The following is a 56,270-nucleotide window of genomic DNA, read 5'->3' on the forward strand; positions in this document are numbered from 1 at the left end:
GCGCCGAGTGCGGCCACATCGACAAGGCGAACCGCGCCTCACAGGCGTGGTTCGCGTGCCGGTCCTGCGGATTCGTTGATCACGCAGACCGCAACGGCTCCCGCAACATCCGCGCCCGCGCGGAAGAGTTGTGGCGACGCGGGGCGCAGTCAACCGCCTCAGTCCCGCCCCCGACATCCGAGGGCGGGACAGGACGCAAGCGCAGCACCACAGCCAGTGGCGCCCGCTCTGCAAGCCCGGTCCTTTAGGGCCGGGTCAAGTTGACGCACGGTGGCATTGCCGACCCGGCCGTTCGTGGTGGGACGGTGCGCTTCCGTACTGTGTTCGTCGCGTCACTGACGGTATGGGTAACCTGTAACCCGAAGCAAGCCGGTCGCGAGATCCGGCCCCGAAAGAGGAGGACCGCGCGTGGTCCAGCGGAGCGAACCGACAGCCAGGCAGGTACGTCTGGGCACCGAACTGCGCAGGCTCCGTGAGGCCGCCGGCCTGACAACCGTGCAGTCGGCGGCGCTTCTCGGAGCGAACAGGGTGCAGATCAGCCACATCGAGCTGGGGCTCATCGGAGTGAGCGAAGAGCGGCTGCGCCGACTCGCGTCGCACTACGCCTGCACCGACACGCAGTTCATCGATGCCCTGGTGGCCATGGCCGGGGACAGGTCGCGGGGTTGGTGGGAGGAATACCGGGGGCTGTTGCCCACGCCGTTCCTGGATCTCGCCGAGTTGGAACATCACGCCGAGTTCTTGCGGGAAGTGGCGATCCTGTATGTCCCGGGCATGCTCCAGACGGAGGACTACGCACGCGCGGTCTTCTCGTCCAGAGTCCCCGAACTCACCGACACCGAGCTTGAGTTGCGTGTCCGTCACAGACTCGCGCGCCAGCGGTTCGTGATCCCGTACGAGTTGGTGATCCATGAGGCGGCCTTGCGCATCAGAGTCGGCGACCGTGCCGCCTCCCGTGCTCAGCTCGCCAAGCTCCTCGATCGCTCCGAAGCGGATCACATCGTCGTGCGCGTCATCCCCTTCGACCTGGACGGCTTTGCCCGAGCGGCCAGCACCATGACGTACGCGGGCGGATCTGTGCCCCGACTCGACACGGTGGTGAGAGACGTGCCCACCGGCTCGGCGTTCATCGACTCCGAAGCACAGCTCAACGCCTTCCGAACACGCTTCCGTAAGGTGGAAGCAGTGTCGCTCGGCCCCGAACAGTCGCGCGACTTCATAGACCGGCTGGCGAAAGAGCTGTGAGGCGCCTCATGTGCAACTGGCGGAAGTCGTCCTACTCGGGCCCGGACGACGGCAACGCCTGCGTCGAGATAGCCCCCACCCCCACCCACATAGCCGTCCGCGACTCCAAAACCCCGTCCCGAGCCACCCTCACCTTCTCCACCCCCGCCTTCACCTCCTTCCTCGGTGCTCTCAAAAGGCCAGCCGAGGAGTGAACGTTGCTCCGCTTGACTCTCTCGGGGATCTTGGAGCTTCCCGGTGCGGCAGCGTGATCAGCGGGCATGTTCGGGCTGTTCCGCAAGCCGATGTGGTTGCGGAGGTGTTCGTTCTCTCTGTTCCTGTTCTGGTGAGCAAGTTCCGGCTCTGACCGTGCAGATCGCACGGGCGAGCAACCCGAACGGCGCGCCAGTGATGTGGGTGAGAGGCCGGCCGGACGGACTGTGGGGCGACCGGAACTTCGCCGACTGGTACCCGCGCGACGGGCGGCCGGGCCTCTCGCCCGCCCTGGCGTCCACCACAGTGCGCCGGCCGCGGTCGTCTCGCTCAAGGGTCCCGGGCCGGCGCGCGAGTAGTACGGAAGAGTCTGGTTTCAGCCTCCTCTAAAACGGAGGGAAGTCCTCCAGTAAGTCGGACCCGTACGGACTCGCCATGCAGCGTCGCCGCACCCTGCGGGCCTTGGCGCTGGTCGCGCTCATGTGAAGGGATCGCTTCGGCCGCTTGTGTGGGGTGTGCTCTCACCTCTGCGCGAATCCGGCTTGCATGTGCGCCGCATCCCCGTCAAGAAAGCGCTCTCAGTCGATCCTATCGAACACTCTAGCGAATCCTTCTGGCGGCCTGATTGAGTACGCATGGTCACACCAAGAGCACCAGACGTAAGGAGACGCAGCATGCGCACCAGACGAACCAGGAACGTCATCGCGGCGGTTCTGGCCGGGGGACTGATGGCCGTGGCCAGTCCGGCGCTCGCCGACACCCAGTCACCCAAGAGCAGCGAACCGACGCCCCTGACGTCCTCCAGCGTCAAGGCCAAGGCTGCCGCCGAGCCCCTGGGTCTGCGCAACCTCAAGTCGCAGAAGTACCTGCAGCCCTCGGGCGGAAGCACCTCCGTGGGTGCCAATCTCGTTCAGCAGCCGCTCTCGTCGGGCGCCTGGCAGTCGTGGTGGCTCGTAGCGGACGGCTCCTTCACCACCTTCTGGAACGACAACTCCGGCCTTAACGCCGGAATCAACGGCGCCAGCACCGCGGCCGGCGCGGTGGCTATCCAGGCGAACCCGTCCGGCGACCTCAACCAGGACTGGACCCTCAACTGGCGCAACGACAGCGTCTTCGAGCTGAAGAACCGTAAGAGCGGACTGTGCCTCGGTATCTCGGGCGCGAGCACCGCCAACGGCGCGGTGGCCGCCCAGTTCGGCTGCGACGGCTCGACCAATCAAGGCTGGTCGTTGATCACCCGCTAGCCACTCGGCCTGTTTGCTCCGCCATCGACGACGCCCCGGACACCGGCTGGTCCGGGGCGTTACGGCGTGCCAGACGTCGGCCCCATCTCTGGGCCGGTGCCTCGACGTAGCGATACGTCAGCACACACAGCGGCAACAGCACGGCATAGAAAGCGACTTCGAGTACGAGGTCATCGTGCTGTCGGCGGCCGAGCGTGCCGTCGCTCACCGCCAGCAACACCGGATGCACGAGGTAGACCGAGTAGCTGATCGTGCCCAGGCCCGCCAGCAGGCGCGGGATCCGCCGGCGCCGCAGCATGAGGCCGGCGCCGAAGGTGACCACGGCCAGCAGGAAGGACACGATCCAGGCGCGTCGTGTGAAATGACCCCCATCGCCGTCGACATATGCGCTCCAGACCGCGAAGGCGACCACCGCGGTGGCTGCGAACCCCGCGTACGCCCACCTGCTCTGACCGGTATCTGCCCGATACACCGCCGTACCGAGGAACATCACGGCGAGGATCACCAGGCCCTCCCATACGGGGACCGTGCCGTTGAAGACGACCAGGGCCAGCGCTAAGACGCCTCCCAGCACGCCCCCGAACACCCGCAGCGCGGCCGACCCTGAGCTCGCGCAGCAGATGGCTGTGACCATCACGACCGACGCGAGTGCGATGAGCCGGCCTGTGCCCACCGCTTCGGAGAGGGCTGAGACCGGCAGAACGAACCCTGCTGCCACGCTCAGCGCGGCGAGCGCCGCCAAGGTGACGGCCACCGCGGCGGACCGCTGGTGCAAGCGAACGGTGAAGAGGGCGACGACCAGCAGGTAGAAGGCCATCTCGTACGAGAGTGTCCAAAGAACGAGTAGGAGATTGGGTGTTCCCAACAGCTCCTGGAGCAGCATGAGATGGGCTGCCGCCACCGAGGCGACGCTCTGTCCGCCGAAGTCTCGGACCTCTGCCACGCCCAGCGCCGCAGCTGCAATCATGCCGGTGACGACGGCCGCCCACAGTGGGTAGATGCGGAAGAGCCGGCCGATCCAGAACGTCCTCACGCAGCCTCGGCGTTCCAGCGAGGCGGGGATGATGTAGCCGCTGACCAGGAAGAACACCATGATGCCGTAGCGGCTTGTGTTGAACTCCGGCATCAGCTCGCGTCGGAACTCCGCCATGAAGGAATACGACGAGTGGTCGAACACCACTACCAGTGCCGCGATGCCGCGCAACGCGTCGAGCCAGCTGAGCCTCGAAGAACCGGACGCGGCTAATCGGGCCGACGCGGAGAGGGAGGGTGTCATACCCGTTCTCACGTGCCGTTGTCCTCCCATGTTCACTTCTTCCCTGTCGGAGGTCTCGCAGTCGTGGAGGGCAGCTGCCGAGGGCTCCCGCCAGGTACTCCCGAGGCGTCGGTCCCGCTCCTCCCACCCCGACCGTCAGACCCTGCCGGTACCGTCGGATCATGTCCAAGCAGGCGGGCGGCAACGAGCCCACAGAGCGACGTCTCGCCGTACTCGAAGGCGTCCTGGAACGCGTCACGTACGCCAACGAGGACAACGGCTACACGGTCGCGCGCGTGGACACCGGCCGGGGCGGCGGCGATCTCCTCACCGTCGTCGGCGCGCTGCTCGGCGCCCAGGTCGGGGAGTCCCTGCGCATGGAGGGCCGCTGGGGCTCACATCCCCAGTACGGCAAGCAGTTCACGGTGGAGAACTACACCACCGTCCTCCCGGCCACCGTCCAGGGCATCCGCCGCTACCTCGGATCGGGCCTGGTCAAGGGCATCGGTCCGGTCTTCGCCGACCGCATCACCCAGCACTTCGGCCTGGACACCCTCCAGATCATCGAGGAGGAGCCGAAGCGCCTGATCGAGGTCCCCGGCCTCGGCCCCAAGCGCACCAAGAAGATCGCCGACGCCTGGGAGGAGCAGAAGGCGATCAAGGAGGTCATGCTCTTCCTCCAGACCGTCGAGGTGTCCACGTCGATCGCGGTCCGCATCTACAAGAAGTACGGCGACGCCTCGATCGGCGTGGTGAAGAACCAGCCCTACCGCCTGGCGTCCGACGTCTGGGGCATCGGCTTCCTCACCGCCGACCGGATCGCCCAGTCCGTCGGCATTCCTCACGACAGCCCCGAGCGCGTCAAGGCGGGCCTGCAGTACGCCCTTTCGCAGGCCACCGACCAGGGCAACTGCTATCTCCCCGAAGAGAGGCTGATCGCCGACGCGGTCAAACTCCTCCAGGTCGACACGGGCCTGGTCATCGAGTGCCTGGCCGAACTCGCCCTGCCCGACGAGGAATCGGGCGACCCCGGCGTCGTACGCGAGAAGGTACCGGGCCAGGACGGCGGCGACCCGGTCACCGCGATCTACCTGGTCCCCTTCCACCGCGCCGAACTCTCTCTCTCCGCCCAGCTGCTGCGCCTCCTGCGCACCGGCGAGGACCGCATGCCCGGCTTCCACGACGTGGCCTGGGACAAGGCGTTGGGCTGGCTGAGGGGGCGTACGGGCGCGGAGCTGGCCCCCGAGCAGGAGGCGGCCGTACGCCTCGCGCTGACCGAGAAGGTCGCCGTGCTCACCGGCGGCCCCGGCTGCGGCAAGTCCTTCACCGTCCGCTCGATCGTGGAGCTGGCCCGCGCCAAGAAGGCGAAGGTCGTGCTGGCGGCCCCCACCGGCCGCGCCGCCAAGCGGCTGGCCGAGCTGACCGGCGCCGACGCCTCCACCGTCCACCGCCTGCTGGAGCTGAGGCCCGGCGGCGACGCGGCCTACGACAAGGACCGCCCCCTGGACGCCGACCTGGTGGTCGTCGACGAGGCATCCATGCTGGACCTCCTGCTGGCCAACAAGCTGGTGAAGGCGGTGGCGCCGGGGGCGCACCTCCTCTTCGTCGGAGACGTCGACCAGCTTCCCAGCGTCGGCGCCGGCGAGGTCCTGCGTGACCTGCTGGCCGACGGCAGCCCGATCCCGGCGGTCCGCCTCACGAAGGTGTTCCGCCAGGCCCAGCAGTCCGGTGTGGTGACCAACGCGCACCGGATCAACTCCGGGCAGCACCCGGTCACGGACGGCATGAAGGACTTCTTCCTCTTCGTCGAGGACGAGACGGAGGAGGCCGGCCGCCTCACCGTGGACGTGGCGGCCCGTCGCATTCCGGCCAGGTTCGGGCTCGACCCGCGCCGGGACGTGCAGGTGCTGGCACCCATGCACCGGGGCCCGGCCGGCGCGGGCAACCTCAACGGCCTGCTGCAGCAGGCCATCACCCCCGCCCGCCCCGACGTGCCCGAGAAGCGGTTCGGCGGCCGGGTCTTCCGCGTCGGCGACAAGGTCACCCAGATCCGCAACAACTACGAGAAGGGCGAGAACGGCGTCTTCAACGGCACCGTCGGCGTCGTCACCGCGCTCGACCCGGTCGAGCAGCGGCTGACGGTCCTGACCGACGAGGACGAGGAGGTGGGGTACGAGTTCGACGAACTGGACGAGCTGGCGCACGCCTACGCGGTGACGATCCACCGGTCCCAGGGCAGCGAGTACCCGGCCGTGGTGATCCCCGTCACCACGGGGGCCTGGATGATGCTCCAGCGCAATCTGCTCTATACGGCGGTGACCAGGGCGAAGAAACTGGTTGTCCTCGTCGGCTCCCGCAAGGCCATAGGCCAGGCGGTCCGCACGGTCTCCGCGGGCCGGCGGTGCACGGCTCTCGACTTCCGGCTCGCACCACGGGTTTTGTAGCCGTGGGCGGCCTTCGGGGGAACCTCTCGCGCCGTTCCGGCGACCCGTGAGTGAAATTTGATCGATCAAACGAGTCGCAAAGGTCACACAGCCCTTCCGGATGTCGGACGGAGGGGGCAGGATGGGCAAGTTGGCGGCACTCAGTGCCGCCGATGGGCCCGATGGTCGACCCCGAGTGCACTCTCCTGCGCCAACTGGGGGATGGTAGAGACAGTCAGGGCACCTCGAAGAAGAGGCACTACGTCGGTGAGGGATGACGTGAGCGACAACTCTGTAGTACTGCGGTACGGCGACGGCGAGTACACCTACCCGGTGATCGACAGCACCGTCGGCGACAAGGGCTTCGACATCGGGAAGCTCCGGGCCCAGACCGGTCTGGTCACCCTGGACAGCGGCTACGGGAACACCGCCGCCTATAAATCCGCCGTCACCTATCTCGACGGTGAGCAGGGCATCCTTCGGTACCGCGGCTACCCGATCGAGCAGCTGGCCGAGCGCTCCACCTTCCTGGAGGTGGCGTACCTGCTGATCAACGGCGAGCTTCCGACCGTCGACGAGCTCTCCACGTTCCAGAACGAGATCACGCAGCACACCCTGCTGCACGAGGACGTCAAGAACTTCTACCGGGGCTTCCCCCGGGACGCCCACCCGATGGCGATGCTGTCCTCCGTGGTCAGCGCCCTGTCGACGTTCTACCAGGACAGCCACAACCCGTTCGACGAGCGGCAGCGCAACCTCTCCACGATCCGCCTGCTCGCCAAGCTGCCGACCATCGCGGCGTACGCGTACAAGAAGTCGATCGGTCACCCGTTCGTCTACCCGCGCAACGACCTCGGTTACGTCGAGAACTTCCTGCGCATGACCTTCTCGGTCCCGGCCCAGGAGTACGACCTCGACCCGGTCGTCGTCTCCGCGCTCGACAAGCTGCTCATCCTGCACGCGGACCACGAGCAGAACTGCTCGACGTCCACGGTCCGTCTGGTCGGCTCCTCGCAGGCGAACATGTTCGCCTCGATCTCCGCCGGCATCTCCGCGCTCTGGGGCCCGCTGCACGGCGGCGCCAACCAGTCCGTCCTGGAGATGCTGGAGGGCATCCAGGCCAACGGCGGCGATGTCGACTCCTTCATCCGCAAGGTGAAGAACAAGGAGGACGGCGTCCGCCTGATGGGCTTCGGCCACCGGGTGTACAAGTCCTTCGACCCGCGCGCCAAGATCATCAAGGCCGCCGCGCACGACGTCCTCTCCGCCCTCGGCAAGTCCGACGAGCTGCTGGACATCGCGCTGAAGCTGGAGGAGCACGCGCTCTCCGACGACTACTTCGTCTCGCGCAACCTCTACCCGAACGTGGACTTCTACACGGGTCTGATCTACCGCGCCATGGGCTTCCCGACCGAGATGTTCACGGTCCTCTTCGCGCTGGGCCGCCTCCCCGGCTGGATCGCCCAGTGGCACGAGATGATCAAGGAGCCCGGCTCCCGCATCGGCCGCCCGCGCCAGATCTACACGGGCGTGGTCGAGCGCGACTTCGTGCCGGTCGAGGGTCGCTGAGCCGAGTACGCGTAGCAGAGGGGTCCGTGCGGAGAGCCGTCCGTACGGACCCGCTGTTTTTCCCGGCCGTCCCGCCGGGCGCCGTCCCACTACACGCCGTCCCGCTGGGTGTCCCGCTCCACGCCGTCCCGCTGGGTGTCCCGCTACGGAAGAGGGCGCCCTACGGCGAGTGAGCCGAAGGGGCGCGCCTGTGTCGAGACGGCGATCGCGCGCAGCGCCCGACGAAGGAGGGCCGAGCACGTTCGCCGTCTCGACACAGGCAACAGGCGCCCCGGAGGCGAACCGAGCCCAAAAAAGATGGGAGAAGGCGCCCTGCAACGCTGGTCCCCCCACGGGCCGGCGAGCAGGGCGCCTTCCCATGTCCCGGTGCGGATTCCCCCCACGGGATCCGGCCGGGCGTCTGGTGGACCAGCGCCTGAATCGCTGAGCAGAACGAGCAGAACTCGGCCTACTTGTATGTAGCTGTTGTGCGGCGGTGTGCGGTCTGCCGGGACGCGTACGTACGGGAGGGCCGCTCAAAGCTCCCCGGTGCACGAGCCCCGGCAACGCAATTCCGGGAACGTCCCCCAAGACATCCCCAGATGTCAGTCACGCCCCCCAAGACGCTTCTGACATCGCCAACTTAGACTCACGAACCCCTTCGGTGGTTACGTTCACACCACTGTGATCTGCGTCTCCTGCCGTATCGCCTGAAGATACGCAAGAGGCGCGAATCGGTGATCGAGGCCCCAGCGTAAGGATGATGCGCGAGCCTTGTGAAGAGCTTATGTGAGGCTGCTTCCGGACTCTAGAGGGACTTTTGCCCGGCGGTCATGAAAATGTCCTGAGTCGCAAGCTGTTCGTTACCACGAAAACGGACGAAAAGGCCATAGTCGCCCCCGCGATCATCGGGTTGAGCAATCCGGCGGCGGCCAGCGGCAGTGCCGCCACGTTGTATCCGAAGGCCCAGGCCAGATTGCCCTTGATCGTGGAGAGGGTGCGCCGCGACAGCCGGATCGCGTCTGCGGCCGCCCGAAGGTCCCCGCGGACGAGCGTCAGGTCCCCGGCCTCGATCGCCGCGTCGGTCCCCGTACCCAGGGCGAGCCCCAGGTCGGCGGCGGCCAGCGCGGCCGCGTCGTTGACCCCGTCGCCGACCATCGCGACCGTACGGCCCTCGCTCTGGAGCCGCCGTACGACGTCGACCTTGTCCTCGGGCAGTACCTCGGCGATCACATGCTCGGGGGAGATGCCGACCGCGGCGGCCACGGACCGGGCCACCCGCTCGTTGTCCCCGGTGAGCAGGACCGGGGTGAGTCCGAGCGCCCGCAGGCGCCGTACGGCCTCGGCACTGGTCTCCTTGATCGCGTCGGCGACCGTGACGACACCGAGTGCCACGCCGTCGCGGGTGACCACGACCGCCGTGCGGCCCTCGGCCTCGGCGGCCTCCTTGGCGCCTCTCAGGGGCTCGGGGAGCGGTCCGTCGAGGATCCGGCCCACCTGGACGGTGTGGCCCTCCACGCGGCCGCGTACGCCCTTTCCGGGCAGGTTCTCGAAGCGGTCCACGGGCGGGAGCGCGCCCAGGCGGCCCTCGGCGCCCGCGGCGATCGCCCGGCCCACCGGATGTTCGGAGGCGTGCTCGACGGCGCCCGCGAGGCGGAGCAGGTCCTCCTCGGTGACGCCCTCGGCGGCATGCGCGTCCAGGAGCGTCATCCGGCCCGTGGTGACGGTGCCGGTCTTGTCCAGGACGACGGTGTCGACGCGGCGGGTGGACTCCAGGACCTCGGGGCCCTTGATGAGGATGCCGAGCTGGGCGCCCCGGCCGGTGCCGACCAGCAGGGCGGTCGGGGTGGCGAGGCCGAGCGCGCACGGGCAGGCGATGATCAGCACCGCGACGGCGGCGGTGAAGGCGGCGGTGGTGTCGTCCGTGGCGCCGAGCCAGACGCCGAAGGTGGCGATCGCGATCAGCAGGACGACGGGGACGAACACCGCCGAGATCCGGTCGGCGAGCCGTTGTGCCTCCGCCTTGCCGTTCTGCGCGTCCTCCACCAGCCGGGCCATCCGGGCCAGCTGGGTGTCCGTGCCGACCCGGGTGGCCTCGACGACCAGCCGGCCCCCGGCGTTCACGGTCGCACCCGTGACGGTGTCCCCGGCCGTCACGTCCACCGGCACCGACTCGCCGGTGAGCATGGACGCGTCGACGGCGGAGGCGCCCTCGACGACGGTCCCGTCGGTGGCGAACTTCTCCCCGGGGCGTACGACGAAGCGGTCGCCGGCGGCCAGGTCCGCCACCGGGATCCGCACCTCGCGCCCCTCGCGGAGTACCGAGACGTCCTTGGCCCCCAGCGTCAGCAGCGCCCTGAGCGCGGCGCCCGCGCGACGCTTGGAGCGGGCCTCCAGATAGCGGCCGAGCAGGATGAACGCCACCACTCCGGCGGCCACTTCGAGGTAGATCGCCGAGGAGGCCGACGCGCGCGCGTCGGCGCCGCTCCGCAGCACGGTGAGGGTGAAGCCGTGCCGCATGCCCGGCATGCCCGCGTGCCCCAGGAAGAGGGCCCACAGGGACCAGCCGAAGGCGGCGAGCGTGCCGACGGAGACGAGGGTGTCCATCGTGGCCGCGCCGTGCCGGAGGTTGGTGAACGCGGCCCGGTGGAACGGCAGCCCGCCCCACACGACGACCGGCGCGGCGAGCGTCAGCGAGAGCCACTGCCAGTTGTCGAACTGCAGGGCGGGGACCATGGACATGAGGATCACGGGTACCGCGAGCAGCGTGGAGACGGTGAGCCGCTGCCGCAGGGCGGCGAGTTCGGGGTCGTCGCCGTGCTCGTCGCCGCCGTCCTCGCCGCTCCCGGAGGCCGTCGCCGGAGCCGAGGCGGCCACCGGGGGAGTCGGGGGAGCCGGGGGCGGTGGCTCTTTCGCCGTGTAGCCGGTCTTCACGACCGTGGCGATCAGATCGGCGACCTCGATCCCCTCGGCGTACGCGACCTTCGCCTTCTCGGTCGCGTAGTTCACCGAGGCGGTGACCCCGTCCAGGCGGTTGAGTTTCTTCTCGACGCGGGCCGCGCAGGAGGCGCAGGTCATCCCGCCGATGGTCAGCTCGACCTCCTGGACGGGCCCGCTCGTCGGGGCTGCCGCGGTGGTGCTCGTCATGTCCGTGTCCGTGACGTCCGTGCCGTGGCCGGTCTCAGACCTTGCCGACCAGCTCGAAGCCCGCCTCGTCCACGGCGGCGCGCACGGCCTCCTCGTCGAGCGGTGCGGCCGAGACCACGGTGACCTCGCCGGTGGAGGCGACGGCCTTGACGGAGGAGACGCCGGCCAGCTCGGTGATCTCGCCGGATACGGCGCCTTCGCAGTGCCCGCAGCTCATGCCGCTCACCTTGTAGACGGCGGTGACGGAGCCCTGGGTGTCGGTCTCGGCGGTCATGTCGTTACTCCTTGACGGGGCGGATGGGGTTCGAGTAACCCTTCTGTGCGTCCAGCTTATACCCCCTAGGGGTATGAATCCAAGAGAGGTCCGGCCGGGGTGGCGGGCCGGATGGGTCAGGGGGCCGGGGTGCGGGCCGGGGTGGCGGGGGCGCTCGATGGTGTGGCGGGGGCGCTCGAAGGGGTGACGGGCGGGCAGTTGCCCACCAGGGGCTCCAGGTAGCGGAGCAGGACGTTCTTCAGCTCCTGCACATAGGCGTCGCGCTCGGCGCCCTCGCGGCCGAGCACCAGTTCCAGGCCGGCCTTGTACATGGCGACGCAGACGTGCGCGGTGCGCGAGATGTCGACGGCCGGCGCGTCGGGCAGGAACGGGGTGAGCAGCGCCTCGATCCGCGCGAGCAGGGCCGTGTGCACGGCGTCGTGCTGCTCGGCGATCCGGCCGGGCACGTCCGGGCCGTGCATCAGCGTGAAGATCACCGGGTGCCGGCAGTTGAAGTCGATGAAGCGGTCGACGGCGGCCGCGACGGCCTCCTCCAGCGGGGTCACCGGATCCACCGGGGCGAGCGCCTCGCCGTACGTCTCGCGCAACTCGCGCATGAGCCGCTCGCTCAGCTCGATCGCGATCGCTTCCTTGTTCGGGAAGAACTGATACAGCGTCCCGGGCGAGACCCCCGCCTCGCGGGCGATGGCGTTGGTGCTGGCGGCGGCGTACCCGGTCGAGCAGAACACGGAGGCCGCGGCTTCGAGGAGCTGGGCGATGCGGCGCTCGCCGCGGGCCTGGCGGCGGCGCGGCTGTTCCTTCTCCTGGTTCACGGGCACGAGTTATCCCCAGCTTTCCGGACGTGATTGACAAACGCGAGTGGTCGCTCGCATTCTGGTGAAACGCGAGCGATCTCTCGTGTTTTCCAAGTGTATGGCTCGGTGCTCCCGTGGCGCCCGGCCGCGCGCGGCACGGGTCGAGCGACGGACCAGACTGAAGGGGACACCGCACCATGACCGAAGTCAACCGGCCACCCCGGGTGGGGGGCTGGACCCGGTTCGTGACCGCCCGCCCCCGGCTCTCCCTGCTGGTCGCCCTGGTGCTCACCGCTCTCGCGGTGGTGGCGGGCAGCGGTGTCGCCGACCGTCTCGGCAGCGGCGGCTGGGAGGACCCGGCCGCCCAGTCCACGTACGCGACGAAGGCCCTGGAGCGCGAGTTCCCCGACTCCCAGCCGAACTTCCTGCTGCTCGTCGACGCGGGCAAGGCCTCGGTCGACGATCCGGCCGTCGCCGCCGAGGCGAGGGGGCTGACCGAGCGGCTCGCCGCCGAGAAGGGCGTCCGGGGCGTCGCCTCCTACTGGCAGACGGGCGCCCCCGCCCTGCGCGCGAAGGACGGCGGGGAGGCGCTGATAGCGGCCCGCCTCACCGGCGACGACACCGCGGTCAACAAGACCCTGGACCGCATCGCCCCGGAGTTCCGCGGCACGCACGGCCCCGTGGAGGTAAAGGTCGGCGGCATCCTCGCCGTGCGCCACGAGATGCAGACCACCATTCAGGAGGACCTGCTGCGGGCCGAGATGATTGCCCTGCCGGTGACGCTCGTCCTGCTGGTCATGGTCTTCGGCAGCGCGGTCGCCGCCCTGCTGCCGCTCGGCGTGGGCATCGTCGCGATCCTCGGCACCAACGCGATCCTGCGCGGCCTCACCGAGGTCACCGACGTCTCGGTCTTCGCGCTGAACCTCACGACGGCCATGGGCCTGGGCCTGGCGATCGACTACGCGCTGTTCATCGTGCGCCGCTTCCGCGAGGAACTGGCGGGCGGCGCCGACTCCCTGACGGCCGTCGCCACCACCCTGCGCACCGCCGGCCGGACGGTCCTCTTCTCCGCCCTCACGGTCGCCGTCTCCCTGGCCGCCATGATGGTCTTCCCGCAGTACTTCCTGAAGTCCTTCGCCTACGCGGGCATCGCGGTGGTCCTCCTGGCCGCCGCGGCCGCCCTGATCCTGCTTCCGGCGGCCCTGGTCCTCCTCGGCGAACGCGTCAACGCCCTGGACCTGCGCAAGCTGTTCCGCCGCCGCAAGGGCGCGGACACCGGCGGGGCCGAGGCCCCGTCCGTGGAGGAGGGCGCGGCCTGGGGCCGTACGGCAGCCCTCGTCATGCGCCGGGCCCCCTACTTCGCCATCGCCACGACCGCCGGCCTGCTCCTGCTCGGCCTGCCCTTCCTGGGCGTGAAGTTCGGCACGGCGGACGACCGCCAGCTCCCCTCGACCGCCGAGTCCCACGTCGTCCAGCAGCACCTCCGCGAAGGCTTCCCGGGGACCCCGGGCGGCGGCCTGGCGGTGCTGACGGAAGGAAGGGCGACGAAGACGGAGTACGCCGCCTACCGGCAGCGGCTGGCCGACCTGCCCGACGTGCTCAGCGTGGAGGGCCCCCTGGTCCACGGCGACTGGGCCTACTTCACCGTGCAGCCCGAGGGCGACGCGGTCGACGAGGCCGCCCAGCGCCTGGTGGACGACGTCCGGGCCATGGACGCCCCCTTCGACACCTCGGTGACGGGCACGGCGGCGGTCCTGGTCGACACGAAGGCGGCGATAGGCGACGGCATCCCCTGGGCCCTTGCCTTCATCGCGACGGTCACCCTGATCCTGGTCTTCCTCCTGACCGGCAGCGTGCTGATCCCCCTCCAGGCGGTCCTGCTGAACGCCCTCAGCCTCACCGCGATGTTCGGCGCGCTGGTCTGGGTCTTCCAGGACGGCCACCTCACCGGGCTCCTCGCCTTCACCAGTCCCGGCTCCATCGAGACCACCCTCCCGGTCCTGATGTTCTGCGTGGCCTTCGGCCTCTCCATGGACTACGGCGTCTTCCTGCTCTCCCGCATCAAGGAGGAGTACGACCACACCGGCGACCACATCGCCTCCGTCCGCTTCGGCCTGCAACGCACCGGGGGCCTCATCACCGCCGCCGCGGTCATCCTCGCCGTCGTCATGATCGCCATAGGCACCTCCCGGGTCACCAACACCAAGATGCTCGGCCTCGGCATAGCCCTCGCCGTCCTCATGGACGCCATGGTCATCCGCAGCCTCCTGGTCCCGGCGGTCATGAGCCTGACCGGCCGCGCGACCTGGTGGGCCCCGGCCCCGCTGCGAAGGTTCCACGAGAGGTTCGGCGTGAGCGAGGGCGGCCGACCGCCCGAGCCGGAGCCCCACCCCGAGCCGAAACGGGAGCCGGTCACCACCCACTCCGCCCCCTGAGGAGGCAGGCAGGCCCGAAGGGCCCCGCCCCCGCCCCCTCAGGGGCGCGGGGAACGGCGCGATCAGCCCCCACCGGGCCGTCAGATGAGGGTTGAAGGGGCGCGGGCCCCTGCCCTTCAGGGGCGCGGGGAACGGCGCGATCAGCCCCCACCGGGCCGTCAGATGAGGGTCGAAGGGGCGCGGGCCCCTGCTCTTCAGGGGCGCGGGGAACGGCGCGATCAGCCCCCACCGGGCCGGCAGCTGGGGGTCGAAGGGGCGCGGGCCCCTGCTTTTCGGGGGCGCGGGGAACGGCGCGACAAGCCCCCACCGGGCCGGCAGCTGGGGGTCGAAGGGGCGCAGCCCCTGGGGGATGGGAAGGGTAGGGGCGGCGGGGGCGAGAAAACCCCACCCACTCCCAATGCGATGCTGACCGGGGCCGGCAAGATCACCGGCCGCGAAGCGAAAGGTGGGCGCACATGCGCGCAGTCGTGTTCGAGCGGTTCGGAGAGCCGGCCACGGTGCAGGACATCGCGACCCCCACCCCGACCCCCCACGGCGTCGTCGTCCGCGTGGAGGCCACCGGCCTCTGCCGCAGCGACTGGCACGGCTGGCAGGGCCACGACCCCGACATCACCCTCCCGCACGTCCCCGGCCACGAACTGGCCGGCGTCGTGGAGGCGACCGGCAGCGCGGTGACCGCGTGGCGCCCCGGCGACCGCGTCACCGTCCCGTTCGTGTGCGCCTGCGGCACCTGCCCCGCCTGCGCGGCCGGGGACCAGCAGGTGTGCGAGCGCCAGACCCAGCCGGGGTTCACCCACTGGGGCTCGTTCGCCCAGTACGTCGCCCTGGACCACGCCGACGTGAACCTGGTGGCACTGCCGGACGAGCTGTCCTACGGCACGGCGGCCGCCCTGGGCTGCCGCTTCGCCACGGCGTTCCGCGCGGTCGTCGTACAGGGCCGCGTCGCGCCGGGGGAGTGGGTCGCGGTCCACGGCTGCGGCGGCGTGGGCCTCTCGGCCGTGATGATCGCGGCGGCCGCCGGAGCGAGGGTGATCGCGGTGGACGTCTCCTCCCGGGCCCTGGACCTGGCCCGCGAGTTCGGCGCGACCGCCTGCGTGGACGCGTCGGCCGGATCGGGCGCACCGCACACCACCGGGGTGGACACACCGCACACCACCGGATCGGGCGCACCGCACACCACCGGGGTGGACACACCGCGCACCACCGGATCGGGCGCACCGCACACCACCGAGGTGGACACACCGCGCACCACCGGATCGGGCGCACCGCACACCACCGAGGTGGACACACCGCGCACAGCCGGCCCCGACACCGCCGCGGCCATCCGCGACCTGACCGGCGGCGGCGCCCACCTCTCCCTCGACGCGCTCGGCTCCCCGGCCACCTGCGCGGCCTCCGTCAACAGCCTCCGCCGCCGGGGCCGCCACATCCAGGTGGGCCTGCTCCCGTCCCCGGAGGGCACCACCCCCGTCCCCATGGCCAGGGCGATCGCCCTGGAGCTGGAGCTGCTGGGCAGCCACGGAATGGCGGCCCACGCCTATCCCGGGATGCTGGAGCTGGTCCGGGCGGGCGTCCTGCGCCCCGACCTCCTGGTGACCTCCACGATTTCCCTGGACGCGGCCCCCGCCGCCCTCGCGGCGATGAACACGGCACCGGGCGGCGGTGTGACGGTCATCGAGCCGTGGAGCTGACCCGATCGCCGTCGGGGGCGTCCCGGCGGCCGACGGGACGCCCCCGACGGGCGGCCCACTCCGGGGCGAGGACCGACATCCGCACGGCGTCGATCCACTCCCCGTCCTGCCACAGGGTCTGCCGCTCGATCCCCTCGGCGACGAAGCCGGCCTTCTCGTAGGCGCGGCGGGCCCGGGGGTTGTGGGTGAAGACGTACAGCGACACGCGGTGCAGCCCGACCTCCCCGAAGGCGTGGCCGACCATCAGCCGGACGGCCTCCGTGCCGAGCCCCCGGTCCCGCCCGCCGGGACCGATCAGGATGCGGAAGCAGCAGCTGCGGTTGGCCTCGTCCCTCCCCCAGTTCTCGGCTGCGCTCGAACCGGGGGGACCCCCATGTTGAGGACGGCCTCACCCACCAGCTCGCCGCTCGCCCGGTCCACGACGGCGAGGTCGAGCCGATCGGCGTGGTCGTTGCGGCTGCCGTACCAGGAACGCAACCGGTCCGTCCCGAACTCCCCGGTCGGGCTGCCGGTGAACCGCAAGACCTCCGGGTCGCTCAGGATCCGCGCCATCACGGGCGCGTCGTCCTCGGTGAACGGCCGCAGGACGGCGCGCTCACCGGTGAGTACGGGTTCGTGGGAAAAGCTCATCCCCGGATCCTGGACGGTGAACGGATCCGGGGACAAACGAATGGGCTGCGGGCGCCGGAAGCGGCGGTCGGCGGGAGTCAGTCGATCCTGCGCCCCCGGTTGCCCGGTCTGGAGGCGACCCAGGCCCGCACGGTGTCGGCGTACCAGTAGGGCCTGCCGTTCTCCATGTGGTCGGGCGGCGGCAGCAGCCCGTGTTTGCGGTACGAGCGGACGGTGTCGGGCTGCACACGGATGTGCGCCGCGATGTCCTTGTACGACCAGAGGCGTCGGTCGGTCATCAGAGGCACCTCCCCGCGCGCACCACGGAGGCGGCGGGGAAGCCGTCGGGGGAGCCGGGCGCTGCGCTGGCGATCATTAGCCTGTGACCGGCCAACGACAGCGGGTGAGCACCGGCAAGGGCCCGTGGACCACACGTGACGGAAGACCCGCGGACACGTGACACACGTGACACAACGGTGTCTTTTGTGACACGAGCGACGAAATTGAGCGCCGCTCAGGTACGGCATTCCGTCAGACGCACCGGCCGCGGCGCCCCCGAAGGGCACGGGGAACCGCGCGGCCGGCCACGAACCACCCGCGGCCGGCCGGCAACCCGCAGTTCCCCGGCGCTTCTCGGCGTCCGGCGCCCTGCGGAGCGCTCACGCCCCGCAGGACCTCAGGAAGGCCCGGGTCCGCTGGGCGATCGGCAGCGGAGCGTCCGGCGCGCACGGGTACATGTCCTGCTCGACGATCGCGAACAGATCCACGTCCAGATTCGCCGCGGCGGCCAGCACCGGCCCCAGCTCGGGCACGCCCTTCGGCGGCTCGCACATCACGCCCCGGGCGACGGCGGGCCCGAACGGGACCTCGTTCGCCCGCACGTCCGCCAGGATCTCGGGGTCGACCTGCTTGAGGTGCAGATAGCCGATGCGCTCGCCGTAGGTCTCGATCAGCTTGACGCTGTCGCCGCCGCAGTAGGCGTAGTGCCCGGTGTCCAGGCAGAGCGAGACCACCGAGGAGTCGGTGCCGTCCAGGAAGCGGACGACGTTCTGCTCGCTGTCGATGTGGGTGTCGGCGTGCGGGTGGACGACGATCTTCAGGCCGTACTTCTCCCGCACCTCCCGCCCGAGCCGCTCGGTGAGCTGGGTGAGGTGCCGCCACTGCTCGACGGTCAGCTCGCTGGGCTCCAGTACCTGGCCCGTCTTGTCGTCCCGCCAGAACGACGGGATGACGACCAGGTGCTCGGCGCCCATGGCCTGCGCGAGGACCGCGTTGTCGGCCACGTGCGCCCAGGTCTTGTCCCAGACGTCGGGGCCGTGGTGCAGCCCGGTGAAGACCGTGCCGGCCGACACTTTCAGGCCGCGTTTGGCGGTCTCCTCGGCGAGGACCGCCGGGTCGGTGGGCAGATAGCCGTACGGCCCCAGCTCGATCCACTCGTAGCCGGAAGCGGCGACCTCGTCGAGGAAGCGCTGCCAGGGGACCTGCTGGGGGTCGTCGGGGAACCAGACGCCCCAGGAGTCGGGCGCCGAGCCGACTCGGATGCGCGAAAGTGAGGACTGAGGTGACAACGACGTCATGGGAGTCAGCTTCAGCCTCGAAGCTGAGGGTGTCAATAGGTAGTCCGAATGTCTGGACAAAGTATTGACAGGGTCGCTCCGACAGGGCTAGACCTTGACGGACCCGGCGGACGGACCCGGCGCGTGAAGGGAACTCGATGGCGTACGACCTGATCACCATGGGGCGGATCGGTGTGGACCTCTACCCGTTGCAGACGGGGGTCCCGCTGCCGCAGGTGACGTCCTTCGGGAAGTTTCTCGGCGGATCGGCGACGAACGTCGCGGTGGCCGCGTCCCGCCTCGGCCGCTCCACCGCCGTCATCACCCGCACCGGCGAGGACCCCTTCGGCGAGTACCTCCACCAGGCACTGCGCGACTTCGGCGTGGACGACCGCTGGGTCACTCCGGTGCCCGGCCTCGCGACCCCGATCACCTTTTGCGAGGTGTTCCCGCCGGACGACTTCCCCCTCTACTTCTACCGCCGCCCGAAGGCCCCCGACCTGGAGATCGACGCCCGCGAGCTGGACCTCGACGCCATCGCCGGGACCCGGATCTTCTGGGTGACCGGCACCGGCCTGAGCGAGGAGCCCAGCCGTACGGCGACGCTCGCGGCGCTCGCCCACCGGGCCAGGGCGGGCACGACGGTCTTCGACCTCGACTGGCGCCCGATGTTCTGGAACGACCCGGCCGAGGCCCGCCCCTTCTACGAGGAGGCCCTGCGGCACACCACCGTCGCGGTCGGCAACCTCGACGAGGTCGAGGTCGCCACCGGAGTCCGCGAACCGCACGCCGCCGCCCGCGCGCTGCTCGACGCCGGGGTCGAACTCGCGGTCGTCAAGCAGGGCCCCAAGGGCGTCCTCGCGGTCAACAGCAAGGGCGAGTCCGCCGAGGTCCCGCCGCTGCCCGTGAACGTCCTCAACGGCCTCGGCGCCGGTGACGCCTTCGGCGGCTCCCTCTGCCACGGCCTGCTCGAAGGCTGGGGCCTGGAGAAGATCATGCGGCACGCCAACGCGGCCGGGGCCATCGTCGCCTCCCGCCTGGAGTGCTCGTCCGCCATGCCCACGGTGGACGAGATCGAGGCGGCGGTCGCGGCGGGGGCGGTCCTGTGACTCCCGCACGCCCCGTGAGCCCCCTCGGCCCCATCGACGTCTCCGCCCTCGTCCGCACCCGCGTCCACCACCCGGAGGCCATCGCCGAGGCCGCCGCCCGGCGCGTCCGGCGCCCCCTGATCGGGGACGGCGGCCGGCTGATGATCGTCGCCGCCGACCACCCGGCCCGTGGCGCGCTCTCCGTCGGTGACCGCAAGCTCGCCATGGCGAACCGCGTCGACCTCCTCGAACGACTGTGCCTGGCGCTGTCCCGCCCCGGCGTCGACGGTGTCCTCGCGACCGCCGACATCCTCGACGACCTGCTCCTCCTCGGCGCGCTCGACGGCAAGGTCGTCATGGGCTCGATGAACCGGGGCGGCCTGGCGGGCGCCAGCTTCGAACTGGACGACCGCTTCACCGGACACCGCCCCGAGGACATGGAGCGCCTCGGCTTCGACGCCGGCAAGCTCCTGCTGCGCGTCGACTACGACGACCCCGGCTCCCTGACCACCCTGGAGTCCACCGCCCGCGCCGTGGACGCCATGGCCGAGCGGCGGCTGCCCGTCTTCGTCGAGCCGTTCATCAGCCGCCGCGACCCGGCCACGGGCAAGGTCAGGAACGACCTGAGCGCCGACGCCGTCACCAAGTCGATCGCCATAGCGGCCGGGCTCGGCGGCACGTCGGCGTACACCTGGCTGAAGGTGCCCGTCACCGACAACCCCGACGACATGGCCCGTGTGATGGAGACCTCCACGCTGCCTGCCGTCCTCCTCGGCGGCGATGTCGGCGAGGACCAGGACGGCGCGTACGAGAAGTGGCGGGGCGCGCTGCAACTGCCCACCGTGCAGGGCCTGGTGGTCGGCCGCTCGCTGCTCTACCCGGCGGACGACGACGTGACCGCCGCCGTGGACACCGCCGTAGGACTGTTGTGAGGGCCGCATGACACACAAGACCGAGTTGTACGTACCCAAGGGCGCGACCGCGAACGCCCGGTACGCCGTCGACATCGACCCGAAGCGGGCCGGCTGGACCCACAGCAGCCTGCGCGTGGTGGAGTTGGAGCCGGGCGGCTCGCACACGTTCACGACCGGGGACAGCGAATGGATCGTGCTGTCCCTGGGTGGCGGTTGTACGGTGCAGGTGTCGGAGGAACCGGGCAATTCAGACGGTGGCGGCAGCGCCGAGTTCGAAATCCTGGGCAGGGAGAGCGTGTTCGCCGGAGTCTCCGACTTCGTCTACGCGCCCCGCGACGCCCGGGTACAGATCGCCTCCGGCGCGGGAGGCCGCTTCGCTTTGGCAGGAGCGAAGTGCGAGCGACGACTCCCCGCTCGTTACGGCCCCGCGCCGGAGGTCCCCGTGGAGGACCGGGGCAGCGGCAACTGCGCCCGCCAGGTACGCAACTTCGCCTCAGCGGACGCCTTCGAGTGCGACAAGCTGATCACCGTCGAGGTCATCACCCCCGGCGGCAACTGGTCCTCGTACCCGCCGCACAAGCACGACGAGAACCGGCCGGGGCAGGAGACCGAGCTGGAGGAGATCTACTACTTCGAGATCGACGGTCCCCACGGCTTCGGCTACCAGCGCGTGTCCCCCTCCCGCGAGGGCGGCTCCGAGGTGCTCGCCGAGGTCCGTTCCGGTGACGCGGTGCTCGTGCCCGACGGCTGGCACGGCCCGTCCGTCGCGCAGCCCGGCCACACCATGTACTACCTGAACGTGATGGCGGGCCCCGGCCCCGAGCGCGAGTGGCAGATCTGCTTCCACCCCGACCACGTCGAAAGCACAGGGGGCTACCGATGAGCCCGACCACGACCACGGCCACCACGCGGCTCACGGTCGCCCAGGCGCTGGTCCGCTTCCTCGCCGCCCAGTACACCGAGCGCGACGGCGAGCGGCGGCGGCTGATCGGCGCCACCTGGGGCATCTTCGGCCACGGCAACGTCGCGGGCCTCGGCCAGGCGCTCGTCGAGTACGCCGACGACATGCCCTACCTCCAGGGCCGCAACGAGCAGTCGATGGTCCACGCGGCCGTCGGCTACGCCCGGCAGTCGAACCGCCTGTCCACGCACGCCGTGACGACGTCCATCGGCCCCGGCGCCACCAACCTCGTCACCGGCGCCGCCCTCGCCACCATCAACCATCTCCCGGTGCTGCTGCTGCCCGGCGACACCTTCGCCACGCGGCCGGCCGACCCGGTCCTCCAGCAGCTCGAAGTCCCCTACGCGGGCGACATCAGCGTCAACGACACGCTGCGTCCGGTGTCGAGGTACTTCGACCGGATCACCCGCCCCGAGGCCCTGATCCCGGCCGCGCTGCAGGCGATGCGCGTCCTCACCGACCCGGTGGAGACGGGGGCCGTCACCCTCGCCCTGCCGCAGGACGTGCAGGCGGAGGCGTACGACTGGCCGGAGGAGTTCTTCGCCGAGCGGACCTGGAACGTCCGCCGCCCGGCCGCCGACGTCGCCGAACTGGCCGCCGCGACCGCCGCGATCCGCGCGGCCCGCCGCCCCCTGATCGTCGCCGGCGGCGGCGTCCACCACGCCCGCGCCGAGGAGGCCCTCGCCGAACTGGCCGCCGCCACCGGCATCCCCGTGGCGTCCACCCAGGCCGGCAAGGGCTCGCTGCGCTTCGACCACCCGCAGGACGTGGGCGGCATCGGCCACACCGGCACCGCGACGGCCGACGAACTCGCCCGCACCGCCGACCTGGTGATCGGCGTCGGCACCCGGTACACGGACTTCACCACGGCCTCGAACACCCTCTTCGCCGCCGACGACGTCCGTTTCCTCAACCTCAACATCGCGCCGTACGACGGCCACAAGCTCTCCGGGCTGCCGCTGATCGCGGACGCCCGGTCCGGCCTGGAGGCGCTCGCCGAGGCCCTGGAACTGCACGGGCACCGGGTCGCGGACGGCTACGTCGCCGAGTACGCGCAGGACAAGCAGCGCTGGGAGCACCGCGTCGACGCCTGCTACGAGGCCGACGAGCCGGACACCCGGCCCACCCAGGCCCAGGTGCTCGGCCTCCTCGACGAGATCGTCGACGAGGACGACATCCTCATCAACGCGGCCGGCTCCCTCCCCGGTGACCTGCACAAACTGTGGCGGACCCGGTCCCGGGACCAGTACCACCTGGAGTACGGCTACTCCTGCATGGGCTACGAGATACCGGCCGCGATCGGCGTCCGGCTGGCCGCTCCCGGGCGCCCGGTGTGGGCGCTGGTCGGCGACGGCACGTATCTGATGATGCCGACCGAGATCGTCACGGCCGTGCAGGAGAACGTCCCGATCAAGGTGCTGCTCGTGCAGAACCACGGGTACGCCTCCATCGGCGGCCTCTCCGAGTCGGTCGGCGGTGAGCGGTTCGGTACCGCCTACCGGCACCGCAACCCTGACGACGGCACGTTCACGGGCGCCCCGCTGCCCGTGGATCTCGCCGCCAACGCGGCCAGTCTCGGCATGCGCGTCCTGCGCGCCAGGACGGTCCGTGACCTGCGCGCCGCCCTCGCCGAGGCGCGGGCGGCCGACACTCCCACTTGTGTCTACGTGGAGACCCAAACGGCAGACACTGTGTCGGGCCCGCCTCCCGCGCAGGCCTGGTGGGATGTACCTGTGGCCGAGACCGCGACCCGTGCGTCGGCGGTCAAGGCACGCGAGGAGTACGACCGGCACGTCTCAACCCGACGCCGCCATCTGTGAGAAGGAGTTTCTCGGCATGACGAAGATCGTCAACCACTGGATCGGCGGCAAGACCGTCGAAGGCGCGTCGGGTACGTTCGGGCCGGTCACGGACCCGGCGACCGGCGCGGTCACCACCCAGGTCGCCTTCGCGACCGTCGACGAGGTCGACGCGGCGGTACGCACCGCCAAGGAGGCCTTCGTGACCTGGGGCCAGTCCTCGCTGGCCCAGCGCACCTCGATCCTGTTCAGGTTCCGCGCCCTGCTGGACGCCAACCGTGACGCGATCGCGGAGCTGATCACCGCCGAGCACGGCAAGGTGCACTCGGACGCGCTCGGCGAGGTCGCGCGCGGCCTGGAGATCGTCGAACTGGCCTGCGGCATCAACGTGCAGCTGAAGGGCGAGCTGTCCACGCAGGTCGCCAGCCGCGTCGACGTCTCCTCCATCCGCCAGCCGCTGGGCGTCGTCGCGGGCATCACGCCGTTCAACTTCCCGGCGATGGTCCCGATGTGGATGTTCCCGATGGCGATCGCGACCGGCAACACGTTCGTGCTGAAGCCGAGCGAGAAGGACCCCTCGGCCTCCATCAAGATCGCCGAACTCCTCTCGGAGGCCGGCCTCCCCGACGGCGTCTTCAACGTCGTCCACGGCGACAAGGTGGCCGTCGACCGCCTCCTGGAGCACCCGGACGTCAAGGCGGTCTCCTTCGTCGGCTCGACCCCGATCGCCCGCTACATCCACACCACGGCCTCCGCCAACCACAAGCGCGTCCAGGCCCTCGGCGGCGCCAAGAACCACATGCTGGTCCTCCCCGACGCCGACCTGGACGCGGCGGCCGACGCGGCGGTCTCGGCGGCCTACGGCTCGGCGGGCGAGCGCTGCATGGCGATCTCCGCGGTCGTGGCCGTGGGCGCGATCGGCGACGAACTGGTGGAGAAGATCCGCGAGCGCGCCGAGAAGATCAAGATCGGTCCCGGCAACGACCCGACGTCCGAGATGGGTCCGCTGATCACGGCGGTCCACCGCGACAAGGTGGCCTCGTACGTCGAGGGCGCGGCGGCCGAGGGCTGCGAGGTCGTCCTCGACGGCACCGGCTTCACGGTCGACGGCTTCGAGGACGGCCACTGGATCGGCATCTCGCTCCTCGACAAGGTCCCCACCACCGCGAAGGCGTACCAGGACGAGATTTTCGGCCCGGTGCTGACCGTGCTGCGCGTCGACACCTACGACGAGGGCATCGCCCTCATCAACGCCTCCCCGTTCGGCAACGGCACCGCGATCTTCACCCGCGACGGCGGCGCCGCCCGCCGCTTCCAGCTGGAGGTCGAGGCCGGCATGGTCGGCGTCAACGTCCCGATCCCGGTCCCCGTCGGCTACCACAGCTTCGGCGGCTGGAAGGACTCCCTCTTCGGCGACCACCACATCTACGGCAACGACGGCACCCACTTCTACACCCGCGGCAAGGTGGTCACCACCCGCTGGCCCGACCCGGCCGACGGCCCCTCGGCCGTGGACCTGGGCTTCCCGCGCAACCACTGAGCCCAGTCGTGACAGAGGGGGCGGCCGTGCACCGGCCGCCCCCTCGTTCACGTTGTCGCGTCAGCCGGGGCGGTCGGCGGAGCCGACCGTGCCCACGGCCCCGCCCTTGATCACTGCCAGCTCTTCCAGCACGGCTGGCCCGGCCAGCAGGCCGCCGAGACGGAGTGGCTCTTCGACGGCGTCCGGCCGGTGTCGGCGGAGACGATGCCGACGGCTGTGGTGATCAGGGCTGCGGTGGCCACGGCCGTGGCCAGAGCCTTGGTGATGAGTCGTTGCATCGCTGCGTTGATCCCTTCGCGCAGTGGGGGGTTGCGTCAGATCATCAGCTTGTTGGATCACTGCCCCACAAGTCAATGTGAAACTTCAAGTAACTCTCGCGCGCTGAACCGGTGTTCGGAGGGAACTGAAGGGCCACTTATCAGGTTGCTGTCAGGTCCGTCGCGCACCCCCGCATACCGCACCCGCTGTATGCCGGATTCCCCCCGTACGACCGTGGGATGTCCCACTCTTCCCCCCTCAGGGGGCCCTGGGGCACGGTAGGGGCCCCGTACCGTTGACGCATGGATCTTCGACTGACCGGGCCGCGCCTGCGCGGAGCGCTACGGCGGCGGCCGCGGCGCACCCTCGCCGCCGCGGCCGCCGTCGTCGTGCTCGCCGGCGCCGGTACCTGGACGGCCACCGCCTCCGACGAGGCGGCGCCGGTGAAGCGCTCCGACCGGGCCATGGACACGGCCGAGGGCGTGCGCATCGACACCTCGTACTTCACCTCCGGCGGTGCCGGCCGCCGCCCGGCCGTCCTGCTCGGACACGGCTTCGGCGGCAGCAAGAACGACGTCCGCAAGCAGGCCGAGGCACTCGCCCGCGACGGCTACGCGGTGCTGACCTGGTCCGCCCGCGGCTTCGGCGACTCGACCGGCAAGATCGGGCTGAACGACCCGAAGGGCGAGGTCGCCGACGTCTCGAAGCTGATCGACTGGCTCGCGAAGCGCCCCGAGGTTCAGCTCGACAAGAAGGGCGACCCGCGCCTCGGCGTCGCCGGCGCCTCGTACGGCGGGGCGATCTCGCTGCTGGCCGCCGGGTACGACGACCGGGTCGACGCCATCGCGCCCGCGATCACGTACTGGAACCTGGCGGACGCCCTGTTCCCGAACGGCGTCTTCAAGAAGCTGTGGGCCGGTCTGTTCGTCAACACCGGCGGCGGCTGCGAGAAGTTCGAGACCCAGCTCTGCGAGATGTACCAGCGGGTCGCCGAGTCGGGGCGGCCCGACGCGGAGGCCGTGAAGCTGCTCGCCGCGCGCAGCCCCGAGGCCGTCGGCGACCGCATCAAGGTGCCCACCCTGCTGATGCAGGGCCAGACCGACTCCCTCTTCCCGCTCGGCCAGGCCGACGCCGCCGCCCGGGCGATCAAGGCCAACGGCGCGCCCGTGGACGTCGACTGGATCTCCGGCGGCCACGACGGCGGCGACATGGAGACGAGCCGGGTCCAGGCCCGGACGCAGGCCTGGTTCGACCGCTATCTGAAGGGCGACAAGAGCGCGGACACCGGCTCCGCGTTCCGCGTCACCCGCACCCTCGGCGCCGGCTCCGGCGACGGCGAGCCCCGCCTCGCCGGTACGACCGACGACACCTACCCGGGCCTGGAGAACGACCCCACGAAGATCGCCCTCGCCGGCCGCGAGCAGAGCTTCGAGAACCCGGCGGGCGCCAACCCGCCCGCCATCTCCGCCCTGCCCGGCCTCGGCGCCGGCGGCGGCCTGGCCCAGCTGTCCTCCCTCGGCGTCGGCATCTCCCTCGACTTCCCCGGCCAGTTCGCCGCGTTCCGGTCCAGGCCCGTCACGGACGATCTGCAGATCACCGGCTCGCCCACGGCCACGGTCCATGTGAAGTCGACCAGCGAGGACGCCGTCCTCTTCGCCAAGGTGTACGACGTCGGCCCCGACGGCAGGTCCCAGGTCCTCCCCTCCCAGCTCGTCGACCCGATCCGGGTGGAGGGCGCCAAGGCGGGCAAGGACGTGAAGCTCACCCTCCCGGCCATCGACCACGAACTCGACGACGGCCACAGCCTCCGTCTGGTCCTCGCCTCCACCGACCTCGGCTACGCCTCCCCGACGACCCCGGCGACGTACACCGTCTCCCTCAAGGGCGGCCTGGAGGTGCCCACGCCCCTCGCCGGGGCCGACCGCACGGACATCCTGCCCGCCTGGGTCTGGTACCTGCCGATCGCCGGCGCCGTCATCGCGGCCGTCCTCCTCGTCACCGGACGCCGCCGGATCGTCACCCCGGCCCCCGACCCGGCGCTCGCCGAGGTCCCGCTGCAGATCACCGACCTGAGCAAGAAGTACAGGAACGGCGACCGCTACAGCGTCCGCGACCTCTCCCTGCGCGTGGAGAAGGGCCAGGTCCTCGGCCTGCTCGGACCGAACGGAGCGGGCAAGACGACGACCCTGCGCATGCTCATGGGCCTGATCCAGCCGGACGGCGGCCAGATCCGCGTCTTCGGCCACGCGATCGTGCCGGGCGCCCCGGTCCTCTCCCGGGTCGGCGCGTTCGTCGAGGGCGCGGGCTTCCTCCCGCACCTGTCCGGCCGCGAGAACCTGGAGCTGTACTGGGCCGCCACCGGCCGCCCGGCCGAGGACGCCCACCTCGACGAGGCCCTGGAGATCGCCGGCCTCGGCGACGCCCTGGCCCGCGCGGTGCGCACCTACTCCCAGGGCATGCGTCAGCGCCTCGCCATCGCCCAGGCCATGCTCGGCCTGCCCGACCTGCTGATCCTCGACGAGCCGACGAACGGACTCGACCCGCCGCAGATCCGCGAGATGCGCGAGGTCATGATCCGGTACGCGGCCGCCGGCCGTACGGTCATCGTCTCCAGTCACCTGCTGGCGGAGGTCGAGCAGACCTGCACGCATCTGGTCGTCATGGACCACGGGCAGCTCGTCCAGGCCGGCCCCGTGAGCGAGATCGTCGGCTCCGGCGACACGCTGCTGGTCGGCACCTCCGAGCCGGTGGACGAGCCGCTCGTCGAGAAGATCGCCGCTCTGCCGGGCGTCGACTCGGCCGTACCCGCCGACGGCGGTCTGGTGGTCCGCCTCGACGCCGGCGGCAGCGCCCGGCGTCTGGTCGCCGAGCTCGTCCGGCTGGACGTACCCGTGGAGTCCGTCGGCCCGCACCGCCGCCTCGAAGACGCCTTCCTCACCCTGATCGGAGAGTCCGCATGAGCACGCTGGCCGAGCGTGCCGAGCACGCAGAACCCGGGCCCGCCCGGCCCGTCGAGGTCGCCGACGGCTACCGCGCCGGCCGCACCCTGCCCCTCGGGGTCGAACTGGTCCGGCAGCTGAAGCGCCGCCGCACCCTGGTCATGGGCGGCATCCTGTTCGCCCTGCCGCTCGTGCTGCTGATCGCCTTCCAGGTCGGCGGCTCGCCCGGCGAGGGCAACAACCGGGTCAACCTGATGGACACGGCCACCGCGTCCGGCGCGAACTTCGCCGCGGTGAACCTGTTCGCCGCCGCGGGCTTCCTGCTCGTCATCCCCGTCGCGCTGTTCTGCGGCGACACGGTCGCCTCGGAGGCCAGCTGGTCCTCCCTGCGCTACCTTCTCGCCGCGCCCGTGCCGCGCGCCCGCCTGCTGTGGTCCAAGCTCGTCGTCGGCCTCACCCTCAGCCTCGCGGCGCTGGTGCTGCTGCCGGTCGTCGCCCTCGCGGTCGGCACCGCGGCCTACGGCTGGGGTCCGCTGGAGCTGCCCACCGGCGGCGAACTCGCCGCGGGCGCCGCCGCCCAGGCGCTGCTGATCACGGTCGGGTACATCTTCGTGTCCCAACTGGTCACCGCCGCACTGGCGTTCTGGCTCTCCACCCGGACGGACGCCCCGCTCGGCGCGGTCGGCGGTGCCGTCGGCCTCACCATCGTAGGCAATGTGCTCGACTCGGTGACCGCCCTCGGCGACTGGCGCGACTTCCTGCCCGCGCACTGGCAGTACGCCTGGCTGGACGTCGTCCGCCCGCAGCCCGAGTACACCGACATGATCCAGGGCGTCTCCGTCTCCGTAACGTACGCGTTGGTGCTGTTCGCCCTGGCCTTCCGCGGTTTCGGCCGCAAGGACGTCGTCTCCTAGGTCACCGGAGGATCACCCACCGGTCTCGGCGGGCGTCCGCCGTGGCCGCTTCGAGACGCATCCGCAACACCCCGTGGCGCACATCCGGGCCCCCCGCGCCGTCACAGTCACAACAACCGCCCGCGAGAACCCGCGGAAGGCGACGGACTACGTGGCTAGGGGGCCCGGATGCACGCGTATCGCAGGAGCACGCCGACGACGAGGACGACGGGGCCGACGACGACGGGGCCGAGGCGGACGGCCGGGCGGCGGACCGGCGCCGCACTCCTCGCCCTGGGCGCCGCCTGCGCCCTGCTCCTCACCGGCTGCGGCGGCAGCGGTGACGGAGGCAACTCCTCCTCGTACGACCGGGGAGGCAGCGGCGGCAAGGCGGACGGCTTCCCGGCTCCCGCGCCCGAGGGTCCCGACTCCGGCGAACAGCGCGATGAACAAGGCGACGAATCCGGCGACTTCGCCCCGTCCCCCGACCACCTCTCCACCTTCGCCCTCGACGTCGACACGGCCTCCTACGGCTACGCCCGCCGCACCCTGGACGAGGGCAGCCTGCCCGACCCGGCGACGGTCCGCCCGGAGGAGTTCGTCAACAGCTTCCGCCAGGACTACGAACGCCCGGACGGCGACGGCTTCTCGGTCACCGTCGACGGCGCCCGCACCGACGCCGAGAACTGGTCCCTGGTCCGCGTCGGCCTCGCCACCCGGACCGCCGGCGGCGACGGCGAACGCCCGCCCGCCGCCCTCACCTTCGTCATCGACGTCTCCGGGTCCATGTCCGAACCGGGCCGCCTCGACCTCGCCCAGGACGCCCTGCGCACGATGACGAACCGGCTGCGCGACGACGACTCGGTCGCCGTCGTCACCTTCAGCGACGAGGCCGAGACCGTCCTGCCGATGACCCGCCTCGACGGCAACCGGGGCGAGATCCGCGAGGCGGTCGACAGCCTGGAACCCACCGACTCCACCAACCTCGCGGCGGGCGTCGAGACCGGCTACGAGACCGCCGTCGAGGGCCTGCGCAAGGGCGCCACGAACCGGGTCGTCCTGCTCTCCGACGCCCTCGCCAACACCGGTTCCACCGACGCCGAGACCATCCTGGAACGCATCGCGAGCGAACGCCGCGACCACGGCATCACCCTCTTCGGCGTGGGCGTCGGCAGCGACTACGGCGACGAGCTCATGGAACAACTCGCCGACCGGGGCGACGGCCACACCACCTACGTCTCCACCGAGGAGGAGGCGGAGGAGGTCTTCTGCGAGGAACTCCCGCGCCACGTCGACCTCACCGCCCGAGACGCCAAGGCCCAGGTCGCCTTCGACCCGGCCACGGTCGAGGAGTTCCGCCTGATCGGCTACGACAACCGGCGGGTCGCGGACGAGGATTTCCGTGACGACCGGGTCGACGGCGGCGAGGTCGGCCCCGGCCACACCGTCACCGCCCTCTACGTCGTCCGCACCAAGGACGGCGCCGACGGCGGCCACCTCGCCACCGCCACCGTCCGCTGGCTGGACCCCGACACCCGCACCCCGCACGAGGAGGCGGCGGGCCTGGAGGCGTCGGCCCTGCACGACGACCTGTGGACCGACTCCCCGTACGGCCTGCGGGTGGCCGCCGTGGCCGCCTACTTCGCCGACTCCCTCCGCCAGGAGGACGGCCGCCGGCCCGACCTCCCGGCCCGCCCCTCCCTGCACCGACTGGGCCTGCGGGCCGACGATCTGGCGAGGGACCGCGAGGACAAGGACCTCTACGCCCTCGCCGAGGCGATCAAGTCGGCGGAGGAGCTGATGGGTTAGGGCCGTGGCGCGCAGACCGAGGGCAACGCCCGCACCAGCCCCTGCCCGTGCAACCGGTCCAGCCGGCGGTCGACCGCGGACCACACCGCCGCCACCCGCAGCCGGGGCGCGCACGACGCCCCGGCCCGCGGCGACTCCGTCTCCTGGAGCGCGCTCAGCAGCTGGGTGGTGATCCGGTCGAGCACCGGCCGGACCTCCTTCACCAGATCGGGCCGCTCGGTGGGCCGCTCCTCGGGGTGCGCGTCCCAGCGGGCGTAAAGACCGCGCTGCACCAGCTTGTTGGCCTCGATCTGGTCCCGGAACACGGCGGTGACGGCATCGGGGTCGAGGCCGAGCCCGACCGCCCGTGCCGCCACGTCGTCCAGGATCGCCTTCTCCCGCACGGGATCGTCGATCGGCGTGGTCGTCCCGTACTTCGCCGCCGCGACCTTGTCCGCGACGAGCAGCCGTTCGGCGAACAGATCCGTCACCGCGGTGAGCGACCGGGCACCCGGAGCCGTACGAGGAGGAGCAAAGGACGACTCGGCGGCGACCGGCGAAGCACCGGGCAGGGCCGCGGCGGACGAGGCACCGGCGGCCAGACAGACGCAGACGGAGGCGACGGCGGAGATCAGGGTGGAACCGAGGCGGTGGGGGCGCATGATCCACACCTATCACGCGCCCATCCCGAGCCCCGCAGTCATACCGAAGCATTGATATTTCCTTACGTACCGGTAAGTTGACTCGCCAGTAACGTGGATGTGTGAGACCTCGGGGAGCGGTGATGGGCGTACGCAGGGACTTGAACCGGGCGAAACAGCGCGGCGGCCTGTCCGACCGCGCGAAGGTCGAGGTCGTCAGGGACGCGCGAGGTGTCGTCCGCGAGGCGCGCACGCCCGCCCTCGCGCCCCGCCCGACCGGCGGCAGCATCGCCGACCTCCCCTTCGTCAACGCCACCGAGGCGCCCGGCGCGGTGGTCCTGCGCCGCGCCGACCACCACGGCACCTTCCACCCGGTGACCGCCGCCGCCTTCGCCCGCGAGGTCACCGAGACCGCCAAGGGGCTGATCGCCGCCGGCCTCGAACCGGGCGGCCGCGTCGCGCTGATGTCCCGCACCCGCTACGAGTGGACGGTCCTCGACTTCGCCGTCTGGGCGGCCGGCGGCCAGTCCGTGCCCATCTACGCCACGTCCTCGCCCGAGCAGATCGAGTGGATCGTCCGCGACTCCGGCTCCCGTTTCGTGGTCGTGGAGACCGCCGGGAACGCGGAGGCCGTCGCCACGGCCACGGCCCGCCACTCCCAGCCCCCGCACGTCTGGCAGATCGACCGGGAGGCCCTCGCCCACCTCGCGGACCTCGGCCGGGGCGTCCCCGACGACGAGGTCACCAAGCGCCGCGCCGCCCTCACCCCGGACACGGCCGCGACCATCTGCTACACCTCCGGCACCACCGGCCGCCCCAAGGGCTGCGTCCTCACCCACGCCAACCTCCACGCGGAGGCCGCCAACACGGTCGAACTCCTCCACCCGATCTTCAAGGAGATCACCGGCCAGGCAGCCTCCACCCTCCTCTTCCTCCCCCTGGCCCACATCCTCGGCCGCGCGATCCAGATCGCCTGCCTGATGGCCCGCATCGAGATCGGCCACTGCCCGAGCATCAAGCCCGACGAACTGCGGCCCGCCCTCAAGAAGTTCCGCCCCACCTTCCTCGTCGGCGTCCCCTACCTCTTCGAGCGGATCCACGCCACCGGCCGCGCCACCGCCGAACGCATCGGCCGCGGCGCCTCCTTCGACCGCGCCCACCGCATCGGCGTGCGCTTCGCCCAGGCCTACCTGGACAGGTTCCTGGACCGGGGCCCCGGCCCCACCCCCGGCCTGTACGCCGCCTGGGCCCTGTACGACCTGCTGGTCTACCGCCGCATCCGCAGGGAACTGGGCGGCCGGATGCGTTACGCCATCAGCGGTGGCTCCCCGCTCGACCGCGACCTCAACCTCTTCTTCTACGCCGCCGGGGTCATCGTCTACGAGGGCTACGGCCTCACCGAGACCACCGCGGCCGCCACCATCGTCCCGCCCCTGGGGCCCCGGCCCGGCACCGTCGGCCGGCCCGTCCCCGGCACCGCGGTCCGCATCGCCGACGACGGGGAGGTCCTCATCAAGGGCGGCATCGTCTTCGGCGCCTACTGGAACAACCCGGTCGCCACCGACGCCGCCCTCACCGACGGCTGGTTCGCCACCGGTGACCTCGGCGCGCTCGACGAGGACGGATACCTCACCATCACCGGCCGCAAGAAGGACGTCCTCATCACCTCCGGCGGCAAGAATGTCTCCCCGGCCGTCCTGGAGGACCGGCTGCGCAGCCGTCCCCCGGTCGGGCAGTGCATCGTCGTCGGCGACAACCGCCCCTTCGTCGCCGCCCTCATCACCCTCGACCCCGAGGACGTCACCCACTGGCTGCACGTGCGCGGCATGTCCCCGGACACCCCGCTCGCCGAGATCGTCGCCGACCCCCGGATGCGCGCCGACGTCCAGCAGGCCGTCGACTACGCCAACCAGGCCGTCTCCCGCGCCGAGTCCATCCGCGAGTTCAAGGTGGTGGAAGGCGGCTTCAGCGAGGAGAACGGCCTGCTCACCCCGTCGATGAAGATCAAACGCCACGCGGTCACGGCGGCGTACGCGGCGGCGATCGAATCGCTCTACGCGAAGAAGTGAGCCGGGGCCGGCACCTGGGGGGAGACGGCGAAGCGGGCCGCCGATGAACTCGGCGACCCGCTCCGGTGTGTCCGGTGGTGGTGTCAGTGGTGCTTGGCGCCGTTGTCGCCGCCGTTGTTGTTGCCGTTGCCGTTGTCCGAGAGGATCGGGATGTCGGACAGGATGTGCGACAGCGGCTCGTCACCCTTGGCCTGGGTGGAGTTCTCGGTGCACTGCTGGTTCTGCGGGGCGGACAGGATCGGGACGTCCTGGACGACCGCCGCCGCCAGCGCGGCGAGGTTGGCCTTGAGCGGCAGGCCGATGCAGGGCTTGTTGAGCGAGCCCTGGACCAGCGAGAGCTGCGGGCTCATGTCGCCCTTGGTCACGGAGTTGCCGAACGCCTGGCTGGCACCGTTGCCGCTGAAGGACGTGGTCCCACCGTCGTCGGCGAGCGCCTGGGGAGCGGTCGCGGCCCCGAGGCCGGCGATGGAAACGGCAACAGCCGCGGTAGCCCACAGCTTCTTCATGTTCGATCCCTTTCGGAAAGCGGACTCCGTTGCGGAGTTGCGCCCTGCTCAACAGGACATCCGGCCAACGGTTGCGTTGATTGCCCCTGTTGGCGCAATAGGAGGCTTATCGGGGCACTTGTGTGCCCGTGGTGGGCCGTCGAGTGAGGCAGGCCCACCCGTGCGGCGGCGGTGTTACTTCTTCCCGCCGTTGCCGTTGCCGTTGTCCGAGAGGATCGGGATGTCGGACAGGATGTGCGACAGCGGCTCGTCACCCTTGGCCTGGGTGGAGTTCTCGGTGCACTGCTGGTTCTGCGGGGCGGACAGGATCGGGACGTCCTGGATGACGGCCGCCGCCACCGCGGCGAGGTTGACCTTGGCGGGCAGAGCGATGCAGGGCTTGTTGAACGAGCCCTGGATCAGCGCCATCTGCGGGCTCATGTCGCCGTACGTCGCCGAGTTTCCGTATACCTGCTGGGCGTCGTTCCCGCTGAAGCTCGTGGTACCGCCGTCATCGGCGAGCGCCTGGGGTGCGGCGACGGCCGAGGCTCCGACGACGGAGGCGGCGATCGTGGCCACGGCCATAATCTTCTTGATCACTTGCGATCCTTTCTGAAGAACCCCGTTTCCACCGGAGCGCCTTGGACAACTCCCCCCGGCCTCCTGGGTTGCTCTGATTCACTCCGTCGGCCCATTCGAAAGGCGTGGAGCGGGGCGCGTGGAGCGTCGTCGATCCCTGAGAATTCGCGGCGTGAGCGGGGCCGAACGGGTGATATGCCGAAACCGCTACGGGTGTGGCGCCGTTGCTGCCGGAGCAGGGGCCTGCGGGTCCCGCCAGGAAAGGAACGCGAAATGCTCAAGAAGGCAATGGCCGCAGTTGCGGTCGCCGCTTCCATCACCGGCCTCGGGGCCGCGACCGCTCCCCAGGCGCTCGCCGACGACGGTGGGACCACGTCCATCAGTGGCAACGGTGCCAGCCAGGCGTTCGGCAATTCGGCGACCAAGGGCGACATGAGCCCGCAGCTCTCGCTGGTCCAGGGCTCGCTGAACAAGCTCTGCGTCGGCCTGCCCGCCAAGGTCAACCTCGCCGCGGTGGCGGCGGCGGTCGTCCAGGACGTCCCGATCCTGTCCGCCCCGCAGAACCAGCAGTGCACCGAGAACTCCACCCAGGCCAAGGGCGACGAGCCGCTGTCGCACATCCTGTCCGACATCCCGATCCTCTCGGACAACGGCAACGGCAACGGCAACGGCTGACCGTAGGACCGATGAGCGGCTCGGGTCGCCCACGCACTGCGTGCGCGCGGCCCGAGCCCTTCGCCTGTCCCCGGGCAGGGGCCGTTCGAGTGGTCGTCATATCGGCTGTTCGGTAAATTCGCGGGGCGATCGGGTGAATTACCCGACTCCCCGCGTTCCTTAGTTTCTTTCGGTGTCTATTCCTCGTTCGCAGACTGCTGGTCATGATGCGAGCCGTTCATGCTGTGCTCGCTCGGTTTCGGCCGTCAATTGAGGCATGACCGCAGAGAAGGGAAATGACGTGAAGCTCAAGAAGAGCGCAGCTGTCGTGGCCGGCGTGATCATGGCCGTGGGTCTGGCCACCCCGGCCGTCGCCGACGCGGAGGCCCACGGCGCCGCCATCGGTTCCCCGGGTGTCCTCTCGGGCAACGTGGTGCAGGTCCCGATCCACATCCCCATCAATGTGTGCGGCAACACCATCAGCGTCATCGGGCTGCTCAACCCGGCAGCCGGCAACATCTGCGTCAACGACTGACGTCGTAACGCATCGCAGCAGCCGTTCGGCTGTGCCTCAGCCGGTCTTGGAGTGTTCGCAACGGCTCCAAGGCCGGCTTTTCCCACTTCTTCGAGCAGGAAGAAAGAGATGCGACAGGACCTGCGCAAGAGAATGGTCGTGGCCGCCGCGGCGACGGGGCTGCTGTCCCTCTACGGCACGCCGGTGCTCGCGGACACGGGCGCGCACGGGGCCGCCTCGAACTCGCCCGGCGTCGCGTCGGGCAACGCGGTCGAGGTGCCGGTCACCGTCCCGGTGAACGTCTGCGGCAACACCGTCGACGCCGCGGCACTCGGCAACCCGACCCTCGGCAACGAGTGCGGCAACACCGGCGACCACGCCCCGGAGAACGCCCAGAGCACCGAGAGCACCCACACCACCGGGAGCGCCCCGGAGCGCCACGCCACCCCGGTGGCGGAGCCCGAGTACACGCCGGCCCCGGCGGCGGACCCGGAGGAGTCCTGGGAGCAGGCGTACGAGGAGTACACGCGGCCGGACGCGTACGAGGAGTACGACGAGCCCGTGGAGTACCCGCAGAGCTGGGACGAGGAAGGCCACGGGAGCGACGAGGGCTACGGGAGCGACGAGGGCTACGGGAACCACGACGGCTACGGGAACCACGACGGCACGCCGAGCGGCCACGACGACGCCCCGAGCGACTACGGCGACGCCCCGGACACCGACGAGGACACCGAGGTCGGCTACGGCGACACCCCGCCGACCAAGCCTCCGCACCTGCCGCCCACGAAGCCGCCCACGACGAAGCCGCCGACGACGAAGCCCCCGACGACGAAGCCCCCGACGGGCCACCCCAGCCCCACGGGCAAGCCGCCGACGACGAAGCCCCCGACGGGCCACCCCAGCCCCACGCACAAGCCGCCGACGGGCGGGCCCTCCACCAGCCACCCGCCGACGGACCACCCGCCGACGGACCACCCGCCCACGCTCCCCGAGACCGGCAGCGACCGTGAGGCCCTGCTCGCGGCCGGGGCCGCCAGCGTCGCGCTGATCGCGGGTGGGGGCATCCTGTACCGGCGGGGCCGGGCCGCTTCCCGTCGTTGAGTCCACGCGGGTGCCGGGACGCGCGGCGCGCCGCCCGGCACCCGCGTGCGTCACGCCCCGGCGGTGGACGCCAGGTCCGCCCGCGCTCCCGGCACCGGGATCCGTCCGCCGGGCACCCCGGCGCGCAGCCGCCGCCGCACCCCTCGGACGAGGGTCGGGGCGGTGAACGACGCGCCGTACACGAACCGCATCGCGGGACCGAAACCGGCCGCGGTGGTGAGGCCCGCGAGGAACAGGCCGGGGACCGAGGACTCGAAGTCCCGCCCGACCGAGGGCGAGCCGTCGGCGAGGGGCACCAGATCCGCGCGTACCTCACGCGCCAGCAGGTCCAGGCGCTCGCAGGTGGCCCGGAACCCCGTGGCCGCGATGACGTGTTCGGTGTCCAGCGAGGCCGGCTCACCGCCGCGGCCGACCGTCTCCAGGCGTACGGCGCCGCCCGTCTCGTACGCCGTCACGACCTCCTGGCCGAGCCGTACCTCGACGGCCGGCTCGACGCGGTCGCGGACCCACCAGGCGCCCGCGGGGCCGAGCGCCTCGGCCGTGATCCGCACCCGTCTCGCCTCCGGCAGGCGGCGGTACCAGCCCGGACGCTCCGCGTAGAACCAGTTGCGCCAGCCGCAGCCGAGGCCGCTGTGCGGGGAGCGGACGGAGTCCCACGGCCGGCGCTCCAGCGGGGGCGGGACGTCGTTCCAGCGCAGGGCGCCGGAGCGGGCCAGCACACGGACGCGTGTGCCCTGTTCGGCCAGGAGCGCGGCCGTCTCCAGAGCCGCCTGGCCGCCGCCGACCACCGTGACGTCCCTGCCCCGGAAGCGGTCGAGGTCGCTGTGGTGGCTGCTGTGGGAGACCCGGTCGGGCGGCAACTCCCGGAGCGCGGAGGGGACTTCGACGAACGGTACGACACCGACGGCGAGGGCCGCCGTGCGGGCGCGGACCGTCTCCCCGTCGTCCAGGACCGCCTCGAAACCGCCGTGGTGGCGCCGGAGCAGCGTGACCATGCGCTCGTCGACGGGCGGGAGGGCGTTGCGGGCGAACCACAGGCCGTACGAGGCGAACGTGCCGACCGGGATCGGCCGGCCGTGGCGGGCCTCGAAGCCCTGCTCGGCGCAGTACGCGTCGAGCCGCCAACGCCCGTCGGGATCGCTCAGGTTGGAGGCCCAGGGCTCGGACTTGAGGAACATGCCGGGCGGCATGTGGTCGCGCCAGGACGCCATGGGACGGCCGAGGACACGCAGGCTGAGCCCGGCGGCCGCGGCGTGGGACGCGATGGACAGGCCGTACGGGCCGGCGCCCACCACCAGCAGGTCGTACATCAGGGGCTGCTCGCTTTCTCGTTCTCGGCGCGGTTCTCGGCGTGGTTCTCGGCACCGCTCCCGGCGCGGACCTCGCCGGGAGCGGGGTCGCGCTGGAGGGGAAGCGGCGGGCGGGGTGCCAGCAGGCGGCCGAGCGCGCGGCGCGGCCACAGCGACCACAGTGCGAGGCCGGGGGCACGGTCGTCCCGCGCGTACCAGGCCAGCTCGCGCGCGCCCGGCCCGGACGGCGGGTACGGCAGGGACGGCAGGGACGGCCGGCGCAGGGCGGCGAGCGGCGCGTAGTTCTCCACGACGAAGGTCCGGCCCGGCACGGGGGCCCCGTCCGGGACCCGGCGGCCGGTCAGGTCCAGATGCAGCGCGCGGACGACGTCGATGCCGGCCGCGTCGGTGAAGAGGCGGAACTGGGCGCCGGGACGCGGATTGAAGTCGAGCAGGTGGTACGCGCCGGTGTTGCCCTCGCGGCGGAAGTCGAGGTCGAACACGCCCCGGTAACCGAGCGCGCCGGTCAGCCGCTCGGCGAGGGCCCGCACCTCGGGGTTCGGGGTCCAGCGGCCGACGGTGGTCAGGCCGGCGCCGCGCGGCCAGGCAGCCAGCTTCCGGCCGGTGCCGCCGCCGCGCACCGCCCCGGCGCGGTCGGCGTACCCGTGGAAGAACCAGTCGCGGTCGAGCCCCGGCGGCAGGAACGCCTGGAGGAGCAGTCGGCTGCCGGCCTGCTCCGAGCGCCGGAACAGGGCCGCGGCCTCCCCGGCCGAGCGCACCACCACCGTGCTGCGCAGCCCCGCGTCGGCGGGCAGCAGCCATGGGCGGCTCCACTTGGCCACCACCGGCAGGCCCAGCTCCCTCACGGCGGCGGCGGCCTCCGCCGGGCTGCCGGGGACCACCGTCGCCGGGTGGGGGAGGTCCAGGCGCCCGCACAGCGCGGCCAGTTCCGCCTTGTCGGCCACCTGTTCGGCGAGGGCGGCGGGCCCGGCCGGAAGCAGGTAACAGCCCGTCAGCTCCTCGCGCAGCCGGCCGGTGGCCACGGCGCTCGCGTCGTCCAGCGCGATGAGCACCGCGGGACGGCCGAGCCGGTCAGCCACCCGGCGCAGTACGGCCGCGAATTCGTCGAGGGAGGCGCCGAGCCGGGGCGGGGTGTGCGTCGCGTGGAGGAACCGGGAGCTGCGCACGGGGCTGCCCTCGCAGTCGGCGACCAGGTGCACCTCCACACCGGCGCGCCCCAGGGAGCGAACGGCGCCCAGGGTTCCGTGGTGAAAGGGATTGCGGTCCGTTCGCAGCAGAACGGCCGGAACGCGGGTGTCGAGCGGCGACACGTTCATTTCGTCGGGGTCCTCGCACATTTCTTTGACGTCGGGTCACCCGTGCGGGCGATTCGGGCACCCGAAGGCCGGAGCCCCAGTTGGCGGAGTTCGTATTCGTATGACTGATTGTCAGTAGGTGGAAATCGGCGGCGGAAAGCAGTGAAGTGAACAGAGCGGAGAGGGGAGCGGACATGGCTCCACAACAGCGGCGGCCCCGGCACAGGAGACCCCGCACCAGACGGCTGGCGCTCGTCGCGGCCGGCGTGGTCGCGTCGTTCGCCCTCGCGTCGGTCCCGGTGCACGCCGTGGGCGCGCGGGTGGTGGGCCTGGCGACCGACCCACCGCCACCGCCGGTCCCGGCCAAGCCCCCGGTGCCGGCCGCTCCGGTCAAGCCTCCGGTGCCGGCCGCTCCGGTGAAGCCTCCGGTCCCGGCGGCGCCCGCCGCCGTCACCCCGGCCCCGGTCGCCAAGACGCCCGCTCCGGTCGTCCCGACGGCACCGGCCGCCCCGAGCGCCTCCGTCCCGCCGCCGGCGGGCTCGCCCGTGCCGGCCACGTCCTCCGCGACCCCGAAGCTTCCCGAGCAGTTGCCGGCCATCGGTGCCTACCTGCACTACGGGCCCCGCGGGGTCGCCCGGATCGCCGAGCTGAGCGACTGGCTGGGCGGCTCCGACCTGCGGGTGGCGCACACCTACCTGCCGGGCGACCGCTGGTCCAACATCGAGGGCCTGCCCGGCTTCCTGGACTCCTGGGCCGAGTGGCGGCGCGACGAGGACGACCGGATGTTCGTCCTCAACGTGCCCATGATGGAGCGCAACGAGGAGGGCGTCTCCGACCACGAGGTCCGCGCTCTGCTGCGCCGCGCCGCCGCCGGCCAGTTCGACCACCACTACCGCCGGCTCGCGGAGCGACTGGTCGGGCTGAAGATCCCGGACACGGTGATCGTGCTCGGCTGGGAGATGAACGGCATCACGTACACCCATCGCTGCGGGCCCGACCCGGAGAGCTGGAAGAAGTACTGGAACAGGATCGTCACCACGATGCGCGCGGTGCCGGGCCAGAAATTCACGTTCGACTGGACCCCGAACCGGGGCCGGGACGCCATTCCCTGGACGCAGTGTTATCCGGGGGACGACACGGTCGACATCATCGGAATGGACTCCTACGACCAGCCGCGCGGAATCACCTTCGACGAGCAGGTGAAGGAGCCTTACGGCCTGCAGGCACACGTCGATTTCGCGAAGGCGCACAAGAAGCCCATCTCCTACGCGGAATGGGGACTCTTCCGCAACGGCGACAACCCGGAGTACATGCGGCGCATGCTCGCCTGGATGGACGAGCACAAGCCGCTCTACAACACGCTCACGGACTACTGCCCGCACGGTGTCTGGCAGTGTTCGAGCAACCCGAAGGCGGCGCAGGTGTACCGGTCGATGCTCTTCGGCCGTGACACGACCGCGACTCCGACGCCCACTCCCACCCCGACACCGAAGCCGACCCCCACCCCCACACCGAAGCCGGCTCCCACCACGCCCGTACGTCCGCCGAACTGTTCGCCGCTGGAGCTGGGCGACTGGGTGGAGTACTGGCTCGGCGGGAAGCTCTGCGTCCGTACGGACTGGTGGTCGCGCTACCGGTGATCCGGAGCCGGCGGCGGGCCGCTCAGGGCCCGCCGCCACCGCGTTCCTTCCGCTCCGGCCGGTCCGTGCGCTCCCGGTTCTGCTCGGCGTCCTTCCTGGCCCGCCACCGGTGGAGCAGTTCCTTGCCCCGCAGCCGTGCCGCCGCGTCGCAGGCGACGGCCGACAGCAGGGGCGCGGTGCGGCGGCGGGCGAGCAGCAGGCGCTGGTTGACGACGGTGTCCGGGCGCCAGCGCAGCTTGTACGGCTCGGCGCCCCGCAGCAGGCTCAGCACCTGGTGGACGCCGGCACCGACATGCCCGGCGCAGGCGTTGAGCAGCATGGTGGCGACGTCCGCCTTGCGTTCGCGCAGCCGCGGATGGGCGCCGTAGAGGTAGCCGCCCGCCAGCCGGGGCGACAGCAGGGTGACGTCGACGGCCATCACGTCGCCGTCCAGCCGGAACTCGGTCACCACGGCGTCCCCCGAGCGCACCATCGGCCCGACCGCGCGGGACAGATGCTCGGAGAAGCGGGGGCGCATGTGCTCGGTGGTCACCTTGCGGTCCTGCCATTGGAGGCGGTGCAGGTCCAGCATGGTCCGCAGGGCCGCGTCCACCTCGTCGGCGCCCACCGCCCGCGGCTCGATGCCGAGGTCGCCGAGCTTGCGGAGCTTGGCGCGCACCCGCTGGGCCCGGGAGTTGGGCAGCCGCTTGAGCAGCTCGTCCATGGGCCGCGCGGGCAGCTCCAGACAGACCGAGTCGGCCACCTTGCGGCGGGGTCCCCGCCAGCGGTCGTAGATCTGTTCGACGGCAGCGCCCGGCCGTACCTCGCGGAAGTCGATCAGCGCGGTCCGGGCGGCGGCCGACAGCCCCTCGGCGAGCGCGGTCGACGCCTGTTCGGCGTACTCGTCGTCGACGATCACGTCGGCGAAGTCCGAGATCGGGCAGCCGAGCGGGACCAGGGCGGGCAGCGGACGCCGTACGAGCATCAGCGGGGCGACCGCGCGCAGCTCGTCGCCGTCGCGGACGAGGACCAGCCGGAGCCTGCCGGGGGTGCCGTACGACAGCCACCAGGAGTGCAGCCAGGCGTGGTTCTGGAACGGGGTGGCCGCTCCGCACCGCCGGTACAGACGGTCCCAGGGCCCGGCCAGCTCGCCGAACTCGCGCTCGTCGGTGCAGAGTTCGGCGCGCAGGGTGGTGCTCGTCGCCGTCTCCAGGAGGCTGGTCACAGCTGTCCGTGGGCGTCGGCGGCGAGAGCGGGACCCGGTACGGAGGCCGACGGCGGGGCCTCGGGGGCGCGCCGGGGCCGGATCAGCAGGGCCAGCCCGCCGAGCAGCCCGCCGGCCGCGGTGCCCACCAGACCGGTCACCGTCGGCGACGCCGAGGACGCCTCGGTCGGCCTGGTCGCGCGGGCGAACTGCTGCAGTTCGACGCGCGTGGACCTCTTGGTGTCGTTCGCGTGCCGGGTCAGCGCCCGGGAGACGGCGTTGGCCATGTCGGCGGCGAGGTCCGGCCGCGAGGAGGTGGCGGAGACGGCGACCATCGGCGCGTCCGGCGAGGTCGCCGTCCGCACGTCCTTGCGCAGCGTCTCGATCGGCACCCCCGCCCACACCTGCGCGTCCCCGAGCACCGCGACCTGCGTCGCCACCCGCCCGTACGCCTGCGCGAAACCGAGCGCCGACTGGGTGTCCGACCCCTCGGTGGGCACGACGACGAGATAGCTGGTGGCGGTGTAGACGGGCGCCTTCACCACGCCGTACGCGCCCCCGGCCACCCCGCCGAGCAGCGCGCCGGCCGCGAGCAGGGACCAGGAGGGCAGGGACCGGGCGCGGCCGCCGTGGGCCGGTCCGCGGTGCGGGCTGTCGGACATACGTTCAGACGTACGGTCGGTCATACGGAACTCACTCCCAGGGGCGGGGTCGGCGAGGGCGTGCGGGAGACGGCGGCCGCGTACACGTCCATGAGCTGGGCGGCGCTGCGGGTGATGCAGTAGTGCTGGGCGGCGGCGGGGACGGCCCGGCTGCGCGCGCCCTGCGCGCGCAGGTCCAGCAGGGCGCTGACGAACGACTCCGCGCCCCCTTGGACGCGCCGGGCGCCGGCGGTCGCGTCCGGCGGCAGGTCCTCGATCGCCGGGCAGGAGACATAGAGCACGGGCAGCCCGGACGCCATCGCCTCCACCACCGCGAGCCCGAAGGCCTCCTCGGCGCTGGGCGAGGCGAGCACGTCCATGGCGTTCATCAGCGAGGGCAGATCGGCCCCGGGGGCGCCCGCGGCCGGCCGTTCCCCGGTGAGGAGCACCCGGTCGGCGACCCCGGCCCGCTGGGCGGCCCGCCGCAGCACGCTCTCCTCCGGGCCACCGCCGGCGATCAACAGCCAGCAGTCGTCCGGCAGCCGGCCGAGCGCCCGGACCAGCACGTCGAACCGCTTGCCGGCCGCGAGCCGTCCCACACCGCCGACGACGTACGCGCCCTCCGGCAGCCCGAGCCGCCGCCGGGTCAGTTCGCGCAGGTCCGGATCGAAGCGGAAGCCGGCGAGGTCGATGCCGTTGGGGACGACCTCGATCCGGGGTGCCGGCACGCCCCAGCGCTGCAGCCGGTCGGCGACGGTCGGCGAGACGGCGACCGTGGACCGGCCGAGGCGCTCACTGGCGAGATAGAGGGCGCGCACTCCGGCGGACAGCCGGCGCCCCTCCATCTGCGAGTCGCCCAGGGAGTGTTCGGTGGCCACGACCGCGCGGACCCCCGCCAGCCGGGCGGCGAACCGGCCGTACACGCAGGCGCGGTAGAGGTGGGTGTGGACGAGGTCGTACCCGCCCCGGTGGATCAGCCGCACCAGACGGGGGAGCGCGGCGAGGTCGCGGTTGCCCGCCATGCCCAGATGGGTGACACGGACCCCGTCGGCGGTGAGACCGTCGGCGACCGGGCCCGGGTTGGTCAGTGTCACCACGTCGCAGTCGACCGGCAGATGACGCAGCAGCAGCCGCAGTTGCTGCTCCGCGCCCCCGACGCCGAGGCCGGTGATGATGTGCAGCGCCTTCACGTCGGCCTCAGACCCCCTCGACGGGACGGCGGCGCAGCCGGTGCAGCTTCCGCTTCAGCAGCAGCCGCAGGGCCGTGTCCTCCTCGCCGATGTGCACCCGGGGCAGCGCGTACGGGCCGTTCAGCGGGCCGGGGTCGATGGCGCAGGCGTACGCGTACCCGGCGTCCCGCACGGCGTCGGCGGCCCGCTGGTCGAGGGTGCCGTACGGGTAGCAGAAGCCCTGGACGGGAGCGCCGGTCAGCTCCGCGAGCCGCGCTCTGCTGTCGGCGGTCTCGGCGAGCAGGGTCTCGTCGTCCGCCTGTGTGAGGTCGACATGGGTCAGCCCGTGCGAGCCGACCTCGATGCCCTCCGTCCCGGCGGCCGTCCGGATGCCCTCCTCGTCCAGCAGCGGCTTGCGCGGGCCCAGCGGGTCCCAGGCGTTCTCGCCGCCGAGCCGCCCCGGCAGCACGAAGAGCGTGGCCCCGCAGCCATGGGCGCGCAGCAGCGGCAGCGCGGTGTCGACGAAGTCCGTGTACCCGTCGTCGAAGGTCAGCCCCACCAGGCCCCGGCCCTCGCCCCGGGCGCGGGCGGCCAGCAGCTCGGCCATGCCGACCCCGCGCAGCCCGCGCCGCCGCAGCCAGCCGAGCTGGGCGTCGAGGCGGCCGGGCGAGACGGTGATGCGGTACGGGTCCTCGGAGCAGTCGCCCACCGAGTGGTACATGGCCACCCACAGCGGGGTGGCGACGGTCGTCGGTCTGGGGTCAGCGGTTACGGACATGCGACAGCCTTCGTGTGACGGAACGGAGGGCGGGGGTGACACCGGAGGCGCCCAGGGCCGAGGCCAGCAGGACGAAGACGAGGGCGACGACCGCGCCGCCGACGGCGAGGCCGAGCACGGGGGAGTCGAACCGGTCGGCGCAGTACATCCCCACCACGCCCGCGGCCACGGCCGCCCGCACCGGCCGGCTCATCTCGCCGACCACCTGCCGGGTGCGGATCGGCACCGCCCGGCCGCGCATGCCGCGCAGCAGGAGCAGGGCGGTGAGGGTGATGCCGACGGCGTTGGCGGCGGCGATGCCGAGGACGCCCCAGGAGTCGACGGTGGCCGCGCCGATCCACGAGGTCGCGACGATCCCGGCGGCCATCGCGGCCAGCGGGTACCAGGTGGGCCGGCCCGCCGAGAAGTAGGAGCGGACCAGCGCGCTCACCAGGGCGTGGCCGAGCAGCCCGAGGGCGTACACCCGCATCACGGCGGCGGTGGCCGCGGTGTCCCGTGCGGTGAACGCGCCGCGCTGGAAGAGCAGTTCGATGATCTGCGGACCGCAGGCGAAGATCGCCGCCGCGCCCAGCAGCACGATGCACGACACCAGCGCGAGATCCTTCTCCACCCGGCTGCGGGCCCGCTCGGTGTCGCCCTCCGCCATCGCCTGCGCCACCACCGGGAGGGTGACGGTGCACAGCATCAGCGAGAACGTCATCGGGATCTGGGCCACCTTCTGCGCGTAGTTGAGGTGCGAGATGGCTCCGGAGGGCAGCGTCGAGCCGAGGAAGCGCTCGATGAGGACCTGGGACTGGCGGCACAGCGCGAAGAGCAGCACGGTGGTGATGAGGGTCAGCTCGACGGGCCGGGCGGCGTCCCGGTCGTCCCCGGACGGGAGCGCCTCGGGGCCCACGGGTGCCGCGGGGGTCCCGCGGTCCCGCTTCGGTCGGCGCAGCTGCCGCAGCAGGGCCGGCAGCTGCGTGGCGATCATCAGCACACCACCCACCGCGACCCCGAGGGCGGCCGCCCGCACGCCCCAGCGCCCGCCCAGCACGAACATCGCCGTGATGATCCCGACGTTGTACGCCACGTAGATCGCGGCGGGTGCCACGAACCGGCGGTGGGCGCGCAGGGCCGCGCTGCAGTAGCCGGCCAGGCCGAAGGTGAGGACGCAGGTGCCGGTCAGCCGGGTGCAGTCGACGGCCAGGCGGGGGTTGGGCAGCCCGGGTGCGAGGGCCTCGACGAGGTAGGGCGCGCCGAGGATGAGCAGGACGGCCGACGCGGCGAAGGCCAGCGCCAGCCGGGGCAGCGTCGAGGCGACCAGGGAACGGACCGGGTCGGCGCCCGCACCGCCCCTGGCCCGCCGGGCCACGGCCACACTGAACGCGGGCACCAGCACGAACGCCATGCCGTCCTCGATCAGCAGCGTCGCCGCGAACTCCGGCACGGTCCACGCCACCAGGAACGCGTCCGTCTCGCTGCCGGCCCCGAACAGGTACGACAGCGACTGGTCCCGGCCGAGCCCCAGCAGCGCGGCGGCCGCTGTGAGCGCCGCCGTGACGAGCGTCGCCTTCGCGAGGAACCGCCCCGTGGGCGGCGCGACCTCCGAGGGCTCGGCGGCCCGCGCACCGGGCACCGAGGGGACGGGGGCCGCAGGGACGGAGGCCGGGGGGACGGGGTCGACGGTCTGAGAGGGGGGCGCCGCCGGGTCCACGGCGCCGGAATCCGGTGCCGGTGGAGGTGTCTGCCGCGATGCCCGCGGAGGCGTTGCGGTCATCGCGCCCCGGCCCCCTCCGGTACGCGGGACGCGACGGCCCCGGCCGGGGCGGCACCCGTGGCGGTGCGGTCCGCCAGCGCCCACCACGCCACGAGGCCGAAGCCCACGGCCGTCAGCACGGTCGTCGGCCCGCCGATGTCCGCGTACGCGAAGTCGACCAGCACCCAGGTGATCAGCCCACAGGCGACGAGCCCGCAGTCGAGCCCGCCGGTCCGGCGAGGCCCGCTCTCGCGCCGGGCCCGCGCCAGCCCCCGTACCGCGCACGCCGCCAGCGCCAGCCAGCTCCCGGCGAGTGTCGTCAGGCCGATCAGCCCCTGCTCGCCCAGGACCAGCAGGTACATGTTGTGGGGGGAGAGGAGCGGCTGCTTCTGGTAGGCGGTGCCGGCGCCGGCGATGTCGCTGCCGGCGGACAGCGCCAGCGAGGCGTGGCCGTCGCGGTGCTCGGGGAAGCCCTTCAGTCCCACGCCCGCCAGCGGCCGCTCGCGCCACATCCCGGCGGCGGCGGCCCACATGGTGTACCGGTCGGTGACCGACTGGTCCGGCGCGTCGGCGACGTGGGTGATGCTGCTGATCCGGTCCTGGATCATCGCGGACCCGATCCCGAGCCCGCCGACGAGGACCACGCCCACGGCGGCGACGGCCGCGCAGACCACCACCGCCCGCCGCAGCCCGGCCAGCAGCACCTGCAGTCCGCACGCCGCGGCCGTGGCGATCCACGCGCCCCGGCTGAACGACACCGCGAGCGGCAGCACCAGCAGCACCGAGCAGACCACCGCCCAGGCCCGCTGCCGCACCGTCACGGGCGCCAGCGCCAGGCCGACCGCGCACACCAGCCCGAACGACACGACGGTCGCCATCCCCATGACGTCCCCGGCCCCGAAGGTCCCCACGGCCCGGATGTCCTCACCGGCGTAACTGGCCCCGGTCCCGGTGGCGAACTGGTGCACCCCGACGGCGCCCTGCCACAGCGCGAGCCCCACGAACGACCAGGCCACCACCCGGAAGTCGGACCGGCCGCGCACACACAGCAGCACCGCCACCGGCACCAGCACGAAGACCTGGAGATACCGGCCGAACCCCTCCATCCCGGCTCCGGGGTCACCCGCCCCGGCCGTCGCCAGCGCGAGCCCGACCACCGGCAGTCCGAGGACCACCGCGGCCGTACGGGTCAGGGGGCGCCGCCGGTCCCGCAGCAGCCGCACGACGCACCACAGCACCAGCAGCCCCGAGACGGCGTCGGCCGGGGTGGCGCCGCCCTCGGCGCTCTGCGTGATCGGCAGCGCGAGCGCGGCGACCACGGCGACCACGGGCAGGACGGGCGCCGCAGCGCGCACAGACGTCACGGTCAGCTCCCCGTCGGACGGACGAGCGCGGCGGCCGTGCGCACCAGGATGCAGAGGTCCTGCCAGAGCGACCAGTTGTCGATGTACGCGTTGTCGTAGCGGGCCCGGTCCTCGATGGAGGTGTCCCCGCGCAGCCCGGTGACCTGGGCCAGGCCCGTGATCCCGGTCCGCATCCGGTGCCGGGCCGCGTAACCGGGGTAGGTCTGGCCGAACTTGGCCACGAAGTAGGGCCGTTCGGGACGCGGGCCGACCAGGCTCATGTCGCCGCGCAGCACGTTCCACAGCTGCAGCAGCTCGTCCAGCGAACTGCGCCGCAGGAAGCGGCAGAACCAGCCCATCTCCTGCTCGTTCGCCACACTCCACCGGGTCGCCGCCTCGTGTGCGTCGGCCGGGCGGTGGGTGCGGAACTTCAGCAGCGTGAACGGCATCCCGTCCCGGCCGATCCGCTCCTGCCGGAACACCACCCCGGGTCCGTCGCCCAGTCGCAGCGCCACCGCGCACACCAGCAACAGCGGGCTCACCAGCAGCAGCAGCGCCCCGGAGACCGCCACGTCCAACAGGCGCTTGCCGAAAGCCTCATGACTGACCGTCAGTTCCAGTCGCCGACAGGCGAACCCGGCGAGCAGCTCGGTCGAGCCGTCCCGGTCGTAGGAGGGGGACTCGGGGTCCACCTCCCACAGCGCGCAGCCGTCGTCCTGAAGGGTTCGCAGCAGCGGGGCGCGTTCGGTGCGGGAGCCGACGACGAGCACGGTCCGGACGCCGTTCTGCACGGCCGCCCGCCGCACCTCCTCGGGGGTGGTCAGCACGGGCAGGCCCTCGGCCCCGGAGGCCTGGTCGGCGACCACACCGACGGGCCGGATGCCGCAGCCCGGGTGGCGCAGGAACGCGGCGGCCACGCGTTGCGCGGTCGCCGCGGGACCCACCACCAGGGCCGTGCCGGGGCGTCTGACGAGCGCCCGGCGCCGGTGCCAGTGCACCGTGCCCCGGCCGACACAGGCCGCCGCCGAGTGCAGGGCGCAGCCGAGGGCCAGCTCATGGGCGGCGAGCGCGTGGTCGGGGGAGTGCGCGGCCACCCCGGCGCCGAGCACGCACCAGCCGAGCACGATCCGTCCGCACACGGCGGGCAGTTCGTCGAGCACGGCGGGCACGGCGGGGGGCCGGTAGAGGCGCGCCCGGGCGTTCAGCACGGCCACGGCCAGGGTCAGGACGGCGACCATCAGCGGCCGCCCGGGAGTCATGTCGTCGGTGAGTGCCAGCACAGCGAGCAGGGCCGCGCCGCCGTCCACGGTCAGCAGTGGCAGCCCCGAGGGAGGTCGGGCGACGGGCCGCCGGCCGGCCGGGAGCGCCGGGCCGAGGGTCTCGCGCGGCGGGACCACCGAGACGGACGAGCCGCCGAACTCGCGTTGCTGTCCACCGGGGGAGTGGACGGTGCTTTCCGTACGTTCCGCAGTCACGTGTGGATGGACTCCCTGCACTCGGTGGCTTTCCCGCGTCGGCCGTCCGTACCGCCGAGCAGTTCGCGGTACACGTCCGCGACGGCCTCGTTCGTGTGCCGCACGTCGTGCGTGGTCAGTACGTGATGGCGGCCCTGGTGGCCGAGCGACTCGCGCAGCAGCGGATCGCGCAGCAGCCGGGCGACCGCCCCGGCGAGCGCGGCGGGGTCCTCGACCGGCACCGGCTCCTGGCCGGGCGGCAGACTCTCGCGGGCCCCGTCCACATCGCTGAGCACGACCGGCCGCCCGCACGCCATGGCCTCCAGCGGCGCCAGCGCCATGCCCTCCCACCGCGACGGCAGGACGACCAGATCGGCGGCCTGGTACCAGGGCACGGCGTCCGTGACACCCCCGGCGAACAGCACGCCCCCGGGGGCCAGGGCCCGCAGCCGCTCACCCTCCGGCCCGTCGCCGACCAGCACCAGACGCGCCCCCGGCACCTGCCGCAGCACCGCGTCCCAGGCCGCGAGGAGCACGTCCTGCCCCTTCTGCCGGCACAGCCGCCCCACGCACACCACCAGCGGAGCGGCCGGATCGACGCCGGCGAGCAGCGGGATCCCGGCGCGCACGGTGTCCACGGCCGCGGGGTGGAAGCGGCCGGCGTCGACCCCGTTCGGGATCACCGTCCAGCGCGCCCGTACCCCGGCCCGCTCCCCGGTGACCCGCTCGGCCTCACTGACGCACACCACCCGGGAGGCCCAGCGCGCCCCCGCCCGCTCCCATCCGAGCGCCAGTGCCGCCATCACGCCGTCCACCGCCTCGAACGACCAGGCGTGCGGCTGGAACACGGTCGGCACCCGCCCCCGTACGGCGAGCCGGCCCGCCAGCCCGGCCTTCGCGCTGTGCGCGTGCACCAGGTCGGGCCGTACGTCGTCGAGGATCCGCCGCAGCCCCCGCACCTCGGACACGAGCGCGGGGCCCGGCGACCGGGTCGCCGCCCAGAGCCGGACGTCCGCGCCGAGCGCGCGCAGGACCGGGGCGAGCGGGCCGTCGGGGCAGGCCACCGCGACATGCAGGCCGTCGGCGAGCTGGGCCCGCACGAGGTCCGTCACGACACGGGCCACGCCGCCGTCGACCGGCTGGGTGACGTGCAGGACCCGCGACGGAGGGTCGGATGGTGACAGTTGCATGCGGGTTCCTTGCTCAGAGGCGGCGCCGGGCGGCGCGCGTCACGGCTTGGCGTCGACGGCGACGAAGAGCGCCCCGACCCAAGCCGCGTCCCGCTGCGAAACGAGCCGGAAGGCCAACTGGTCACCGCCGCGCCGGATTTCGTCGTCCAGTTCGAGCACATCCGAGTCGTATCCGAGCGTGTTCGAGTACGTCGGCGTACGCCCTGCGGCGAGCGCCCCCGGTTCGCTGATCGTGGAGTTCAGGACGTCGTCACGCGGGTTGGCCGCGTCGCCGAGCGCGACGGCCGGACCCCGTCCGGTCGAAACGGTGAGCGAATCGCCCCGGCTCCCCCGGTCCCCGTCGTAGGCGACCAGGCCGACCACCCCGCGCGCGCGTTCGGGCAGCGCCATCGCGGTGGACCCGACCCGCTGCTCCCCGTCCGGCGCGAGCGTGTCGAACCCGTCCCACATCGCCAGGTGCCGCAGCGGCTCCGCCGCGTTCTCGTACGCCACCATCAGCGTCCAGCCGCCCCACGCGCCGGCCGCCGAACGGCCCATGGCCACATTGACCTGCGCCACCGTGTAGAGCCCCGACCCGCTGGAGCGCACCAGCTCCGTGACGTCCGCCGAGGCCTGGAAGGCGTCCGCGCCCCGCGCCACCCGGTGCCCCACCACCGAGTCGGCGAGCACCTCCTTGTACTCGCCGCCGGGCTCCGCGATCAGCACCCGCCCGTTGTCCTTCGGCGGCTTCTGCTCACCCACCCGCAGGTTCCCGCCCCAGTACAGCCGCGCGTACGACACCCGCGCGCCCGGCGCCAGCCGGACCTCGCCCCGGCTGGAGTTGTAGGTGTTCGGGTCCCGGTCGACGTCGATGTAGAACATGTCGAAGTCGTCGTTGACGGCCGTACGCCCCGCACGCGCGTCGGCGCACGAGGACACCGCGGGAGCGACCGCAGGAGCGACCGCGGGAGCGGGCGTGAGCGCCGCGGGCGCGGCCGGTGTCGTGGAGGGGACGGCCGCGGGCGAGGCGGCCGGCACCACCGCACGGCAGGAGATCGAGGAGTTGGCCGCGCGGACGATCCCGCCGTGCTGCAGCGCCCGGTAACGCTGTCCGAACGCTAGGCGCTCGGCCTCGGGCGAGGGGGCGGGTGGCGCGGCCGTCGCGGGAGCACCGGGCCCCCAGAGGGCGGCGAGGGCACAGCAGCCCACCATCGCGCGGCGCAGCAGAGGACCCGGATGAATTCGCATGACCGGCGGTGCCCTTTCGGGAGCTCGTTCGGGTGCTTGTCGGGGAAAAGCCGCGGACCCTCGACGGGCAGAAAATGTGCGGATCTGATAAAGGCCGCGGTGTTGTGGGGAGATGCGCACTCTATCCCGCTATGCGTACTTATCTACGGAACGCGCCAACTGTGTCGGAACGGTGAAGCGGGCGTTCTGCGAGATCACTCCTTTGGAGGCACAACCCCGGACGCATGCCGCGCGTTGACTCACCGCCGGGCACCCCCGCCCGAGTGTTTTTGCATCAACTCCAAGGAGCACCTCTCCATGTCGCGTATCGCGAAGGGCCTGGCCCTGACCTCCGTTGCTGCCGCGGCCGTGGCGGGCACCGCCGGCGTCGCCACCGCCGACAGCGAGGCGAAGGGCTTCGCCGCCCACTCCCCGGGCGTGCTGTCGGGCAACGTCGTGCAGGTTCCGGTCCACATCCCGGTCAACGTGTGCGGTAACACCATCAACGTCATCGGTCTGCTGAACCCGTCGTTCGGCAACAAGTGCTTCAACGACTGACGTTCGAGGACTGACGTCCCCGCACTGACGTCTTCGGACTGACGTTCGCACGTTCCACACGAACCGGCCGTTCTCCCCACGGGGAGGGCGGCCGGTTCGTGTTGCTCCGGATGGGGCCCCATCGGTTGCCGACGGCGATCACCGATTTCACGGTGAAAACACGATCCTTCGCACCGATGAAAGGAACATCCATGCGTGTTCTGCCCGCACGGCGTCTCGCGGTCTCCGCGCTCTGCGCCACGCTCCTCCTCGGCGTCACCGCCCCGGCCGCCCTGGCCGCCGACGTCGAGTCGGCGCGCGAGCGCGCCCGGTCGGCGGCCCCCGTCCCCGGCGCGGACGCGCTCCAGGGCCAGCTCAAGGGCCTCGGCGACCTCGGCGGGGTGCTGAAGCCGGTGACCGATCTGCTCGACGCCGTACTCAAGGCGGACAACGGCCAGCTCTCCGCCGGCCGGGCGGCCGAGCTGGGCAAGGCCGTGCGGGACGCCATCGACCGGGCCAAGGCGAGTGCGCCGGTGACCTCGCCGGCCGTCCCGCCGGCCGTTCCGCCGGTCGCCCTGCCGTCGGACCCGGCCGCGCCCGCTGTCCCGCCTGCGCCCGCTGTTCCGCCTGCGCCCGCTGTCCCGCCTGCGCCCGCTGTTCCGCCTGCGCCCGCTGTTCCGCCCGCGGCGACGACGCCCACGGTTCCGTCCGCCCCGGCCGCCCCGGCGGCTCCCTCGCTCCCGTCGGTGCCGGCCGCTCCGGCCGTCCCCGTGGTGCCGGCCGCTCCGGCCGCTCCGCAGCTGGCGGTCACGCTGCCGGCGTTCGACCGTGCTCTCGTGCACCCGGCCGGCAGCATCGCGGCGAACCCGGTGACCGACGCGCTCACCGCCCTGCAGAAGGCGGTCGACACCCTGCTCAAGGCGGTCACCTCCGGTGACCTCGCCCAGGTGCTGCCCGCCGTCAACAGTGTGGTCGCCGGTCTGGTCCAGCTCATCGGGTCCATCCTCCTGGGCAGCGGCCTGCCCGCCCCGGTCGCCCTGCCGGCCGGGCAGTCCCCGACGGAGCTGCCGGTGACGCCGTCCACCGAAGCGCTGCCGGTACAGCCGCCTGCCGTGACGCCCGTGCGCTGAGAGCGAGGCGAACCGCCGGAGGCGCGCTCGCCGCTCGCCGCTCGCAGCTCACGGCTTGCTGCTCACCGCTTCCCGCTGGCAGCAGCCCTCCGCAGGCCGTCGGGCCGACCGCTGTCCGGGTCGGTCCGACGGCTGTTTCGTATGACCTGTTGTTCGGCGTCAGATATGACCTGTCCGCAACGGGGTTTCCGTCGGCGCGGGGGCTCGTTGGACACGGCGCAGAGCTTCCAGTATCCGAGGAGAGGAACACGATGAAGTCGCTGAAGGCCGCCGCTGTCGTCGCAGGGTCCCTGGCCATCGCCGGTGCCGCCGCACCGGCTTTTGCCTACGACGCCACGGACGTCACGCCCACCAGCCTCAACGGCGCGGTGAACACGCTCTTCAAGGGGCCCATCGCGCCCGCTCCGCTGCCGCAGCAGTCGAACGCGCTCGACACGGAGAACAAGGACTCCGTCCTCCACACGGTGAGCGGCGCGACCAAGGCCCTCAACGCCCCCGGCGGCCCCAGCAAGCTCCTTGGCGGTCTGCCCCTCCAGGGCTGACATTTCCTTTCGCAGTCCCCAGGGCCGGTTCCGCGGAAAGAAGCGGAACCGGCCCGACGCGTTCTCCGCTCCTCCGTCGGGTGAATTCCCCGGTGTTCGAGGCGTGTCCCTCGTTCGTGTGGTCGGTCGTCGCCTGTCGCCCGGTCGGGTGAAAACGCGGCCGAGTCGTTTGGCGGGCGTGGATAGGGTTCCGCGGTGACTTCAACTTCCGCTGAAACCCGCCCTTTCCGTCCCGCCGACCTCGGCACGCTCGTCGTCATGGCGTGGAGCGGTGAAGCCCCCGACGGAGACATGCCCTATCTGCTCGCCTACACCCTGGGCGACGGCCGGAACGGACCGGAGGGCTCGACGGCCGCCGTGGCGGATCTGCTGACCGGTCTCGGCCTGTCCATCGGCGAGAAGGTCGTCGACGGCGCCGCCCACCCCAGCCTGCCGGTCACCCTGCTCGTCGAGGCCGGCCAGGCCGTCATCACCCTGCCGCAGCTCAACGCCCAGTGCCCGGCCCCGCCGGAGTGGCTCGCCGCCGTCGGCACCCGCGGCTTCGCCTACCTGCTGTTCGCCACCCGTCCCTGGCCCGAGGCGCGGCCCGGCATGCCCGTCGAGCCCGCGGCCCTCGCCGCCTTCGCGGGTGACCCCGAGACGCTGACCAGCGCCGCCCACGTCCTCCTGCCGGCCCGCAGCCTGCGCGGCTGATGGCCGCCCAGGCAGGGCGGCCGGCGCGCACGGCCGGCGGCGGCCGTGCCTTCGCGATCCTGCTGCTGCTCACCGGCGCGGCGGGTCTGCTCGCGTCCTGGGTCATCACGCTCGACAAGTTCAAGCTGCTGGAGGACCCGAACTTCACGCCCGGGTGCAGCCTCAACCCGGTGGTCTCCTGCGGCAACATCATGAAGAGCGACCAGGCCTCCGCCTTCGGGTTCCCGAACCCGATGCTCGGACTGGTGGCCTACGGGGTCGTCGTCTGCGTGGGCGTGAGCCTGCTGGCCGGAGCGGTGTTCCCGCGTTGGTACTGGCTGACCTTCGGCGCGGGCGCGCTGTTCGGGGTCGGCTTCGTGACCTGGCTGCAGTTCGAGTCGCTGTACCGGATCAACTCGCTCTGTCTGTGGTGCTGCCTGGCCTGGATCGCCACGATCGTTCTCTTCTGGTACCTGGTCTCCTTCGACGTCCGCAACGGTTTCCTGCCCGCGCCGGCCTGGCTGAGCGGCTTTCTCGTCGAGTTCACCTGGGTGCTCCCGGTGCTGCACCTCGGAGTGATCGGGATGCTCGTCCTGACCCGATGGTGGGACTTCTGGACAAGCTGACCGACGGAACGACGGGTGAGTGGTGCAATGGGCCGATGGGCGGCAGGTCGACGGTTGGCAGACCAATGAGGCAATAGACCTAATGAGGAAATAGCCCAATGAGGCAATAGGGCAATGAGGCAATGGGCCGATGCGACGATGTGCCGATGCGGCAATGGGCCCATAGGCCTCTCGGACCATTGCGGCAGTCGGGCGAATCTTGAACTGAGGGAGATCCCCGGATCGTTCACCCGGTACGGGCGACGAGCCCCGCAGCACGGCTCGCGCACCGCCGATTCCGAATCCGTCGATCCGGCCGATTCCCACGGTCGCCGATCCTGGATCCGCCCATGCTCGAAAGGGACCGTACCGAGATGAAGCCGACCACACGAGGAACCCTTGCCGCCGTCGTCACCGGTGTGGCGGCCGCGATGGGCGCCTCCGCCGCCCCCGCCGTCGCGGCCGAGACGGTCCCCGTCCCCCTGCCGCTCGAAGGTGTGGAGCACTCCCTGAACGTGAAGGCGCCCAAGCTGAGCGGAGAGCTGCCGCTGCTCATGCCGGGCGCTCCCCAGGGAGGACCGAAGTACGTCGAGGGGCGGCTGCTGCCCGCGAGCAGCCTGCCCCAGGTGCCGCTCGGCACGGCGCTGCCGGGGCTGAAGGCCGAGACCCCGCTGCCCCGGGTCGTCGGGGAGGGCTTCGAGCGGCTCGGCGTCGACGCCCCCGCCGCCGACCTGCGGACCCTGACCCCCGGGCTGAACGTGGACACCCCACTGACCGCGCCCGACCCCCACGCGCTGGGCCTGCCCGGCGTGAAGGACCCCCAGGTGGCCGTCCTCACCCCGCTGCTGCGGACGGCGCCGACCGCGAACCTCGGGCTCGTCTGAGCCCGCGGCGACACGGAGACGAGGCCCGGAGCCCTGACAGCCCGGGCCCGGCCGACCGGGGGTCACCGCTACCGAACACGACGAGGAGAGAGTGTTGTTCGTCAGCAGAGCGACGGTGGACCCCGAAGCCGGCCGGAGCAGAACGCGCCGCAACGCGCTGCGCGCCCTGGGCGCGTCGGCCGTCGCCCTGGCCGTGGCCCCCGTCGTCGCCGCCGCGTGGCCCCGCCGGTCGGCGCCACCCGGGGAGGCCGACTTCGACGAGACGTTCCGGGGCCGCCGTATCCGGGGGGTCAGGGCCGACACGGGCCAGACGGCCT

The 56,270-nt window shown here is 72.0% G+C and carries 49 protein-coding genes and 1 pseudogene (1 of these 50 running past the window's edge); 28 read left to right on the top strand and 22 right to left on the bottom strand.

Annotation, left to right across the window (positions count from 1 at the left end; genetic code table 11):
* Positions 1–17: 17 nt before the first annotated feature.
* From ACWCRJ_RS32385 to ACWCRJ_RS32400, 4 genes are all read left to right on the top strand, one after another.
* Complete coding sequence (locus ACWCRJ_RS32385) at positions 18–248, top strand: hypothetical protein (RefSeq protein ID WP_450942707.1); 231 nt, start codon at positions 18–20, stop codon at positions 246–248.
* A gap of 160 nt (positions 249–408) precedes the next feature.
* Entirely contained in the window at positions 409–1,245 is an 837-nt protein-coding gene (locus ACWCRJ_RS32390; protein ID WP_450942624.1) for a helix-turn-helix domain-containing protein, read from the top strand.
* Positions 1,246–1,253: 8 nt separating this feature from the next.
* Positions 1,254–1,439 carry a DUF397 domain-containing protein gene (locus tag ACWCRJ_RS32395; RefSeq protein ID WP_450942625.1) on the top strand — a complete coding sequence of 62 codons (186 nt, stop codon included), beginning with the start codon at positions 1,254–1,256 and terminating at the stop codon, positions 1,437–1,439.
* Positions 1,440–2,111: 672 nt separating this feature from the next.
* Complete coding sequence (locus tag ACWCRJ_RS32400; RefSeq protein ID WP_450942626.1) at positions 2,112–2,681, top strand: RICIN domain-containing protein; 570 nt, start codon at positions 2,112–2,114, stop codon at positions 2,679–2,681.
* Here the strand turns inward: ACWCRJ_RS32400 and ACWCRJ_RS32405 are convergent.
* A complete protein-coding gene (locus tag ACWCRJ_RS32405; protein WP_450942627.1) occupies positions 2,671–3,957 on the bottom strand; it encodes an acyltransferase family protein in 1,287 nt (428 codons plus the stop codon). The two genes, ACWCRJ_RS32400 and ACWCRJ_RS32405, sit on opposite strands and share 11 nt — an antisense overlap.
* 161 nt (positions 3,958–4,118) lie before the next feature.
* Here ACWCRJ_RS32405 and recD2 point away from each other — a divergent pair, with 161 nt between their 5' ends.
* Together recD2 and ACWCRJ_RS32415 are read left to right on the top strand one after the other, a co-directional pair.
* Positions 4,119–6,380 carry an SF1B family DNA helicase RecD2 gene (recD2, locus tag ACWCRJ_RS32410; protein WP_450942628.1) on the top strand — a complete coding sequence of 754 codons (2,262 nt, stop codon included), beginning with the start codon at positions 4,119–4,121 and terminating at the stop codon, positions 6,378–6,380.
* Between the two features lie 258 nt (positions 6,381–6,638).
* Entirely contained in the window at positions 6,639–7,928 is a 1,290-nt protein-coding gene (locus ACWCRJ_RS32415) for a citrate synthase (RefSeq protein WP_046917420.1), read from the top strand.
* Positions 7,929–8,738: 810 nt separating this feature from the next.
* Here the strand turns inward: ACWCRJ_RS32415 and ACWCRJ_RS32420 are convergent.
* The 3 genes from ACWCRJ_RS32420 to ACWCRJ_RS32430 form a co-directional block, all read right to left on the bottom strand.
* A complete protein-coding gene (locus ACWCRJ_RS32420) occupies positions 8,739–11,054 on the bottom strand; it encodes a heavy metal translocating P-type ATPase (RefSeq protein WP_450942629.1) in 2,316 nt (771 codons plus the stop codon).
* A gap of 34 nt (positions 11,055–11,088) precedes the next feature.
* Complete coding sequence (locus ACWCRJ_RS32425; protein WP_005479581.1) at positions 11,089–11,328, bottom strand: heavy-metal-associated domain-containing protein; 240 nt, start codon at positions 11,326–11,328, stop codon at positions 11,089–11,091.
* Positions 11,329–11,444: 116 nt separating this feature from the next.
* Positions 11,445–12,146 (bottom strand): TetR/AcrR family transcriptional regulator, encoded by a 702-nt coding sequence (locus ACWCRJ_RS32430; RefSeq protein WP_450942630.1) that lies wholly within the window; start codon positions 12,144–12,146, stop codon positions 11,445–11,447.
* A 173-nt stretch (positions 12,147–12,319) separates the two neighbouring features.
* On the opposite strand from ACWCRJ_RS32430, the gene ACWCRJ_RS32435 reads away from it, so the two are divergent.
* Complete coding sequence (locus tag ACWCRJ_RS32435; protein ID WP_450942631.1) at positions 12,320–14,557, top strand: MMPL family transporter; 2,238 nt, start codon at positions 12,320–12,322, stop codon at positions 14,555–14,557.
* A gap of 455 nt (positions 14,558–15,012) precedes the next feature.
* Positions 15,013–16,248, top strand: a complete 1,236-nt coding sequence (locus ACWCRJ_RS32440) for an alcohol dehydrogenase catalytic domain-containing protein (protein WP_450942632.1) — start codon at positions 15,013–15,015, stop codon at positions 16,246–16,248.
* Here ACWCRJ_RS32440 and ACWCRJ_RS32445 read toward each other — a convergent pair.
* The 3 genes and pseudogenes from ACWCRJ_RS32445 to ACWCRJ_RS32455 all read right to left on the bottom strand — a co-directional run bounded on the left by ACWCRJ_RS32445 (position 16,229) and on the right by ACWCRJ_RS32455 (position 18,434).
* Positions 16,229–16,878, bottom strand: a pseudogene (locus ACWCRJ_RS32445) (GNAT family N-acetyltransferase). The gene ACWCRJ_RS32440 and the pseudogene ACWCRJ_RS32445 sit on opposite strands and share 20 nt — an antisense overlap.
* A gap of 77 nt (positions 16,879–16,955) precedes the next feature.
* Positions 16,956–17,156 (bottom strand): helix-turn-helix transcriptional regulator, encoded by a 201-nt coding sequence (locus ACWCRJ_RS32450; protein WP_450942633.1) that lies wholly within the window; start codon positions 17,154–17,156, stop codon positions 16,956–16,958.
* A 360-nt stretch (positions 17,157–17,516) separates the two neighbouring features.
* Positions 17,517–18,434, bottom strand: coding sequence for a sugar phosphate isomerase/epimerase family protein (locus ACWCRJ_RS32455; RefSeq protein ID WP_450942634.1), 918 nt, complete (start codon positions 18,432–18,434; stop codon positions 17,517–17,519).
* A 137-nt stretch (positions 18,435–18,571) separates the two neighbouring features.
* On the opposite strand from ACWCRJ_RS32455, the gene iolC reads away from it, so the two are divergent.
* The 5 genes from iolC to mmsA are packed head-to-tail and all read left to right on the top strand — an operon-like array spanning position 18,572 to position 24,715.
* A complete protein-coding gene (iolC, locus tag ACWCRJ_RS32460; protein ID WP_450942635.1) occupies positions 18,572–19,522 on the top strand; it encodes a 5-dehydro-2-deoxygluconokinase in 951 nt (316 codons plus the stop codon).
* A gap of 32 nt (positions 19,523–19,554) precedes the next feature.
* Positions 19,555–20,433, top strand: a complete 879-nt coding sequence (locus ACWCRJ_RS32465; RefSeq protein ID WP_450942708.1) for a Cgl0159 family (beta/alpha)8-fold protein — start codon at positions 19,555–19,557, stop codon at positions 20,431–20,433.
* A 7-nt stretch (positions 20,434–20,440) separates the two neighbouring features.
* A complete protein-coding gene (iolB, locus tag ACWCRJ_RS32470) occupies positions 20,441–21,298 on the top strand; it encodes a 5-deoxy-glucuronate isomerase (RefSeq protein WP_450942636.1) in 858 nt (285 codons plus the stop codon).
* Positions 21,295–23,196 (top strand): 3D-(3,5/4)-trihydroxycyclohexane-1,2-dione acylhydrolase (decyclizing), encoded by a 1,902-nt coding sequence (gene iolD / locus ACWCRJ_RS32475; protein WP_450942637.1) that lies wholly within the window; start codon positions 21,295–21,297, stop codon positions 23,194–23,196. Before iolB ends, iolD begins: the two co-directional genes overlap by 4 nt.
* A gap of 16 nt (positions 23,197–23,212) precedes the next feature.
* A complete protein-coding gene (gene mmsA, locus ACWCRJ_RS32480) occupies positions 23,213–24,715 on the top strand; it encodes a CoA-acylating methylmalonate-semialdehyde dehydrogenase (RefSeq protein ID WP_450942638.1) in 1,503 nt (500 codons plus the stop codon).
* 110 nt (positions 24,716–24,825) lie between these two features.
* Here the strand turns inward: mmsA and ACWCRJ_RS32485 are convergent, their stop codons facing one another.
* A complete protein-coding gene (locus ACWCRJ_RS32485) occupies positions 24,826–24,993 on the bottom strand; it encodes a hypothetical protein (protein WP_450942639.1) in 168 nt (55 codons plus the stop codon).
* 282 nt (positions 24,994–25,275) lie between these two features.
* On the opposite strand from ACWCRJ_RS32485, the gene ACWCRJ_RS32490 reads away from it, so the two are divergent.
* The 3 genes from ACWCRJ_RS32490 (at position 25,276) to ACWCRJ_RS32500 (ending at position 30,614) form a co-directional block, all read left to right on the top strand.
* Positions 25,276–27,933: an alpha/beta fold hydrolase gene (locus ACWCRJ_RS32490; RefSeq protein ID WP_450942640.1), complete on the top strand. Its 2,658-nt coding sequence runs from the start codon at positions 25,276–25,278 to the stop codon at positions 27,931–27,933.
* On the top strand, positions 27,930–28,826 hold the full coding sequence (locus ACWCRJ_RS32495) for an ABC transporter permease (RefSeq protein WP_450942641.1): 897 nt from the start codon (positions 27,930–27,932) through the stop codon (positions 28,824–28,826). The genes ACWCRJ_RS32490 and ACWCRJ_RS32495 overlap by 4 nt, the downstream gene beginning before the upstream one ends.
* A gap of 168 nt (positions 28,827–28,994) precedes the next feature.
* Complete coding sequence (locus ACWCRJ_RS32500; RefSeq protein WP_450942642.1) at positions 28,995–30,614, top strand: YfbK domain-containing protein; 1,620 nt, start codon at positions 28,995–28,997, stop codon at positions 30,612–30,614.
* Here the strand turns inward: ACWCRJ_RS32500 and ACWCRJ_RS32505 are convergent.
* Positions 30,611–31,255, bottom strand: a complete 645-nt coding sequence (locus ACWCRJ_RS32505; protein WP_450942643.1) for a chorismate mutase — start codon at positions 31,253–31,255, stop codon at positions 30,611–30,613. The genes ACWCRJ_RS32500 and ACWCRJ_RS32505 overlap by 4 nt on opposite strands.
* Before the next feature lie 122 nt (positions 31,256–31,377).
* On the opposite strand from ACWCRJ_RS32505, the gene ACWCRJ_RS32510 reads away from it, so the two are divergent.
* Positions 31,378–33,303, top strand: coding sequence for an AMP-dependent synthetase/ligase (locus tag ACWCRJ_RS32510; protein WP_450942644.1), 1,926 nt, complete (start codon positions 31,378–31,380; stop codon positions 33,301–33,303).
* Between the two features lie 83 nt (positions 33,304–33,386).
* On the opposite strand, the gene ACWCRJ_RS32515 is transcribed toward ACWCRJ_RS32510, so the two are convergent.
* Together ACWCRJ_RS32515 and ACWCRJ_RS32520 are read right to left on the bottom strand one after the other, a co-directional pair.
* A complete protein-coding gene (locus tag ACWCRJ_RS32515) occupies positions 33,387–33,809 on the bottom strand; it encodes a rodlin (protein WP_450942645.1) in 423 nt (140 codons plus the stop codon).
* 174 nt (positions 33,810–33,983) lie between these two features.
* Complete coding sequence (locus tag ACWCRJ_RS32520) at positions 33,984–34,388, bottom strand: rodlin (RefSeq protein ID WP_450942646.1); 405 nt, start codon at positions 34,386–34,388, stop codon at positions 33,984–33,986.
* A gap of 252 nt (positions 34,389–34,640) precedes the next feature.
* On the opposite strand from ACWCRJ_RS32520, the gene ACWCRJ_RS32525 reads away from it, so the two are divergent.
* The 3 genes from ACWCRJ_RS32525 to ACWCRJ_RS32535 all read left to right on the top strand — a co-directional run bounded on the left by ACWCRJ_RS32525 (position 34,641) and on the right by ACWCRJ_RS32535 (position 36,636).
* On the top strand, positions 34,641–35,042 hold the full coding sequence (locus ACWCRJ_RS32525; RefSeq protein ID WP_450942647.1) for a rodlin: 402 nt from the start codon (positions 34,641–34,643) through the stop codon (positions 35,040–35,042).
* A 256-nt stretch (positions 35,043–35,298) separates the two neighbouring features.
* Positions 35,299–35,556 (top strand): chaplin, encoded by a 258-nt coding sequence (locus ACWCRJ_RS32530; protein WP_450942648.1) that lies wholly within the window; start codon positions 35,299–35,301, stop codon positions 35,554–35,556.
* Positions 35,557–35,664: 108 nt separating this feature from the next.
* Complete coding sequence (locus ACWCRJ_RS32535) at positions 35,665–36,636, top strand: chaplin family protein (protein WP_450942649.1); 972 nt, start codon at positions 35,665–35,667, stop codon at positions 36,634–36,636.
* Between the two features lie 50 nt (positions 36,637–36,686).
* Here ACWCRJ_RS32535 and ACWCRJ_RS32540 read toward each other — a convergent pair whose 3' ends face one another.
* Complete coding sequence (locus tag ACWCRJ_RS32540; RefSeq protein WP_450942650.1) at positions 36,687–37,946, bottom strand: NAD(P)-binding domain-containing protein; 1,260 nt, start codon at positions 37,944–37,946, stop codon at positions 36,687–36,689.
* Positions 37,946–39,256 carry a carboxylate--amine ligase gene (locus tag ACWCRJ_RS32545; protein ID WP_450942709.1) on the bottom strand — a complete coding sequence of 437 codons (1,311 nt, stop codon included), beginning with the start codon at positions 39,254–39,256 and terminating at the stop codon, positions 37,946–37,948. The genes ACWCRJ_RS32540 and ACWCRJ_RS32545 overlap by 1 nt, the downstream gene beginning before the upstream one ends.
* Positions 39,257–39,435: 179 nt before the next feature.
* Here ACWCRJ_RS32545 and ACWCRJ_RS32550 point away from each other — a divergent pair, with 179 nt between their 5' ends.
* On the top strand, positions 39,436–40,881 hold the full coding sequence (locus ACWCRJ_RS32550) for a glycoside hydrolase family 26 protein (protein WP_450942651.1): 1,446 nt from the start codon (positions 39,436–39,438) through the stop codon (positions 40,879–40,881).
* Positions 40,882–40,903: 22 nt separating this feature from the next.
* Here the strand turns inward: ACWCRJ_RS32550 and ACWCRJ_RS32555 are convergent, their stop codons facing one another.
* Genes ACWCRJ_RS32555 through ACWCRJ_RS32595 form a run of 9 tightly spaced genes read right to left on the bottom strand, consistent with a single transcriptional unit; the run spans position 40,904 to position 51,604 of the window.
* Positions 40,904–42,085 (bottom strand): GNAT family N-acetyltransferase, encoded by a 1,182-nt coding sequence (locus ACWCRJ_RS32555; protein WP_450942652.1) that lies wholly within the window; start codon positions 42,083–42,085, stop codon positions 40,904–40,906.
* Positions 42,082–42,726, bottom strand: coding sequence for a lipopolysaccharide biosynthesis protein (locus ACWCRJ_RS32560; RefSeq protein WP_450942653.1), 645 nt, complete (start codon positions 42,724–42,726; stop codon positions 42,082–42,084). Before ACWCRJ_RS32560 ends, ACWCRJ_RS32555 begins: the two co-directional genes overlap by 4 nt.
* A 20-nt stretch (positions 42,727–42,746) precedes the next feature.
* Entirely contained in the window at positions 42,747–43,895 is a 1,149-nt protein-coding gene (locus tag ACWCRJ_RS32565) for a glycosyltransferase (protein WP_450942654.1), read from the bottom strand.
* Between the two features lie 7 nt (positions 43,896–43,902).
* A complete protein-coding gene (locus ACWCRJ_RS32570; RefSeq protein WP_450942655.1) occupies positions 43,903–44,652 on the bottom strand; it encodes a polysaccharide deacetylase family protein in 750 nt (249 codons plus the stop codon).
* Positions 44,636–46,411, bottom strand: a complete 1,776-nt coding sequence (locus tag ACWCRJ_RS32575; RefSeq protein ID WP_450942656.1) for a lipid II flippase MurJ — start codon at positions 46,409–46,411, stop codon at positions 44,636–44,638. The genes ACWCRJ_RS32570 and ACWCRJ_RS32575 overlap by 17 nt, the downstream gene beginning before the upstream one ends.
* Entirely contained in the window at positions 46,408–47,745 is a 1,338-nt protein-coding gene (locus tag ACWCRJ_RS32580) for an O-antigen ligase family protein (protein ID WP_450942710.1), read from the bottom strand. Before ACWCRJ_RS32580 ends, ACWCRJ_RS32575 begins: the two co-directional genes overlap by 4 nt.
* Before the next feature lie 11 nt (positions 47,746–47,756).
* The gene (locus ACWCRJ_RS32585; protein ID WP_450942657.1) at positions 47,757–49,208 is read right to left on the bottom strand and encodes an exopolysaccharide biosynthesis polyprenyl glycosylphosphotransferase; all 1,452 of its coding nucleotides are present in this window, start codon (positions 49,206–49,208) and stop codon (positions 47,757–47,759) included.
* Entirely contained in the window at positions 49,205–50,377 is a 1,173-nt protein-coding gene (locus ACWCRJ_RS32590) for a glycosyltransferase (protein WP_450942658.1), read from the bottom strand. The genes ACWCRJ_RS32585 and ACWCRJ_RS32590 overlap by 4 nt, the downstream gene beginning before the upstream one ends.
* Before the next feature lie 39 nt (positions 50,378–50,416).
* Positions 50,417–51,604 carry a DUF3344 domain-containing protein gene (locus ACWCRJ_RS32595; protein WP_450942659.1) on the bottom strand — a complete coding sequence of 396 codons (1,188 nt, stop codon included), beginning with the start codon at positions 51,602–51,604 and terminating at the stop codon, positions 50,417–50,419.
* Between the two features lie 297 nt (positions 51,605–51,901).
* Between ACWCRJ_RS32595 and chpG the strand changes: the two genes are divergently transcribed.
* The 7 genes from chpG to ACWCRJ_RS32630 all read left to right on the top strand — a co-directional run.
* Entirely contained in the window at positions 51,902–52,141 is a 240-nt protein-coding gene (gene chpG, locus ACWCRJ_RS32600) for a chaplin ChpG (protein ID WP_005479502.1), read from the top strand.
* A 191-nt stretch (positions 52,142–52,332) separates the two neighbouring features.
* Positions 52,333–53,250, top strand: a complete 918-nt coding sequence (locus ACWCRJ_RS32605) for a hypothetical protein (protein WP_450942660.1) — start codon at positions 52,333–52,335, stop codon at positions 53,248–53,250.
* A 251-nt stretch (positions 53,251–53,501) separates the two neighbouring features.
* Positions 53,502–53,792 (top strand): hypothetical protein, encoded by a 291-nt coding sequence (locus tag ACWCRJ_RS32610; RefSeq protein ID WP_450942661.1) that lies wholly within the window; start codon positions 53,502–53,504, stop codon positions 53,790–53,792.
* A gap of 195 nt (positions 53,793–53,987) precedes the next feature.
* Complete coding sequence (locus tag ACWCRJ_RS32615) at positions 53,988–54,485, top strand: DUF5949 family protein (protein WP_046919147.1); 498 nt, start codon at positions 53,988–53,990, stop codon at positions 54,483–54,485.
* Positions 54,485–55,090, top strand: a complete 606-nt coding sequence (locus ACWCRJ_RS32620) for a vitamin K epoxide reductase family protein (protein WP_450942662.1) — start codon at positions 54,485–54,487, stop codon at positions 55,088–55,090. The genes ACWCRJ_RS32615 and ACWCRJ_RS32620 overlap by 1 nt, the downstream gene beginning before the upstream one ends.
* A gap of 353 nt (positions 55,091–55,443) precedes the next feature.
* Positions 55,444–55,953 (top strand): hypothetical protein, encoded by a 510-nt coding sequence (locus ACWCRJ_RS32625; RefSeq protein WP_450942663.1) that lies wholly within the window; start codon positions 55,444–55,446, stop codon positions 55,951–55,953.
* A gap of 91 nt (positions 55,954–56,044) precedes the next feature.
* Positions 56,045–56,270 carry the 5' portion of a tyrosinase family oxidase copper chaperone gene (locus ACWCRJ_RS32630; protein ID WP_450942664.1) on the top strand. Its footprint extends 233 nt past the window's final position, so only the first 226 of its 459 coding nucleotides appear in the window; it begins with the start codon at positions 56,045–56,047; its stop codon lies beyond the right edge, outside the window.

Source organism: Streptomyces sp. NPDC002324 (genome assembly GCF_053593335.1).

Excerpts from the sequence above, each read along its gene's own strand:
- mmsA (WP_450942638.1), top strand. The coding sequence starts at position 23,213 with ATGACGAAGATCGTCAACCACTGGATCGGCGGCAAGACCGTCGAAGGC.
- ACWCRJ_RS32420 (WP_450942629.1), bottom strand. The coding sequence starts at position 11,054 with ATGACGAGCACCACCGCGGCAGCCCCGACGAGCGGGCCCGTCCAGGAG.
- ACWCRJ_RS32620 (WP_450942662.1), top strand. The coding sequence starts at position 54,485 with ATGGCCGCCCAGGCAGGGCGGCCGGCGCGCACGGCCGGCGGCGGCCGT.
- ACWCRJ_RS32530 (WP_450942648.1), top strand. The coding sequence starts at position 35,299 with ATGACCGCAGAGAAGGGAAATGACGTGAAGCTCAAGAAGAGCGCAGCT.
- ACWCRJ_RS32425 (WP_005479581.1), bottom strand. The coding sequence starts at position 11,328 with ATGACCGCCGAGACCGACACCCAGGGCTCCGTCACCGCCGTCTACAAG.
- ACWCRJ_RS32400 (WP_450942626.1), top strand. The coding sequence starts at position 2,112 with ATGCGCACCAGACGAACCAGGAACGTCATCGCGGCGGTTCTGGCCGGG.
- ACWCRJ_RS32490 (WP_450942640.1), top strand. The coding sequence starts at position 25,276 with ATGGATCTTCGACTGACCGGGCCGCGCCTGCGCGGAGCGCTACGGCGG.
- ACWCRJ_RS32510 (WP_450942644.1), top strand. The coding sequence starts at position 31,378 with ATGGGCGTACGCAGGGACTTGAACCGGGCGAAACAGCGCGGCGGCCTG.
- ACWCRJ_RS32625 (WP_450942663.1), top strand. The coding sequence starts at position 55,444 with ATGAAGCCGACCACACGAGGAACCCTTGCCGCCGTCGTCACCGGTGTG.
- ACWCRJ_RS32485 (WP_450942639.1), bottom strand. The coding sequence starts at position 24,993 with ATGCAACGACTCATCACCAAGGCTCTGGCCACGGCCGTGGCCACCGCA.
- iolD (WP_450942637.1), top strand. The coding sequence starts at position 21,295 with ATGAGCCCGACCACGACCACGGCCACCACGCGGCTCACGGTCGCCCAG.
- ACWCRJ_RS32540 (WP_450942650.1), bottom strand. The coding sequence starts at position 37,946 with ATGTACGACCTGCTGGTGGTGGGCGCCGGCCCGTACGGCCTGTCCATC.
- iolC (WP_450942635.1), top strand. The coding sequence starts at position 18,572 with ATGGCGTACGACCTGATCACCATGGGGCGGATCGGTGTGGACCTCTAC.
- ACWCRJ_RS32590 (WP_450942658.1), bottom strand. The coding sequence starts at position 50,377 with ATGCAACTGTCACCATCCGACCCTCCGTCGCGGGTCCTGCACGTCACC.
- ACWCRJ_RS32560 (WP_450942653.1), bottom strand. The coding sequence starts at position 42,726 with ATGTCCGACAGCCCGCACCGCGGACCGGCCCACGGCGGCCGCGCCCGG.
- chpG (WP_005479502.1), top strand. The coding sequence starts at position 51,902 with ATGTCGCGTATCGCGAAGGGCCTGGCCCTGACCTCCGTTGCTGCCGCG.
- ACWCRJ_RS32455 (WP_450942634.1), bottom strand. The coding sequence starts at position 18,434 with ATGACGTCGTTGTCACCTCAGTCCTCACTTTCGCGCATCCGAGTCGGC.
- ACWCRJ_RS32575 (WP_450942656.1), bottom strand. The coding sequence starts at position 46,411 with ATGACCGCAACGCCTCCGCGGGCATCGCGGCAGACACCTCCACCGGCA.
- ACWCRJ_RS32525 (WP_450942647.1), top strand. The coding sequence starts at position 34,641 with ATGCTCAAGAAGGCAATGGCCGCAGTTGCGGTCGCCGCTTCCATCACC.
- ACWCRJ_RS32395 (WP_450942625.1), top strand. The coding sequence starts at position 1,254 with ATGTGCAACTGGCGGAAGTCGTCCTACTCGGGCCCGGACGACGGCAAC.
- ACWCRJ_RS32550 (WP_450942651.1), top strand. The coding sequence starts at position 39,436 with ATGGCTCCACAACAGCGGCGGCCCCGGCACAGGAGACCCCGCACCAGA.
- ACWCRJ_RS32535 (WP_450942649.1), top strand. The coding sequence starts at position 35,665 with ATGCGACAGGACCTGCGCAAGAGAATGGTCGTGGCCGCCGCGGCGACG.
- recD2 (WP_450942628.1), top strand. The coding sequence starts at position 4,119 with ATGTCCAAGCAGGCGGGCGGCAACGAGCCCACAGAGCGACGTCTCGCC.
- iolB (WP_450942636.1), top strand. The coding sequence starts at position 20,441 with ATGACACACAAGACCGAGTTGTACGTACCCAAGGGCGCGACCGCGAAC.
- ACWCRJ_RS32570 (WP_450942655.1), bottom strand. The coding sequence starts at position 44,652 with ATGTCCGTAACCGCTGACCCCAGACCGACGACCGTCGCCACCCCGCTG.
- ACWCRJ_RS32515 (WP_450942645.1), bottom strand. The coding sequence starts at position 33,809 with ATGAAGAAGCTGTGGGCTACCGCGGCTGTTGCCGTTTCCATCGCCGGC.
- ACWCRJ_RS32495 (WP_450942641.1), top strand. The coding sequence starts at position 27,930 with ATGAGCACGCTGGCCGAGCGTGCCGAGCACGCAGAACCCGGGCCCGCC.
- ACWCRJ_RS32405 (WP_450942627.1), bottom strand. The coding sequence starts at position 3,957 with ATGACACCCTCCCTCTCCGCGTCGGCCCGATTAGCCGCGTCCGGTTCT.
- ACWCRJ_RS32435 (WP_450942631.1), top strand. The coding sequence starts at position 12,320 with ATGACCGAAGTCAACCGGCCACCCCGGGTGGGGGGCTGGACCCGGTTC.
- ACWCRJ_RS32500 (WP_450942642.1), top strand. The coding sequence starts at position 28,995 with ATGCACGCGTATCGCAGGAGCACGCCGACGACGAGGACGACGGGGCCG.
- ACWCRJ_RS32505 (WP_450942643.1), bottom strand. The coding sequence starts at position 31,255 with ATGCGCCCCCACCGCCTCGGTTCCACCCTGATCTCCGCCGTCGCCTCC.
- ACWCRJ_RS32595 (WP_450942659.1), bottom strand. The coding sequence starts at position 51,604 with ATGCGAATTCATCCGGGTCCTCTGCTGCGCCGCGCGATGGTGGGCTGC.
- ACWCRJ_RS32440 (WP_450942632.1), top strand. The coding sequence starts at position 15,013 with ATGCGCGCAGTCGTGTTCGAGCGGTTCGGAGAGCCGGCCACGGTGCAG.
- ACWCRJ_RS32610 (WP_450942661.1), top strand. The coding sequence starts at position 53,502 with ATGAAGTCGCTGAAGGCCGCCGCTGTCGTCGCAGGGTCCCTGGCCATC.
- ACWCRJ_RS32450 (WP_450942633.1), bottom strand. The coding sequence starts at position 17,156 with ATGACCGACCGACGCCTCTGGTCGTACAAGGACATCGCGGCGCACATC.
- ACWCRJ_RS32605 (WP_450942660.1), top strand. The coding sequence starts at position 52,333 with ATGCGTGTTCTGCCCGCACGGCGTCTCGCGGTCTCCGCGCTCTGCGCC.